Genomic DNA, 57,671 nt, shown 5'->3' with positions numbered 1-57,671 from the left:
CGATTGGCGTTGACGAGCAGCAGGTTCGCTTCCTCGATCTGTTTATGGTCTGGTGCGTCCTGGCGGATGCGCCGGAAATGAGTTCCGACGAGCTGCTGTGTACCCGTACCAACTGGAATCGCGTGATTCTGGAAGGGCGTAAGCCGGGCCTGACGTTAGGGATTGGCTGTGAAACGGCGCAGTTCCCGCTGTCTAAGGTGGGGAAAGATCTGTTCAGGGACCTGAAGCGCGTTGCCCAGACGCTGGATAGCGTGTACGGCGGCGAAGCATACCAGAAGGTCTGCGACGAACTGGTTGAAAGCTTTGATAACCCGGAACTGACGTTCTCGGCACGCATTCTGCGTTCTATGATTGAGCAGGGAATTGGCGGCACAGGACGTTCACTGGCAGCGGAGTACCGTGAGATGCTGATACAGGAGCCGTTAGAGGTTCTGAGCGAAGCGGATTTTGTGGCAGAGCGCGATGCATCCGTTGTGCGTCAGAAAGAGATCGAAGCGGCGGATACGGAGTCGTTTGAGGCGTTTCTGGCGAAGCAGGCTTGAACCAAAAGAAAAAGGCCACATCGCTGTGGCCAAAATATACATCTCTGAATTCAGGGATGATGATAACAAATGCGCGTCTTTCATATACTCAGACGCGCATTCTGTAGAAGAGTTCAGTTTATTTTAAAAAAATCACTATCGGAGGTGACGTATGCCGTTATTAGATAGCTTTACTGTCGACCATACCCGTATGGAAGCACCAGCAGTCCGCGTGGCGAAGACCATGAACACGCCGCACGGCGACACGATCACCGTTTTCGACCTGCGCTTCTGCGTGCCGAATAAAGAAGTGATGCCGGAGAAAGGCATTCACACGCTGGAACACCTGTTCGCCGGCTTCATGCGCGACCACCTGAACGGTAACGGCGTGGAGATCATCGATATCTCTCCGATGGGCTGCCGCACCGGTTTTTACATGAGCCTGATTGGTCAGCCGGAAGAGAAACGCGTCGCGGATGCGTGGAAAGCGGCGATGGAAGACGTGCTGAAGGTGAAAGAGCAGAACCAGATCCCTGAGCTGAACGTTTATCAGTGCGGCACTTACCAGATGCACTCGCTGGAAGAAGCCCAGGACATTGCCCGTCATATCATCGAACGTGATGTTCGTGTAAACAGCAACGACGAGCTGGCCCTGCCAAAAGAAAAACTTCAGGAACTGCACATTTAGTATTGTGCCCGTGGATGCCCGGTGGCGCTTCGCTGACCGGGCCTACAATCCTGATGACGACAACCACCACCTTCTCCTTTACCCATCGCCCGCTTGTGCCGTTTTCGCATGATTATGCTCATGGCGATAGCGAGCCGTGGCATCAGCATGACTGCGCGCAGCTGCTGCATAGCCTCACCGGCGTTGTGCGGGTCGACACCGCATCCGGCTGCTGGGTGGTGCCGCCCGGTCGCGGCGTCTGGCTACCTGCGGGTACGCAGCACGCCCTGCGCATCACCGGCAACGTTGCCGCCCGCACTCTGTTTATCGACCCGCTGGCGCGCGCCGGTCTCCCGGCGACCTGTCAGATCGTTCAGATCTCGCCCCTGCTGCGTGAGCTGATCCTGACCTCCCTTACGCTTCCTGAACCTTACGCGCCCGGAAGCCGCGATGAACGTGTCTATGAGCTCATCCTCGATGAGATTCGCCTCATGCCGGTGCTGCCGTTTCACCTGCCCGAGCCGGAAAGCGAACCGCTGCGCCACCTCTGCCAGCAGATTAAACAGGCTCCGGGGGAGAGCTGGAGCGGTATGCAGGCGGCGAACAGGATGAGCATGAGCGAGCGTACCCTGAACCGTCATTTTCAGCAGCAGACGGGCCTGAGTTACGGCGAGTGGGTGAGAAGGGCGCGACTGCTGGAAGCCTTAGTGCGGCTGGCGCAGGGTCAGCCGGTACTGCGCGTGGCGCTGGATCTGGGTTACGGCAGCCACAGCGCCTTTACGGCGATGTTTCGCCGGGTGATGGGCCTCTCACCCAGCGATTACTTTAAGAACGACTAATCGCGTTGAAGAGCGCCTGAAGCGACGCGCGCGCCACGTCGCTCTCAATGCCCACGCCCCAGCGGCTGGTGCCGTCCTGGAACAGGCAGCGGATATAGGCCACCGAACGGCTGTCGCTGCGTTCGCCTAACGTATGTTCGTGGTAATCCTTAATCACAAATGGGGCGTTGATCCAGCGGCTCAGACCCTGAGCGGCGGCGGAGAGCAGACCGTTTCCCTGACCTTCCAGCTGTCGCGTGCCCTCCTGCGTGGCGACGCTTGCCGTCAGCCGCAGCTGGCCGTCCTGCTGGCTGTCGCTGCGGTACGATTGCAGCGACAGCTGCGGGGTCGTCACCAGGCCGTAGCGGGCGCGGAACAGCTGCCAGAGCGCATTTTGCGTCATCTCTTTTCCATGGTTATCCGTTTCCTGCTGCACGTGCTGGCTAAAATCCTGTTGCAGGGCGCGAGGCAGCTTAAGGCCGTGATTTTGTTCAATCAGCCATGCGCTCCCGCTTTTTCCTGACTGGCTGTTCACGCGGATCACCGCTTCATAGGTACAGCCAATATCCTGCGGGTCGACGGGCAGATAAGGCATCTCCCAGCGCTCGCCAGGCTGGCGGGCATCGAAACCTTTCTTGATGGCGTCCTGGTGCGAGCCGGAGAAGGCGGTATAGGCCAGCCGACCCGCCCACGGATGGCGCGGATGGACGGGCAGCTGGTTGCAGGTCTCTACCGTTTCGACCACCCGGTTCATATCGCTAAAGTCCAGATTGGGGCTAATGCCCTGGCTGTAGAGATTCATTGCCAGCGTTACCAGGCAGACGTTGCCCGTGCGCTCACCGTTACCAAACAGGCAGCCTTCCACGCGGTCGGCCCCGGCCATCACCGCCAGCTCCGCGCTGGCGACGCCCGTTCCGCGATCGTTATGCGGATGCACGCTGATACAGACGTCACTGCGGCGGCTGAAGTGGCGGCAGAAATACTCAATCTGATCGGCATAGACGTTCGGCGTGCTCACTTCGACGGTCGCGGGCAGGTTGACGATCATCGGACGTGCCGCGCAAGGCTGCCAGATCTCCGCAACGGCTTCACAAATCTCCAGCGCAAACGCCGGCTCGGTAAAGCAGAAGGTTTCCGGGGAGTATTCGTACTGCCAGCGGGTGTCGGGATTTTCTTCACACAGTGAACGGATAAGCCGCGTGGCGCGCGTCGCCAGCTCGACGATTTGCGCTTTCTCCATGCCGAACACCAGACGGCGGAACAGCGGGGCGGTGGCGTTATACAGATGGACGGTGGCCCGCTTCGCGCCGCGCAGGGATTCAAAAGTACGATGGATGAGATCTTCTCGCGCCTGTGTTAACACCTGAATCGTGACGTCATCCGGAATGCGGTTCTCTTCGATAAGCTGGCGGACAAAGTTGAAGTCGGTCTGCGAGGCGGACGGGAAGGCGATCTCAATCTCTTTAAATCCGCAGCCCAGCAGCAAATCCCAGAATTGCAGCTTGCGCGCGCTGTCCATCGGCTCGGCCAGCGCCTGGTTACCGTCACGCAAATCGGTCGAGAGCCAGCGCGGAGCATGGGAGATGCGTTGCCCCGGCCAGCGGCGATCGGGCAACGAAACGGTTGGGTAAGGCTGGTATTTGTCGGCGGGGGTGTTCAGCATGATGCGCTCCTGTTGTCTTTTCACTATCGTGAATCGATTTCAGGCGCGCTGCTTTATCGGAACTGACAATCGCTGTCGCGTGCTGGACAACCGGGCCGGACAAGAGGCCCGGTTATCGTAGGCCGGGTAAGGCGTAGCCGCCACCCGACAACCCGTGCACAGGGTTAATGCGCACCGCCGCCGCCGCTACCGGCACCAAACGGTGGTTTGGCAAACCACACCAGCCCCAGCAGGACGATGAAGATCCCCGCCGATATCCAGAAAATCTCGTTTGCCGAGATAATCAGCCCCTGGTTGGTGATCTGCTGGGCAAGCCAGCCGGACGCCTGCTGCTCCGTCATACCCATCCCCTCAAGCTGGCTATACATCTGCTGAGCGTTAGGGTTGAACGGGTTCACCGCTTCGGTCAGCTGGGCGTGGTGCATCGATTCCCGGTTGGTCCACAGCGTGGTGGTAATCGACGTCCCGATGGAGCCCGCCAGCGTACGGGTAAAGTTCGACAGGCTTGATGCCGCCGCCATCCGCTCAGGAGGCAAGCCGGAAAGCGTAATGGTGGTCAGCGGCATAAAGAAGCACGCCACGGCAAAGCCCTGAATAAACTGCGGCCACGCGGAGGCGCCAAAGTCCATTCCCGGTTCGAACGTATACGCGCGCCAGTAGAAGCACACGGCGTACATGATGAAGCTGAACGTCACCAGCCTGCGCATGTCGAGCTTATGGGCGAAACGGCCAATAATCGGCGACAGCAGAACCGGAATTAACCCCACCGGCGCGGAGGCCAACCCCGCCCAGGTTGCGGTATAGCCGTACACCTCCTGCAACAGCTGCGGCAGCAGAACGATCGCGCCGAAGTAGAGCATATAGGCGAGGCTGATACAGAGGCACCCGATGGTGAAGTTTCGCGATTTAAACAGCGAGAGATCGACTATCGGGTTATCGTCCGTCAGCTCCCAGACAATCAGGAAGCTAATGGCGACCACGGCGACCACCGTCAGCACGATGATTTCCGTAGAGGCGAACCAGTCCAGCTCTTTACCCCGGTCGAGCATGATTTGCAGGCTGCCGATGCCGACCACCAGCAGCGCCAGACCGATACCATCGATCCGCCGCTGTTCGGTTCGCGTTTCGCGACCGCGCAGAGATTGTAGCGTCATCAGCACCACCAGCGCACCAATGGGCACGTTGATGAAGAAGATCCAGCCCCAGTGATAGTTATCGCTTATGTAACCGCCGAGGATAGGCCCGCAAATCGGGGCGACAATCACCGTCATCGACCACAGCGCGAGCGCGATGGAGCGTTTGGCGGGCGGATAGTTGTTCAGCAGCAAACTCTGCGACAGCGGGATCAACGGCCCGGCGACAATCCCCTGAATGACGCGGAAGAATATCAGCATCGTCAGGCTGCTGGACATCCCGCAGGCCCAGGAGGCCAGCACGAACAGGATCGTCGACCAGAGGAACAGCTTCACTTCACCGACGCGCTTCGCCAGCCAACCGGTGATGGGGATGGAGATAGCGTTCGCCACCCCGAACGAGGTAATGACCCAGGTCCCCTGGCTCAGCGATGAGCCAAGGTTCCCGGCGATGGTTGGGATCGCCACGTTTGCGATGGTGGAGTCCAGCACCTGCATGAATGTCGCCAGCGACAGCGCAATGGTCATAATGACCAGCTGCGCCCCCTCCAGCGGTTTTTGCGGCTTTTGCTGTTGCATAACGCTCACCTTCGGATTAACCGGCGTTTGCCTTCACGATGTCATCGATCAGCTTATTAACCGGATCGAGGCTAATTTCACGGGCGTTACTTTCATAAGCTGGCGTGCTTCGCACCTGATTTGCGAGGATCTGACCATCGCGGTTGGCGGTATCAACCGTCACCAGCGTGGAAAGGCCAATTCGCAGCGGATGGTCCGCCAGCTGTTTGGCATCCAGTTCAATACGCACGGGCAGACGCTGTACCACTTTGATCCAGTTGCCGGTGGCGTTCTGCGCAGGCAGCAGGCTGAACGCGCTGCCGGTCCCCATGTCCAGACCGACCACTTTACCGGTGTACTTCACATCATCGCCGTAGATATCGCTGACGACGGTTGCGGTCTGGCCGATACGCATATGCGCCAGCTGGGTCTCTTTGAAGTTCGCATCCACCCACAGATTGTTCGCCGGAACGACTGCCATCAGCGGCGTGGTGGTGCCAATCTGCGCGCCGGGCTGTACGGAACGACGGGAAACGTAGCCGGTCATCGGGCTGACGATTTTGGTACGTTGCAGGGCAAGCCATGCGTTGCGTACTTCGGTCGCCGCCTGTTTCACCGCCGGCTGGTTTTCCAGAGAGGTGCCCAGCACCATCGCCTGGTTAGCGTTGTACTGCTGAATAGCCACGTCCAGCTGCGCCTGTGCGCTGGCTACCGCATCGCGGGCGTGCTGCAACTCTTCACGGCCAATCAGGTTGGCGGTGCCGAGAGGAACACGACGCTTAAGGTCGCTCTGCGCCTGGGCCAAGGCCGTTTTCTGCACGTCGATATTGGCCTGAAGCTGTTTGCTGTTGATCATCAGCTGGCGGGTCTGGCGAACGCTGGAGGCCAGCGCCGTCTGTGCTTTTTCAAACGCCTGTTGGGCGTCGGTCGGGTCGAGCGTGACCAGCACATCCCCTTTTTTCACAAAATCGGTGTTGTCAGCCCAGACTTTCGTCACGCTGCCCGACACCTGTGCCATGATTTGAACCTGATTCCCTGCCACGTATGCATCGTCTGTCTCTTCAACATGACGCAATACTAAAAACCAATAAATCCCATATGCCACGGCAATAATAATAAAGAGCAAGGTCAGCAGAATAAGGGCGCTCTTACGTTTGCCCTTCTTGTTAACCGGTTGCTGCGGGGGAGTGTTCTCCGCATTTGCGCTCATTGTTGTTCTCCACGATCTTTTTATTTTCACATCGGCTGAGCCGACCTGTTGTCAGAAAGGCCAGCAGTTTCACGTGCTGGCCTGTCAGTTTTTCTTTTGAAATCTGGATGGTTGAGCGGATCGTCGCGTTAGCGCAGCGCCTCAAGAATGACGCCCTCTTCATCCATCTGGTCCAGACGGGTGAGCAGCTTGCGAGTAATGTGCTCAAGCTGGTCGCGCTCGGCGGTGCTGAGGGCGGACCAAAGCTGGTGCAGGCAGTTATGCTGCGGGGGCAGCACTTCGCGCAGGAATTCGTGACCTTTTTCGGTCAGTTGCAGATGCAGGCAGCGGCGATCGTTATCGCTTTCACGGCGTTCAATCCAGCCGCGCTTCTCCAGCTCATCAGCAATACGGGTGGCATTAGTACGGGATGAACCCAGCGCGCAGCTCAGTTCAGACGGCTGAATGCTGTGGTTTTCCTGAGACTCAAGCGTAATCAACGCCATAAACAACGTCTCATTAATGCCTTGCGCTTTCAGCATCTTATTACGATTTTCCAGCAGCTTACCCTGCATGTGCATGCACAGGCGGGTCAGCAGGATCTCCTGATACGGGAAGTCCTCATGACGACTGGCGCGGAACTTAAGCATTTGTTCAATGGGCGTAAACGAACTATCCATTTTGGGCATAACCTCATTAATTACAGCCGATATAGTAACGATAGTGACAAATAATGTAAATGAATTATTTGTGCGGTTATATCCGCCAAGCGAATGTCACCATCAGAAAGCGCCGGGTAAATCCGTGACCCGGTGAGCACAGAAAGCGTGGGGTGTATACCCGCGAAAGAGGGGATGTGAGGACAGGGGTCTGAACTATTCATGCCGGTAGTAAATATGTCACCCACAGTAAAATTTCTGGGATAAATGATTACCGTTACATTAACAGATGCAGGCCCCCTTTACACCCCAGGGGGCCCAAAGCAATGTAAAACTTAGTGAATTGCTTCCTGGCGGTGGTAGCCGCGCCACCACACCAGCAGATTTATTGCCGCGACGATGGCGCCGATGGCGCATACGCCCGTCCAGCCCGCATGCTGCCAGGCGGAGGCTGAGATCAACGAGCCCGCCGCGCCGCCGATAAAGTAGCTGGTCATATATCCGGCCGTCAGGCGGTTACGTGCGTCCGGCTTCACGCGGTAAATAACGGTCTGATTGGTGATGTGTACGCCCTGCACGGTGAGGTCGAGCACCAGAATACCGACGATCAGCGCCAGCACTGAGACGTGTCCGTACCAGATGGCCGCCCAGGAGAGCAGGAGCAACACCAGCCCGGCGGAGGTGGTCATATGAGATTTGCCTTTGTCGGCCAGCCCACCGGCTGGGCGTGCGCCCAGCGCGCCAGCCGCGCCAGCCAGCCCGAACAGGCCAATCACCCCTTCTGAGTAGTTAAACGGCGGTGCGGCGAGCAAAAATGCCATCGACGTCCATAAGATGCTGAAGTTGGCGAAGGTAAGACACCCCAGAATGGCGCGCGTGCGCAGGAGTTTATCCTGCGTAAAGAGGCTGAAAACGGAGGCGAGGAGTTGGAGATAGTTCAGGTGATTCTCCTGCTTCACTTTCGGCAGGCCGCGCCACAGCGCCAGCGCCATGATAACCATCAGCACGCTCGCTACCCAGTAGACGGTGCGCCAGCCGCCGAGGCTCGCCAGCAGCCCGGCAACGGTTCGCGCCAGCAGGATGCCCAGCAGCAGGCCGCTCATGATAGTGCCGACCACTTTGCCGCGTGTTTCCGGGGACGCCAGCGTAGCGGCGAGGGGAACCAGAATTTGCGCCACCACTGAGAACAGGCCGGTCAGCGCGGTGCCAATAATCATCATCGTTAACGACTGGCTGCTGGCAGTGATCAACATCCCGCCTGCCGCCAGAAGCGTCATAGAGACGATAAGCATCCGGCGCTCAAACATATCGCCCAATGGCACCAGGAATAGCAGCCCTGCCGCATAGCCGAGCTGTGCAGCGGTGACGATAAAGCCGGCGGAGCTGGCGGAAAGATCGAAGGCGCGCGCGATAGTATCAAGCAGAGGCTGCGCGTAATAGTTGCTGGCGACTGCCAGACCCGTTGCCACGGACATTAAAAGGATGAGCGCGGGGCTAAGCCCCTGAGATGTTTTTGTCATTAGTTTCAGGAATCGTGAGTTAAGTGATTATTTTTCCGAAAACATAATAACCAATGATTGAGAATGTTGGGGGATTGTTATGTGTGTGTTTGTGCGGTTAATGCCACTCACCCTAACCCTCTCCCCAAAGGGAAGAGGGCCGGGGTAAGGTTGTGTTTTTTACTTCTGCGCCGCAAGCGCCTCTTTCACCCAGCCGTCAAACTGCTGCTGGTGGGCTTTGATCCAGCCATCCACGTGGCCTTTAATATCGGCTTCGGACGATTTACCCGCGTGCATCATCGCGTTCTGGGCATTGATGTCCGCCAGCGGCAGCTTCATCACCGAGAACAATTTCGCCGCAGCCGGGTTTTTCTCTGCCCAGGCTTTGTTTGCCACGATATGCATGGTGTTCACCGGGAAGCCATAGTTCATGCCGTTCGGCAGTTTGGTGTCGATATTTTTCTGCTCGCCCGGCAGGGAGGAGAAGGGCACCTGCAACCACACCACGTCTTTGCCCGGCTTCAGCACGTCGCTCACCCAGTACGGCGTCCAGGTGTAGTAGATCACCGGCTTGCCTTCTTTAAAGCGGGCAATGGTGTCGGCCATCATCGCGGAGTAGTTGCCGTGGCTCACGTCGACGGTTTTCGCCAGATCGAACGCTTTGTTCTGGTGGTTAATCACCGCTTCGCAGCCCCAGCCCGGCGAGCAGCCCATCATGTCGGCCTTGCCGTCGCCGTTGGTGTCGAACAGTCTGGCGATCTTCGGATCTTTCAGCTGTTCAATATTGGTGATGTGGTACTGGTCGGCGGTTTTCTTGTCGATCAGATAACCCTGCGCCGCGCCGGTCACGAAGGTGCCTTCGCGATAGAATTTCTTATCGCCACCTGCGGCGGCATACATGTCGTCGTGCAGCGGCTGCCAGTTCACGGCGGTAAAGGTGGCATCACCGGAGGCAATCGAGGTGTAGCCCACGTTGTAATCCACTTCGCTGGCGGTATTCACGGTATAGCCCAGCTTCTCCAGCGCGCGGCTGACGAGCTGCGTCTGGAAGGACTCTTCCGAAATGGTGCTTTGCACCGGCTGCACGGTAATGCCTTTGCCCGGCAGGTCAGCGGCAAACGCGCTGGTGGAGACAAGGGTCGCAAACGCTGTGGCAAAAAGTACGTTATGTCGCATCGTTGTTCCTTATTTTGTAAAGGGGCGGGTGAGTAACCCGACAGGGCCGGTGGTGTACCAGCGACGGTTGCCGCGACTGCGTGAATCACGACCGACAGCCTGGGTCAGGCGGTCAAGGATAATGGCGAGGATCACAATCCCGACGCCACCGACGGTCGCCAGCCCCATGTCGAGACGGCCAATGCCGCGCAGCACCATCTGGCCGAGACCGCCAACGGCGATCATCGAGGCGATCACCACCATGGACAGTGCCAGCATCAGCGTCTGGTTAACACCCGCCATAATGGTCGGCATCGCCAGCGGAAGCTGAACCTTAAACAGCATCTGACGCGGGCTGGCGCCGAACGAGCGCGAGGCCTCAATCAGATCCGCCGGCACCTGGTTAATCCCCAGAATGGTCAGACGGATAATCGGCGGCAGGGCGAAGATAATGGTCACCACTACCCCCGGCACGTTACCGATGCCGAACAGCATCACGATAGGCACCAGATAGACGAACGCCGGGGTGGTCTGCATTGCATCTAGCAGGGGACGAATAATCTTCGCCGCCCGCGGGCTGCGCGCCAGCCAGATCCCCATCGGCAGGCCTATCACCACGCAGAAGAGCAGGGCGGTCAGCACCAGCGCCAGGGTAATCATCGCCTGAGACCACGCGCCAATCGCGCCAATGGCGATCAGGGAGATCAGCGTGGCGACGCCCATACCCGCGCTACCGAACTGCCACGCGATCAGCGAGAACAGGATAATCGCCACGGGCGCAGGCATGCCCAGCATCAGCTGCTGGAAGCCGTTCAGGATGTAATCCACCGGGATGCGGATCCCCTGGAACACCGGGCGGAAGTGGGTAACGACCCAGTCGATCCCCTCCGTCACCCAGCTGTCCAGCGGGATCAGCGTCTTGTGGAACGGATCCATAATATTGAAATGCTCTGGCGCAGGCGCGGGTGCGCTGTTGAGCCAGTCCGCCGCGCCGCCGCCGTCGGCAGGTGCGGGCGTGGAACCCCACGCATCGGCAGATTGCGCCGCGCTGTCCGCAGCTTCAGTGGTACCCCATGGGTTTGATTGATCAGCCATTGTTTGCCCCCTCGCGATCTAAAGCCTGTAGCAGCATCCGTTTTGAAATGATGCCAACGTACTGTTGTTCTTCACCGACAACCGGCACGGCGCAAGGCGCCTGACCCACGTGAGAGAGCAACTCGCTCAGCGGCGTTTCGGCGTCCACGGCAAGCGGAGCGTCAATCAACGCCGCATCGATTCCCTGGTTTTCGCTCAGGGCGGTTTTCAGAGAGTCGATGGAGACAACGCCGACAAATTTATTGCCGCGTTCAACCAGATAACCGTATTCACGATCTTCATCCTGCAACAGCTTCAGCGCGGAGCGCGGGCCGAAACCTGGCGTTTTTCGAATAATGCCGTTTGGCGTTCGGCGGGCAATATCTTTCGCGCTAAATACCTGGCTAATATCCACGCCGCGGAAGAAGGTGCGCACATAATCATTTGCCGGATTATTGAGAATTTCATCCGGCGTACCGACCTGCACCACCTCGCCATTTTGCATAATGGCAATTCGATCGCCAATACGCATGGCTTCATCCAGATCGTGAGAAATAAACACGATGGTGCGCTGATGTTTGGCCTGTAATTTTACCAGCTCATCCTGCATCTCGGTGCGAATTAAGGGATCGAGCGCCGAGAAAGCTTCGTCCATTAATAAAATATCTGGATTAATGGCTAATGCGCGGGCTAATCCCACGCGCTGACGCATGCCGCCCGACAGTTCATCCGGGTAGGCATGAGCGTAATTTTCCAGTCCAACCTGACGCAGCGCATCAAGGGCTTTTTCCTGACGTTCCTGAGCGGGCGTGCCGGCTAACTCCATGCCGAAGGCGGTATTATCGAGCACCGTCATGTGCGGCATCAGCGCAAATGACTGAAACACCATCGCAATTTTCTTTCTGCGCACCTCGCGGAGTTCTGCGTCTGAGATTCTGGCGATATCCACGCCGTCAATCAGCACCTGTCCACGGGTGGGTTCAATCAGGCGATTGAGAAGGCGAACCATAGTGGATTTACCCGAACCGGATAATCCCATGATGACAAAAATCTCGCCTTCTTCAATGGCCAGACTGGCGTCTTTAACGCCAAGCGATAGCCCGGTTTTTTCCAGAATTTGCTCTTTCGAAAGGCCTTTCTCAATATATTTGAAAGCACGCTGCGGGTGCTCGCCAAATACTTTATAAAGATTTTTCACTTCTAATTTAATTGCCATGCAATAGAGAGTGTCCTGTTATTTGTTTATGTCGATATGATTACCATGGTAAATAGTTAACTGGCATTACCCTAACATACTCAGAATCTGAGACAACCCTGAGTGGGCATGAGGTCGGAATTTTTCTACAAGCGAAACGGCTGAATTTCCCATGAATAAAGGGCTGAGGGCGGTTTGAATTTTTCTTAATTTTTTGCCGCTGCATGGGGAAATTCCGCCTGAATCGGTGTGATTCAGGCGAATATGACGTGGAAATTACAGTGTAGTACGTAGTGAAATATTCGGCCGGGAATAATGAAGTTTATATTTAATTAACGAACGTTAATTCACTCATTAAAAATCCCAGTCCTCATCTTCCGTTTCCACCGCTTTACCCATCACGTATGATGAGCCGGACCCGGAAAAGAAGTCGTGGTTTTCATCCGCGTTGGGCGACAGCGCCGCGAGGATCGCCGGGTTCACCTCCGCCATCTCCGGTGGGAAAAGCGCCTCGTAGCCCAGGTTCATCAGCGCCTTATTGGCGTTGTAGCAGAGGAACGCTTTTACGTCCTCTTCCCAGCCCGTTCCGGCGTAGAGTTCTTCGGTATAGCTCAGTTCGTTGTCGTACAGATCCATCAGCAAATCGAGCGCAAATCCCTTCAGCTCTTCCTGCTTCGCTTCGCTGACTTTTTCCAGCCCTTTCTGGTACTTATAGCCGATGTAATACCCGTGTACCGCTTCATCCCTGATGATGAGGCGAATCAAATCGGCGGTATTGGTGAGCTTGCCCCGGCTCGACCAGTACATGGGCAGCCAGAAGCCGGAATAGAAGAGAAAAGATTCCAGGAACACGCTGGCGATCTTCTTCTTCAGCGGCTCGTCGGCGCGATAATACTCCAGCACCAGATCGGCCTTGCGCTGCAATGACGCGCTCTCTTCGCTCCAGGCGTAGGCCGCGTCCACGTCTTTGGTCTGGCAGAGCGTCGAGAAAATCGAGCTGTAGGAGCGGGCATGGACCGCCTCCATAAAGCTGATATTCGACATTACCGCCTCTTCGTGCGGCGTCAGCGCATCGCTCATCAGCGCGGGGGCACCCACGGTGTTCTGAATCGTGTCCAGCAGCGTCAGGCCGGTGAAGACGCGGATTGTCAGCTGCTGCTCGGCGTGGCTGAGTGATTGCCAGGCCGGAATATCGTTGGAGAGCGGCACCTTTTCCGGCAGCCAGAAGTTGCTGGTCAGGCGGTTCCATACTTCCAGGTCTTTATCGTCCTGAATCTTGTTCCAGTTAACGGCACTCACGCGTGACAGTTTCATCCTTTCTCCTTACAGCGCGCAGGACACGCAGCCTTCAATTTCGGTGCCTTCCAGCGCAAGCTGGCGCAGGCGAATGTAGTACAGCGTTTTGATGCCTTTCTTCCAGGCGTAAATCTGCGCTTTATTGATATCCCGCGTGGTGGCGGAGTCCGGGAAGAAGAGCGTCAGCGACAGCCCCTGATCCACGTGTTTTGTCGCCTCGGCGTAGGTATCAATAATTTTCTCCGGCCCGATCTCATAGGCGTCCTGATAGAGCGCCAGATTGTCGTTAGTCATAAACGGGGCAGGGTAGTAGACGCGCCCGGTTTTGCCTTCCTTACGGATCTCAATCTTCGACACGATCGGGTGAATGCTCGACGTGGCGTGATTGATATAGGAAATGGAGCCGGTCGGCGGCACCGCCTGAAGGTTCTGGTTATAGATGCCGTAGCGCATCACATCGTCGCGCAGCTGCTGCCACATCTCGCGCGTCGGCAAGGTAATGCCGGCGCGGTCAAACAGCGCGCGCACTTTTTCGGTTTTCGGCTGCCAGTCGCCTTCCAGATACTGGATGAAATATTCCCCGCTGGCGTAGCGCGACTGCTCAAAGCCTGCGAACCGCTGGCTGCGCTCGCGCGCCAGCATCATTGAGGTGTGCAGCGCATGCCAGGTGATGGCGTAGAAATAGAGATTCGTGAAATCCAGCCCTTCCGGGCTGCCGTAGGCGATGCCTTCCCGGGCCAGGTAGCCGTGCAGGTTCATCTGTCCAAGGCCGATGGCGTGCGACGCGGCGTTGCCCGCCTCAATGGACGGCACGCTGCGAATGTGGCTCATGTCCGATACCGCCGTCAGCCCGCGAACGGCGGTCTCCACCGTGCGGCCAAAATCTGGCGAATCCATGGTGTGGGCAATATTCAGCGACCCGAGGTTGCAGGAGATATCTTTGCCGATGTCCGCGTAGTCGAGGTTTTCGTCGTAGGTGGAGGCGCTGTTGACCTGCAAAATCTCCGAGCACAGGTTGCTCATGTTGATGCGCCCGGCAATCGGGCTGGCGCGGTTAACCGTATCCTCGTACATGATGTACGGGTAGCCGGACTCAAACTGAATTTCCGCCAGCGTCTGGAAGAAATCGCGGGCGTTGATGTACTTCTTGCGGATGCGATCGTCTGCAACCAGCTCGTCATAAAGCTCGCTTATCGCCATGTCGCCAAACGCTTTGCCGTAGATCCGTTCAACGTCATACGGCGAGAAGAGCGCCATGTCGGCATTCTCTTTGGCCAGCTTAAAGGTGATATCCGGGATCGTCACGCCGAGCGACAGGGTTTTGATGCGGATTTTTTCGTCGGCGTTTTCACGTTTGGTATCCAGAAAACGCAGGATGTCCGGGTGGTGCGCGTGCAGATAAACCGCGCCCGCACCCTGGCGTGCGCCAAGCTGGTTGGCGTAGGAGAAGGCATCTTCCAGCATCTTCATCACCGGGATGACGCCGGAAGACTGGTTTTCGATGCGTTTGATCGGCGCGCCCGCTTCCCGCAGGTTTGAGAGCAGAAACGCCACGCCGCCGCCGCGTTTCGACAGCTGTAGCGCCGAATTCACCGCACGGCCAATCGACTCCATATTGTCTTCAATACGCAGCAGGAAGCAGGAGACCAGCTCGCCGCGCTGGGCCTTGCCGCAGTTAAGGAAGGTTGGCGTGGCAGGCTGGAAGCGGCCTGAGAGGATCTCCTCCGTCAGCCTTTCGGCCAGGCCTTCATCGCCCTGCGCCAGCGTCAGGGCCACCATGACCACCCGATCTTCAAAGCTTTCTAAATAGCGTTTGCCGTCGAAGGTTTTCAGGGTGTAGCTGGTGTAATACTTCCATGCGCCAAGAAACGTCTGGAAGCGAAAACCGCTGGCGTGCGCACGTGCAAACAATGCCTCCACGAAGGCGCGATTGTAGCGGGTCAGGACGCGCTCTTCGTAATATCCCTCTTTTACCAGATAGTCGAGACGTTCCCGCTGGCTGCCAAAGGCAACGCTGTTCGGGCGTACGTGGGCGGCAAAAAAGGCGTCCACCGCCTCACGATCTTTATCGAGCTGAATGCGTCCCTCGTGGTCGTAGAGGTTAAGCATTGCGTTTAATGCGTGGTAATCCGGCGTCGCCTGAATCACGCGTTCTGCGGTTGTCGTTGCCAAAATTCGTTCACTCCTTTACGCACGTTCTCTACGTCCTGCTGTGTCCCCATCAGTTCAAAACGATAGAGATACGGCACGCCGCATTTTTGAGAGATGACGTCCCCGGCGCGGGCAAAGGCCGCGCCGAAATTGCGATTGCCCGCCGCAATCACGCCGCGAATCAGCTGTCGGTTATGGGGATCGTTCAGAAAGCGGATCACCTGACGGGGAACAGCCCCCGCGGTACCGCCGCCGCCATAGCTCGGCACCACCAGTATGTAAGGTTCGTCTACCTGAATACGCTCACGCTCGTTCAGCGGGATGCGTATCGCAGGCAGCCCGAGGCGCTCCATAAACCGAAGCGTGTTTTCCGAGCTGCTGGAAAAGTAGACCAGTCTGCTCATGCACTGACGGCCTGAGCGGCAAGACGGTTGATCATGTCCGGGCGAAAGCCAGACCAGCTGGTATCACCGGCAACCACCACCGGAAGCTGACGAAAACCCTGCGCCCGCAGGATGTCAGCCGCGTCGGGCACCTGATCAAGATTGACCATCTCAAATGCCACGCCGCGGCTCTCCATCGCCCGTTTCGTGGCGTGGCACTGAACACAATCGTTACGAGTGTAAATAATAATGCTCATGATTCGTATTTCCATTTAGAATGAGAGAACGGTGCGAGTAAACGCGTCATGTTGTGTGTGTCTGTCTAAAGGGGGATACTAGATGTAGTTGCGATAAGTTTCAACCACACAAGATATGGGAAATTTAGATTGATAAGGCCCTAATGATGAGCCCGGCGGGGCAGGGCGGGCTGTGCATGTTTTTCAGGCTTTCCGGCAAAGAAAAGCCCCGGCGCCAGGGGCAACCGGGGCTAAGAACTCGCGCTTATTTACGCAGGCTAAGCAGGGCGCCGACAAAAATGCCGACTGCCGCGACCGTTCCCAGGGTACACAGCGGTTTTTCACGTACGAAGGTGGTGGCGCAGCTGGCCATGTCGCAGGCCGCCTGGGTGGTACGTGAGCGGCCATTCATCCTTGCGCGCGTTTCACGCAGCAGAGACTGAGCCTTACGTTTCGCGGCATCTGTTTCATCCTTCGCATCAGAGCCCCAGGATTTCAGCACCGCTTCCAGCGTATCCGCTAATTGGCTGACATCATTACGAATATCCTGGGTGTCGGCGTTAATATCGTTTCGGTTCGGTCTGTTAAACATACGATCCTCCATAATTTTGTGTTCCCGTTTAGTTTAGTTCAGAAATTTAATATCTGAAGCCAGTCACGGCTTATCGGGCAGTTTATGGAATATTCTGAAAGCCCTGCTAATGCTGAATACTGTAAGGTTGCCCGGCAGGTATGATAATGAGGAAGAGATATGTATTTACGACCCGATGAGGTGGCGCGCGTTCTTGAAAAAGAAGGGTTCACCATGGATGAGGTAACATCAAAAGCGTACGGATATCGCCGTGGCGAGAATTATGTTTACGTTAACCGTGAAGCAAGAATGGGGCGTACTGCTCTCATTATTCACCCGACACTGAAAGACAGAAGCCTGTCATTTGCTGAGCCCGCCTCGGATATTAAAACCTGCGATCATTATCAGCAATTTCCGCTCTATTTAGGCGGCGAGACGCATGAACATTATGGTATTCCGCACGGTTTCAGCTCGCGTATGGCGCTTGAGCGATTCCTGAAAGGGCTGTTTGGCGACGTACAATAACACTGCGACTGGCATGTGCCAGTCGCCTCACCTTACGCTTTGGCCTGGCTATAGGGGCTGACTTTAAACAGGCGACGGCAGTAGTCAAGAAAGTAACCGTACACCGCACCCATCAGCATTGATACCACGATATTCGAACTTACCGCAGCGGCGATTTGATGCCAGTCTGCGCCCACCGTCAGCAAAATAACCACATACACCGGGGACTGGAACGTTACATAAGCCAGCACGTCAGCCAGGTTTTTTACCCAACCTACCGGGCTAATACGCCGGGCATAACGCATCACCGCATCGCGATACAGTCCGTACGGCCAGGCGATCATAATATTCACCGGAATGGCCACCAGGCGCGACGAGAGGGACTGCTCAAAGGACATTCCCGACAGAAAAATTTCAATCAGCATGTTCACGACGGAACAGTAAACGACCATCGCGAAAGTATCCGCTACCGCATGGCGCAGGCGAGACTGCGGTGAGAACATGTCTGAACTCCTCGAACAGGACAAAAAAGTGGCGTTTTACCTGCGGCGTTTAGTGCTTTAGGTTGGTTTGTTTTGAGTGTATAGCGTATCTCTCTGGCTTTTAACTAACAAGTAGTGATTAATCTTTATTTAGTGGCACTTTGTCCATAAAATTCTCTAAAGTCGTTTGTTTTTTGCGCGCTTCGTTATTTTCTTTCCCATCAACGCTTTTGTTAAAAGAAATCAATCCATTAGCTAACCTGAGCACGCGTGAAACGTTTGTTGTACGAGCATTTAAGGGCGGTTTTTTGAACGGTTTTAAACAGGCGTTTTTGACCAGGTGCAGGACGGTATATTACCCATTAAAGCTGACGATTATTCCGGGTTATATTAACGGGATATTCTAAAACATTTACAATAATGTCAAAACGACAGGATGGGTAGATATCAGAACAAAAATCAATTATTCTGTTGCCTGATTTATGTTATACACAAGAAGAAAGGTTTCTCATTATTATGGCTTTAACGTTACAGAATCTTAATAATATCCGTACGCTCCGGGCGCTGGCGCGTGAATTATCCATGGATGTTCTGGAAGAAATGCTGGAAAAAGTCCGGATGATCACGGAAGAAAAACGCAACGAGCAGGCTGAATTAGAGCGTCAACGCGCTGAGCAGCAGGAAAAAATTAATGCTCTGCTGGAACTGATGAAGGCTGACGGTATTTCCCCGAGCGAACTGTTAGGCGGTGATCTGGCTCATGCGGGCCAGCCGGCTAAAAAACGTAAAGCGCGTGCGGCGAAATATCGTTTCATCGATGCGAACGGTGAAGAGAAAACGTGGACCGGTCAGGGACGTACGCCAAAGCCCATTGCGAATGCGCTGGCAAACGGTAAATCTCTGGACGATTTCCTGATCTGATGAAAATTCGGGCGGTGTATTCCGCCCGGTTATTGACTCAGCAGACGCCAAAGTCACCTTCTTCGGAGTACAGAACCACGTCCGCCGCTTTCAGGTTATATTTCTCGCCCTGCTCATTGCTGGCCTGTACGGCCACAATATTTTCACCATTCACTTCGAGTACTTTCAGTTTTGGACCGCCCTGACGCGGTTGAACATAATCGCCGACAGAAAACATAGCACCTCCTAACGTTGTTATGATCTTCACCATAGCCCACGTCCGGGGGCGGGGTACAGTCTAATCTTTCAGATATCCCTTATCAGGTACGCCGGTTCCACGGCAGCACTTTCAGCAGTCGCGCCATGCCGCAAAAACCCGTCACACCGGCAAACAGCAGCCCGGCGCCTACAAAACCGCAGAGCAGGAAAAAGGCGCTGGAGACGCTGTAGCCCAGCACCACGCCGCAGAGGATCAGCAGCCCGGCGGCGATCTGCACCTGACGCATCAGCGGAAGGGGTTGCGATCTGTCTTCAACGGTCAGCAGCCCGGCCTGCTTCCAGCCCTGAATACCCCCCTCAACCACAAAGGCGTTTGCAGGGGACGCTGCCCGGGCAAGACGAGCGGCATTGTTTGAGGTTCGTGCGCCGGACTGACAGTGAAAAATCACCGTTTCTCCCGGCGCTGGGTTTAGGCCGCCGGGTAACGAATCCAGCGGGATGGAGTGCGCCGCCGGAATATGCTCGCGGGCAAATTCGTCGGCGTCGCGAATATCGATGAGTTTAGCGCCCTCTGCAACCAGCGCGCTTGCCTGTCGGGGCGTAATAAGGGGAAGAGACATTGTGTTTCCTTACGGTCATTTTCAGAACAGTAGAGCATTTAAGGCAAGGTTTAAGCCAGTGTAAAGAGGGTAAAGGCAGGTAAAAGCGCGAGTGCCGAATGGCAGTTACCCGTAAACTGGCTACGCTTAGAGTTGTGTCTTTTATACTTTTCAATTGGTTAGCTTGCACGGAGTTTTTATGGGTTTTTGGCGTGTTGTTTTTACGATTATTCTCCCGCCGCTGGGCGTGCTGCTTGGCAAGGGACTGGGCTGGGCGTTTATCCTGAACATCCTTCTGACCATCCTGGGTTACTTCCCGGGCCTTATCCACGCGTTTTGGGTTCAGACGAAAAGCTAAATACGCCGCAGTAAGTCACTGTAGATCCGGGTCAGCGCGCCCTCGGGGCCAAACTGCTGTTTGATCCAGCGCGTGACCTGACCGGTCGCCGCATGCTGCGTGGCGAGCAGCATGCGCGAGTCCTGGCGCGGATTATTGATTCGCCGCGTCACCAGCAGCCCGTCCTCTACCGCCTCCCGCGTCATATACTCCGGTAAAAATCCAATACCTTCCCCCAGGATCTGACACTGACATTTGGTGTTGAAGTCCGGTACCAGAATCGCCTCCTGGCCGTGAAGCAGCCAGCCGACCTTCTTGTTGATGGTGTGCGCAGTGTCCTCGACCATGATATTGGGATACAGACGCAGCTGACTTTCGGAAATGGGCTCCGGGGCGAATGCCAGCGGATGCGTCGGGGCGATGGCAAATACCCAGCGGATCGCCCCTATTTCGGTGTAATCAATGCCGCCGCCGTCCAGCAGCGTATCCGGCGCGCCAATGGCAATGTTGGCCTGATTATTAATGATGGAATCCCAGACGCCGTTGTACACCTCGGTCGTCACCGTGATCTGGCAGGTGGGAAACTGTTTTTTCAGCACCTGGAGCAAACGCGCGGTATGGCGTGGCGTATACAAAAGCTGATTAATGCAGATGCGCACCCGCGTCTCAATGCCCTGCGAAATGGTATCAATCCCGCGCTTGATGGCGTGAAAGTCATTCAGCAGGTCGGTCGCTTTACGATAAAAGTAAAAGCCGGATTCGGTCAGCTCAATGCTGCGCGTGTTGCGTACAAACAGCACCACGTCCAGCCCGGTCTCCATGCGTTTAATGGTGTAGCTGATGGCGGAGGTGGTCACGCCCAGCTCGGCAGCAGCTTTGCTAAAACTGCCAAAACGCGCCGCGGTGGTGAAGGCCAGCAAATTCTCTTCGGTAAAGATGGAATTCATATTATGGCTCCGGGTGACCATCAGTTTTGAACATATTTTAACAACGACGTTACACCAAATTTGATGCCGGTCACAGTTCTGGTTTTTTACGTAGCCCCTCGTCGGGTAAGGCTTTTTCAGCCATAAGGATAATGCAGCCTGAGGTGCCTGAACGCGGTAAAACATAAGAAAAAGGTTGCACAGACGCACGTTTTTGCCTGACCGTTGAATTTAACTCAACAATGAATTGCGTGTCGATGAATCATTTTTAAGCGGATTCTTTTATGAACAGCCTGTTGCTATTCTCAGGTCATCAGAAGTGACACATAGGGAGTCTTAATATGTCTGCAACTGCACTGGTTACAGAATTTCTGCTGGCGGCAGAAGAGGGCAATATCGATGCGCTAAAAGCCTGCCTGAAGAAAGGCGTGGATATTAACGCGACCAACCGCCAGAAAAGAACCGCCATTATTATTGCCAGCCTCAAAAAGCATTACGCCTGCGTGGAATTTTTAATTGCCGCCGGGGCGGATATTGATAAACAGGACCAGACCTGCTTTAACCCCTTCCTGATTAGCTGCCTGACCAATGATGTAACCCTGCTGCGCATTGTTCTTCCGGCGGAGCCGGATCTCGACCGTCTGACGCGTTTTGGCGGCGTGGGTATAACCCCTGCCAGTGAAAAAGGGCACGTTGAAATCGTGCGCGAGCTGCTGGAAAAAACCGATATTAACGTCAACCACACCAACTTTGTCGGCTGGACGCCGCTGCTTGAAGCCATCGTGTTAAACGACGGCGGCGCAAAGCAGCAGGAAATTGTGAAGCTGCTGCTGGATCACGGCGCGAATCCGCACATGACCGATAAATACGGCAAAACCCCGCTCGAACTGGCGCGGGAAAAAGGCTTCAACGCGATAGCAGACCTGCTGCTGGCGGCAGGCGCATAGCGCAATTGGCCAGCCTTTTCCGGCTGGCCGTTAATTCAAAAAGTTTTTTACCGACGTGCATTCTGCGCGACGGCGGCCCCCTTTTATCTTAAACAGGTGAAAATAATGCCAACCAAAATCGTCATAAAAAAGAACACGTATTTTGATTCGGTTTCCTTAATGTCGGTTTCCACCAAAGCCAATAAACTGCCGGGCGTCGAACAGGCATTTGTGGCGATGGCGACGGAAATGAATAAAGGCGTTCTGAAAAATCTCGGGCTGCTCACGCCGGAATTAGCAGAAGCTAAAAATGGCGACCTGATGATCGTGATTAAAGGCGACGCGGCGAATGATGAAACGCTGGCGGAAATAGAAGCCTTATTTACCCGCAAAGCGAGCAGCGGCGACCACGAAGCACGCTACGCGACGATTGCCAGCGCCAAAACCCATCGCCCGGACAGCAACCTGGCGGTCATTTCCGTCAACGGCACCTTTGCCGCCCGCGAAGCGCGTCAGGCGCTGGAAAACGATCTTAACGTCATGCTCTTTTCCGATAACGTGTCGCTGGACGACGAACTGGCGCTGAAGCAGCTGGCGCATGAGAAAGGGCTGCTGATGATGGGGCCAGACTGCGGGACCGCCATCATCAACGGTGCGGGGCTGTGCTTCGCCAACGCGGTACGTCGCGGGCCGATTGGGATTGTTGGCGCCTCCGGCACCGGCAGCCAGGAGCTGAGCGTGCGCATTCACGAGTTCGGCGGCGGCGTGTCGCAGCTGATCGGCACCGGCGGACGCGATCTCAGCGAGAAAATCGGCGGTCTCATGATGCTCGACGCCATTGACATGCTTGAGGCGGATGAGGACACCCAGGTGATTGCGCTCATCTCCAAGCCGCCTGCACCCGCGGTGGCCGGGAAAGTGCTGGCCCGTGCGCGTGCCTGCCGCAAGCCCGTGATCGTCTGTTTCCTTGGCCGTAACGACCCGCCCACCGACGAAGACGGCTTGCAGTTTGCGCGCGGCACCAAAGAGGCGGCGCTGAAAGCGGTGCTGCTTACCGGCATTAAAAAAGAGGCCCTGGATTTACACCCACTCAACTGGCCGCTGATTGAAGAGGTGCGCGCCCGCCTGACGCCGCAGCAAAAGTACATTCGCGGCCTGTTCTGCGGCGGCACCCTGTGCGACGAAGCGATGTTCGCCGCGCTGGAGAAATTCGACGATGTCTGGAGCAACATCCAGCCGGATCCGGCTAAGCGCCTGAAGGACATTAGCGTCAGCCAGGCCCACACCTTCCTTGACTTCGGTGACGACGACTTCACCAACGGCAAGCCGCACCCGATGATCGACCCGACCAACCGCATCAGCCGCCTGCTACAGGAGGCGCGCGATCCGCAGGTGGGCGTCATTGTGATGGACTTCGTGCTCGGCTTCGGCGCGCACGAGGATCCGGTGGGGGTGATGATCGAGGCGATCAAAGAGGCACAGGCGATCGCGAAGGCCGATAACCGTCCGCTGGAAATTCTCGGCTACGTGCTTGGCACCGACCAGGATCCGCAGTCGCTGGCGCAGCAGTGCCAGCGGCTGACCGACGCAGGCGTCATCTGGGCCAGCAGCAGCACCAACACCGGATTACTGGCACGCGAATTTGTCTGCAAAGGGGAGAAAGCATAATGACCACTTTATTCAACCAGCCGCTTAACGTCATTAACGTCGGCATTGCGATGTTCAGCGAAGACCTCAAAAAGCAGCACGTTCCCGTGACCCAGCTCGACTGGACGCCGCCGGGGCAGGGCAACATGCAGGTGGTGGAGGCGCTCGACCAGCTGGCGGAAAAACCGCTGGCGGAAAAGATCGCCGCCGCGAACCACATTGCCCTTGAGCGCATCATCCAGTCCCATCCGGTGCTGGTGGGCTATGACCAGGCGATTAACGTGGTGCCGGGCATGACCCGCACCACCATTCTGCACGCCGGTCCGCCGGTTTCCTGGGAAAACATGTGCGGGGCGATGAAGGGCGCGGTTACCGGTGCGCTGGTGTTTGAAGGGCTGGCGACGGATCTGGAGGACGCGGCAAGGCTGGCGGCTTCAGGCGACATTACCTTCTCGCCGTGCCACGAGCACGACTGCGTGGGCTCCATGGCGGGCGTCACCTCCGCGTCGATGTTTATGCACATCGTTGAGAACAAAACCTACGGCAACCGGGCGTTCACCAACCTCAGCGAGCAGATGGCGAAGATCCTGCGCATGGGGGCTAACGACCAGAGCGTGATCGACCGCCTGAACTGGATGCGCGACGTGCTCGGCCCGATGCTGCGCGATGCGATGAACATTATCGGCGAAATCGACCTGCGCCTGATGCTGGCCCAGGCGCTGCACATGGGTGACGAGTGCCATAACCGCAACAACGCCGGCACCACGCTGCTGATCCAGGCCCTGACGCCGGGGCTGATTCAGGCGGGCTACCCGGTGGAGCAGCAGCGTGAGGTGTTCGAGTTTGTCGCCAGCAGCGACTACTTCTCCGGCCCGACGTGGATGGCGATGTGTAAAGCCGCGCTGGATGCCGCCCACGGCATTGAATACAGCACCGTCGTGACCACCATGGCGCGCAACGGCTACGAGTTCGGCCTGCGCGTTTCCGGCCTGCCGGGGCAGTGGTTTACCGGCCCGGCGCAGCAGGTGATTGGTCCGATGTTCGCAGGCTACAAGCCGGAAGACTCCGGGCTGGACATTGGCGACAGCGCCATCACCGAAACCTACGGCATCGGCGGCTTTGCGATGGCGACGGCACCGGCCATCGTTGCGCTGGTGGGCGGCACGGTGGAGGAAGCCATCGACTTCTCGCGCCAGATGCGCGAAATCACCCTCGGCGAGAACCCGAACGTCACCATTCCGCTGCTGTCGTTTATGGGCATTCCAACCGCCATCGACATCACCAGAGTGGCGGGCAGCGGCATTCTGCCGGTGATCAACACCGCCATAGCCCACAAGGACGCGGGCATCGGCATGATTGGGGCGGGCATCGTTCACCCGCCGTTTAGCTGTTTTGAAAAGGCGCTGTTGACCTTCCGCGATCGCTACGTTCTATAAGGTATGCATCCATGAAAAACATGAAACTGGAGTGGAAAAGAGGTGACTGGGCGGCCTATTTCGGGTTGATGACCAACAACCTGACCAATTTGCTGACCATGATGGGGTTGCTCATTTTTGTCGTCGGCATCCCGAAGGAGATTGTTTATGGACGCATCGCGCCGGCCTTCGGGCTGGCGGTGCTGGTAGCGAGCTTATGCTACACATGGTTTGGTCTGCAAATGGCGCGCGCCACCGGACGTACGGACGTCACCGCGCTGCCGTCCGGCCCGAGCGCACCCTCGATTTTTACCGTGACCTTCCTGGTCCTGATGCCCGTCTACCAGCAAACCGGGGATGCGGATTTCGCGATTCAGATTGGCCTGGTGTGGTGCTTCGTGGAAGCGATGATCCTCGCGGGCGGCTCGTTCCTGGGTGAGACCATCCGCAAGATGATCCCGCGTACCGTGCTGCTGTCGTGCCTGTCCGGTCTTGGCCTGCTGCTGCTGGCGATGAATCCGATGTTGCAGGCGTTCGAAGCGCCCACCGTGTCGTTCATCGTTCTGCTGCTGATCTTCATTAACTGGTTCGGTAAAAAGCCGATTTTCGCCAAAATCCCGACCGGCCTGCTGCTGCTGATTGCCGGAACGGCGCTGGCGTGGATTTCCGGACTGCAAAGCCCGGATGCCATTAAGGCGTCCATGTCATCCTTCGGCTTTAACCCGCCGGAAGTGCACGTGGACAGCTTTATGCAGGGCCTGCCGCACGCGCTGCCTTATCTGGCGTCCGCCGTACCGCTGGGGCTGGCGAACTACATCTTTGACCTGGAGAACATCGAAAGCGCCCACGCGGCGGGGGATGAGTACCCGACCCGCAAGGTAATGCTGGCAAACGGCCTGGCTTCCATGCTTGGCTGCCTGATGGGCAACCCGTTCCCGGTCACGGTCTACGTGGGCCATCCCGGCTGGAAGGCGATGGGGGCGAGCATCGGCTACACGCTGGCGTCCGGCGTGACCATGTTCATCGTGCCGCTGTTCGGGCTGGGGGCCTTTATGCTCGCCATCATACCGATGACCGCTATCGTGCCGATTCTGGTGTTTATCGGCGTTGTCACCGCCAACCAGGTGGTGCGGGAAACGCCCAAAGTGGAGGTGCCCGTCATCTTTATCTGCCTGTTCCCGTGGATCGCTAACTGGGCGCTGACCATGATGAACAGCGTGATGAGCGCGGCGGGAACCAGCGCGGCGAAAATTGGCACCGACGTGCTGCACAGCAAAGGGATCTACTACGAGGGGCTGATGCACCTCGGCAACGGTGCGCCGCTCGCCAGCATGCTCTGGGGCTGTATCGCTATCTTCGCCATCATCAACAAACCGCTGCGCGGGGCCGTCGCCGCCGCAGGAGGCGCGCTGCTGGCGCTGTTTGGCGTGATCCACGCGCCAGTGGTGGGATTTGCCGAGGGCAGTTCCCTGATGTTCGTCACGGCCTACCTGATGATGGGCGGCATGTTTGTGGTGAAGCATTTCCTCGACAGCCGAGAAGTTGCGAGCGCTGAAGTTACTGTTGCGAAGGAAAACGTATGAAAGAGCTAATGGTCGTCGCCATCGGCGGCAACAGCATTATCAAAGACAACGCCAGCCAGTCGGTTGAACATCAGGCGCAGGCGGTCAAAGCGGTGGCCGAGTCGGTGCTCGAAATGCTGGCCTCCGACTATGACATCGTCCTCACCCACGGCAACGGCCCGCAGGTGGGGCTGGATCTGCGCCGCGCCGAGATCGCTCACGAGCGGGAAGGGCTGCCGCTGACCCCGCTGGCAAACTGCGTGGCGGATACCCAGGGCGGCATCGGCTACCTGATCCAACAGGCGCTCAACAACCGCCTGGCGGCGCACGGGGAGCAAAAGGCGGTCACGGTCGTCACTCAGGTGGAGGTGGATAAAAACGATCCCGGCTTTACGTACCCGACAAAACCGATCGGCGCGTTCTTCAGCGAGGCGCAGCGCGACGAGCTACAGCTCGCGCACCCGGACTGGCATTTTGTCGAGGATTCAGGCCGGGGCTATCGCCGCGTGGTGGCCTCGCCCCAGCCGCTGCGCATCGTCGAGGCGGATGCGATTAAGGCGCTAACGCAGAAAGGTTTTGTGGTCATCGGCGCGGGCGGCGGAGGCATTCCCGTGGTGCGCAGCGAGCAGGGGGATTATCAGAGCGTGGATGCGGTTATCGATAAAGATCTCTCCACCGCGCTGCTGGCCCGTGAGATTTGCGCTGACGTGCTGGTGATAACCACCGGCGTGGAGAAAGTCTGCGTTAACTTCGGCAAGCCAGACCAGCAGGCGCTGGATACCGTCAATGTAGCGCAGATGACGCGCTACATGGACGAAGGCCACTTCCCGGCGGGCAGCATGCTGCCCAAAATCGTCGCCTCGCTGGCATTTTTACGCCACGGCGGCAGGCGCGTGATCATCACCTCGCCGGACCGCCTGCCCGCGGCGCTGCGCGGTGAAACGGGTACCCACATTGTTAATGAAGGAAGATAAGATGAGTGAAAACAAAAGCCGCCGCGAGTTTATCAGCCAGAGCGGCAAAATGGTCACCGCCTGCGCGCTGTTTGGCGCCACTGGCTCCGTCGCGTATGCTGCCGACTCTGCAAAGCCACTCTGCGAGACCGGTAAACCGATGAAGATCACCGCGAAACATTACTATCTGGACAACGTGCTGCTTGAAGCCGGGTTTAATTTCGATGGCAGCGTGGCGACAGGCACCCGCACCGAGCTGAAAACGCTGGAGATTAAAGACGGTAAAATCGTCGCCCTGCATGATAACAACAGCCACGCCGACGCCGCGCTGCCGCACTACGACGCGGGTAAAAAGCTGATGCTTCCGGCGATGCGCGACATGCACATTCACCTGGATAAAACCTTCTACGGCGGCCCGTGGCGCTCCCTGAACCGTCCGGCGGGCACCACCATTCAGGACATGATCCGCCTGGAGCAGACGCTGCTGCCGGAATTACAGCCTTACACCCAGGCGCGCGCGGAAAAGCTGATCGACCTGATCCAGTCGAAAGGATCCACGATTGCCCGCAGCCACTGCAATATTGAGCCGGTTTCCGGCCTGAAAAACCTGGAAAATTTGCAGGCGGTGCTGGCGCGCCGCAGCGCAGGTTTTGACTGCGAAATCGTTGCCTTCCCGCAGCACGGCCTGCTGCTCTCCAACGCTGAAAAGCTGATGCGCGAGGCAATGCAGGCCGGGGCGCACTACGTGGGCGGGCTGGACCCAACCAGCGTTGACGGCGCGATGGAGAAATCGCTCGATACCATGTTCCAGATTGCGCTGGATTACGACAAAGGGGTGGATATTCACCTCCATGAAACCAGCCCGGCGGGCGTGGCAGCGGTGAACTACATGGTGGAAACCGTGGAGAAAACACCGGAGCTGAAGGGGAAGCTGACCATCAGCCACGCCTTCGCGCTGGCGACGCTCAACGAGCAGCAGGTGGATGAGATTGCCACCCGCATGGCGGTGCAGCAGGTGACCATCGCCTCCACCGTGCCGATTGGCACCCTGCACATGCCGCTGAAGCAGCTGCGGGAAAAGGGCGTGTTTGTTATGACCGGCACCGACAGCGTGATCGACCACTGGTCGCCGTACGGTCTGGGTGACATGCTGGAGAAAGCCAATCTGTACGCCCAGCTCTATATTCGCCCGAACGAGCAGACGCTCTCCCGCGCGCTCGGCATCGCCACCGGCGACGTGCTGCCGCTTAACGATAAAGGTGAACGCGTATGGCCGAAAGCGCAGGACGACGCCAGCTTTGTGCTGGTGGACGCCTCCTGTTCCGCCGAGGCGGTGGCGCGCATTTCTCCGCGCACCGCGACGTTCCACAAGGGGAACCTCGTCTGGGGCACGGTCGCCTGACGCCACGATGGGGTATCGCTACAGGTGATACCCCGACAATCGCAACTCCCGATCAATCCACTCGACGAACTGCTGGATCTTCCACGCGCGTTCGTTCATGTGCGGCATCACCAGATGATGCGCGTTAATGGCGATTCCCATCTCATCCGGCAGCACCTGTACCAGCGAGCCATCCTTCAGGTGATCGGTAGCCATCATTTTGCTCTCCAGAATAAACCCCAGCCCCATGCGCGCCGCTTCAAAGCTCATGTAGGATCGGTCGAAGCTGAGGCTGAAATTGAGCCAGGGCCTGTCGATATTGTGCCAGGCGAACCATTTTTCCCAGTTCACCAGAGTGCTGGTGGAGGAGATAAGCGACTGTTGCAGCAGATCGGCGGGCGTGCTGATGGGATGCTCTTCTGCATAGCCCGGCGAGGCCAATACTACCAGCGTGTCGTTTTTAATTGTCATCACCCGGTAAGCATCCCAGTCCGGAATACCATGACGGATATCAATGTCAATATTATCTCTGGCGAACTGCTGGTTCTCATAGGAGCAGGTGAGATTGATGGTGATATCAGGATATTCGGCGCGGAATCTGCCCAGACGGCGCAACAGCCATGACAGTCCGAAGGTAGGGGAAGAGTGCACGCGAAGCACAGCATTGTCTTTTTCTTTCACGATCTGATCGGTGGCGCGCCCAATGGCGCTCATCGCCGCCGAGACCTCCCGCAAATATTTTTCTCCCGTCGGGGTGAGTTGAACCCCTTTGCCGCTGCGGATAAATAATTTCTTGCCCAGCCACGATTCCAGCGACGCGATCTGGTGGCTTACCGCCGAAGGCGTGACGTTGAGCTGTTCCGCCGCCTGATGGATGCTCAGGGCGTTAGCAACGGCGATAAACGCCTGTAAATTTCTGAGCGAGGGCAGCGATAACGTCTGGCGATCCTGCGCGGACATGGCCTACTCCTTACACGATAATTGATAAAAAACATAACATTGTGATTGCGAGCGGGCAATTTTATCCCGATGTTATTTTTTTTGAGCTGTATCGCGAATCAAATTTATCTCAGCAATAAATGAGCTTTATTGAATGGCGTTTCATGGGTGAGCCGATATATTGACGTTGAACGCAATAATAAAACGACTCACGGTGTTCGAATAATGAGGTAAGTTATGTCTCGTATAGAACAAGCTGTCCCCTACATAAAGACTAAAAAAACCAATTACCGTTTCGTTGTGCTGGCATTAATTTTTATTGTTTATGCCATTAACTATGCTGACCGAACAAATATTGGTGCGGTACTGCCGTTTATCATTGACGAATTTCATATCAATAATTTCGAAGCCGGTGCCATCGCCAGCATGTTTTTTTTGGGATATGCCCTGAGCCAAATTCCTGCGGGCTTTTTTATTGCCAAAAAGGGAATTCGCGGCATGGTGGCACTGTCGATATTCGGCTTCTCTGCCTTTACCTGGCTGATGGGCACCGCAACCTCGGTTCTGGGCCTGAAGTGTATCCGCCTGGGGCTGGGGTTAACAGAGGGGCCGTGCCCGGTCGGGCTGGCCTCCACCATCAATAACTGGTTTCCGCCAAAGGAGAAGGCCACGGCCACGGGCGTCTACATCGCCGCCACCATGTTCGCGCCCATCCTCGTGCCGCCGCTGGCCGTGTGGATCGCCATGACCTGGGGCTGGCGCTGGGTCTTCTTCTCCTTTGCGATCCCAGGATTGGTCATTGCCGTCCTGTGGTATCTGCTGGTACGCACGAAGCCGTCCGAGAGCGCATTCGTCTCTAAAGCGGAGCTGGAGACCATTACCGCCGGTCAGGAGACGCCGGACGCCAGACGTGAAAACATCGTGATTTCACCGGGCTTTGCACGCCTCGATCGGCTGATCCGCGTGCGGGAGTTAGCCCCGGTAAGCACGGTGAAAGGGCTGTTTACCTCGAAGAATATTCTCGGCGACTGCGTAGCCTATTTTATGATGGTCAGCGTGCTGTACGGACTGTTGACATGGATCCCGCTCTATCTGGTGAAAGAGAAAGGCTTTACGTTTATGAGCATGGGGCTGGTCGCCAGCATGCCGTGCATCGGTGGATTTATCGGTGCGATTTTTGGCGGCTACGTCTCCGACAAACTGCTCGGCCGCCGACGTAAACCGACCATGATGTTTACCGCCATCAGCACCGTTTTAATGATGGTCATTATGCTGAATATTCCGCAAAGCACCGTGGCGGTTTGCGTCGGACTATTTTTTGTCGGTCTCTGTCTGAATATTGGCTGGCCCGCTTTTACAGCTTATGGCATGGCTGTTGCGGACAGTAAAACCTATCCCATTGCCGCGTCCATCATCAACAGCGGCGGTAATCTCGGCGGATTTGTTTCCCCGATGCTGGCAGGTTATCTGCTGGATAAAACAGGTAGTTTTCATTCCGTGTTTATTTATTTCGGTATTTGCGCAGCCATTGGCTTAATTATGATTATGCTGCTGGAAGAACCGAAATAAATCATTAAATCTCTCTTGTCCGAATGGAGTAAATATATGCTACTGAAAAATAAAGTCGCCGTTATTACCGGCGCGGCTTCCGTACGCGGTTTGGGTTTCGCTACGGCGAAATTATATGCCGAACAGGGTGCGAAAGTGGTGATTATCGATTTAAACACTGAAGCCAGCCGGGCTGCCGCCGCGAGCCTGGGCGACGAACATCTGGGCCTTGCGGCGAACGTCAGCAATGAATTACAGGTTAATGCCGCCATTGAGCAGGTGCTGGGGAAATACGGGCGCATCGATATTCTGGTGAATAACGCCGGCATTACTCAGCCGATCAAGCTGATGGATATCAAACGCGAAAATTACGATGCGGTGCTTGACGTCAGCCTGCGCGGCACGCTGCTAATGTCCCAGGCGGTTATTCCCACTATGCGCGCGCAAAAGTCGGGCAGCATCGTCTGCATTTCATCGGTATCGGCCCAGCGCGGCGGCGGCATCTTCGGCGGCCCACACTACAGCGCTGCAAAAGCGGGTGTGCTGGGACTGGCAAAAGCCATGGCGCGTGAACTGGGGCCCGACAACGTGCGCGTAAACTGCATCACGCCGGGTCTTATCCAGACGGACATCACCGCAGGCAAGCTGAGCGATGAGATGAAAACGTCCATTCTGGCGGGCATTCCGCTTAACCGCCTCGGAGACGCGCAGGATATTGCCCGTGCCGCGCTGTTCCTCGGCAGCGACCTCTCTTCTTACTCCACCGGTATCACGCTCGACGTGAACGGCGGGATGCTGATCCATTAAGGAGATACGACGATGACGGATACCACAGTTCAACAGGTTGCCGCCGCGGCCTGGCGCATTCGCCGCTACGCGCTGCGCATGGGCGAAGTGCAGGGGCAGGGCTACATCGGGCAGGCGCTGGGCTATGCCGATGTGCTGGCCACCGCGTTTACCCACGGAATGAACCTTAAGCCGGGCGAGCCGGAGTGGGAAGGGCGTGACCGTTTTCTGCTCTCCCACGGCCATTACGCCATTGCCTGTTATGCGGCCCTGATTGAAGCCGGGATCGTTCCTGAAGAGGAGCTGGAGACCTACGGTGCGGACGACAGCCGCCTGCCGATGTCCGGTATGGCAACCTACACGCCAGGTATGGAGATCTCCGGCGGTTCGCTGGGGCAGGGCTTAAGCATTGGCGTTGGCATGGCGTTGGGGCTGAAGCACAAGCAGAGCGCGGCATGGGTCGTTAACTCCATGTCGGACGGCGAGCTGGACGAAGGGTCAACCTGGGAAGCGGCAATGTCGGCGGCACATCACGGCCTGTCGAACCTGATCGTGCTCGTGGACATTAACCGCCAGCAGGCGGATGGCAACTCGCACACGATCCTCGGTTTTGAGCCGCTGGAGGATAAATGGACCTCCTTCGGCTGGTACGTGCAGCGCGTGAACGGCAACGATGTATCTGCGCTGGTGACGGCGTTTGATAATGCCAAACGCTACCCGGAAAACCAGCCGCGCGTCATTTTGTGCGACACGCTGATGGGCAAGGGCGTGCCGTTCCTCGAAAAGCGTGACAAGAACCATTTTATTCGCGTGGATGCTGACGAGTGGCAAAAGGCACTCGCCGTGCTGGATGCCAACAAACCTGAAGGAGTGCTGTAATGAGCCAGACCACGGAGAAAAAACCGCGTTTAACCACGTCGGCGATGATTGCCTCTATCGCGGAAGAGGGCCAGGAGACGCGCGCCGCACCGTTCGGCCACGCGCTGGTAAAGCTGGCGGAACAGCGACCGGAGATCGTCGGTATGACGGCGGATCTGTCCAAATACACCGATCTGCATATCTTTGCCCAGGCCTACCCGGAACGCTTCTTCCAGATGGGCATGGCCGAACAGCTGCTGATGGGGGCCGCGGGCGGCATGGCGAAAGAGGGCTTTATTCCTTTCGCCACAACCTATGCCGTCTTCGCTACCCGCCGCGCCTACGACTTTATCCATCAGGTGATTGCTGAAGAGCACCTGAACGTGAAGATCTGCGCGGCGCTGCCGGGGCTAACCACCGGTTACGGGCCGAGCCACCAGGCGACGGAAGATATTGCGATTATGCGCGGTATTCCGGGCATGACGATTATCGATCCCTGTGACGCAATCGACACGGAACAGGCGGTGCCGGCGATGGCAGCGCACGATGGCCCTGTCTATATGCGCCTGTTGCGCGGCAAGGTGCCGGTGGTGCTCGACCAGTACAACTACCAGTTTAAGCTTGGCAAAGCTGCGCTGCTGGAAGAGGGGAGCGATGTCCTGATCGTCGCCTCAGGCCTGATGACCATGCGTGCGCTGGAAGCGGCGAAGCAACTGCGTAAGGATAACGTCAGCGTGGCGGTGCTGCACTCGCCCACCATTAAGCCGCTGGACGAAGAGACGATCCTGGCGCAGGCCGCGAAGCCGGGACGGCTGGTCATTGTGGCGGAAAACCACAGCAGCGTAGGCGGGTTGTGCGAAGCCGTCGCGTCGCTGTTGATGCGCAACCGCGTGAACGTGGATTTCGATACCGTCGCGCTGCCGGATGCGTTCCTTGATGCGGGCGCGTTGCCAACCCTTCATGACCGCTACGGGATCTCAACCACAGCCATGGTGGAGAAAATCCGGCGCAGGCTGTGATTTATCAGACGGATACGTTGCCAACGGGCGAGGGGGGCTTTACCCTTGCCTCTGTTGCGATAAAGGAGTCCGTCATGGCACAAAACATCTACGACAACCCGGCGTTTTTTGAAGGCTACGCTCAGCTTCCGCGCTCGGTGCAGGGGCTGGACGGTGCGCCTGAGTGGCCTGCGCTCAAGGCAATGCTGCCTGATTTAACCGGCAAAGCGGTTATCGATCTCGGCTGCGGTTACGGCTGGTTCAGCCGCGCGGCGCGCGAGCTGGGCGCTTGCGACGTTACGGGCGTCGATATCTCAGAAAAAATGCTTGCCCGCGCGGCTGAACTGACGGATGACGCGCAGATTCACTATCAGCGTAGCGATCTGGAATCTCTTCAGCTTCGCGAAAACAGTTTCGATCTGGTCTACAGCTCGCTGGCGCTGCACTACCTGCCGGAGCTGGACACGCTATTCGCCAACGTTCAGCGCGCGCTAAAACCCGGCGGCAGCCTGGTCTTCTCGATGGAGCACCCGATTTACACCTGCGCCACCCGGCAGGGCTGGCTGACCGACGACAGCGGCGAGCGGTTCTGGGGTGTGAACCATTATCAGGACGAAAGCCAGCGCGTCAGCAACTGGCTGGCGGATGGAGTGATTAAATACCACCGCACGCTGGGCACCACGCTTAACGCGCTGGTCAAGGCGGGATTAACGATAAGTGAAGTCAATGAGTGGGGACCAACGCAGGCGCAGATTGACGCCTGGCCTGCATTGTCCGAAGAGGCGGAGCGCCCGATGCTGGTGCTCATCGCCGCCCGTAAGGCTTAATAACCGACTTTATAGACCCGACCGCTCTGCACCCCTTCCACGCTGCGGCGGTAGGCCTGCGCCACGCTCGCGGCGGGAACGCTTTCAAAGCCGGGGAAGAAGCCATCATACGCTTCAGCGGATTCCGTCAGCACCGTCGGGCTAATCAGGTTAATGCGGATCCCGCGCGGCAGTTCGCAGGCCGCGGCGCGGACAAACCCTTCCAGCGCAGCGTTTACCGTGGTGGCGTTGACGCCCTGTGCAATCGGCTCGTGCGCCACAATCCCGCTTATCAGCGTAATCGAACCGCCTTCGTTCAGGTAGTGCTGGCCGGTCAGCGCCAGACGAACCTGCCCCAGCAGCTTATCCTGCAAGCCCAGGTTGAACTCGCTGTCGGTCAGGGTTGCGAGCGGGCCGAAGTGCACCCCTCCGGTTGCGGAAACGATCGCATCCACCGGGCCGATTTTTTCGAACAACGCCTGTACGCTCGCCTGAGAGGTGATATCCACCTGACGATCGCCCTGCGTGCGACCCACGCGGATCGTCTCGTGGCGTTGGCTTAACTCTTCTGCGACTGCACGACCGACCGTACCGCTGGCACCAATAATGACGATTTTCATATCCGACTCCTCATGTTGTGAGCCCTCATTCTTTAATAAATAAAAAGTCAGATAAACTGGGCTAAAGTTAGATGATTGCTAACCAGAGGTTTGGAATATGGATAAGCTTCGCGGGATGGAGACGTTTATCGCGGTGGTAGAGAGCGGCAGCTTTACCGGCGCGGCGTCGCGGCTGGAGATGTCGGCGGTGATGGTCGGGAAGTATATTGCACAGCTGGAATCGCAGCTCGGCACGCGGCTGCTGGAGCGCAACACCCGCCGCCAGAGCCTGACGGATGCCGGGCGCGTTTATTACGAAGAGACAAGGCGCGTGCTGGAGCAGGTCTCGATTGCCGAAAACGCGGTTGAACGTCTGCGTGCCGCACCTGCCGGCACCCTGCGCGTGACGGCCCCCACGTCGTTTGGCGGCTGCGTTATCGCGCCCCTGACCGCCTCGTTTTTACAGCGCTACCCGGAAGTGCGCATCGAACTGGATCTCACCAACCGAATGGTCGATCTGGTAGAAGAAGGGGTCGATCTGGCCATTCGCATCGGTGAGATTGGTCATGACGATCTGGTGGCGAAATACCTGTGTCCCTACAACATGACGATCTGCGCCGCGCCGGATTATCTGGCGCGTCACGGTACGCCGCAAACGCCAGCCGATCTGGTGGATCATCTGTGTTTGTCGCACACGATATGGACGGCGCGTAACGAGTGGCGGCTGCCGGGTGTTGCAGGCGAAGTGCGCTGGAAGCGCGATGTTGTTTTAAGGTGCAATGACGGCTACGGGTTACGCATGGCGGCGCGAGCCGGGGCTGGACTGTTGTTGCAACCGGAAGTGCTGGTGGCGGAAGATCTGGCGAGTGGCAGGCTGGTGAGGGTGCTGGAGGCATTCACACCCGCGCCGAGGCCGGTGCATTTACTGTGGCGTCAGGATTTGCGTCCGCTGCCTAAGCTAACGGAATTTATTGCGCATATTCTGCTAAGATTGGGCACACTATAAAAAAAGAAGGTAAGCAAAGAATGTCTGCAAACAAACTCGCCAGCAGCGCGCAGGGCCTGCAATCCTCTGCCATTCGTGAATTATTAAAACATAGCAAAATGGCAGGCGTGATTTCGCTGGGTGGCGGTATTCCCAACCCGGATCTGTTCGATCGCGAAGGTTTAAAAATTGCTGCTGATGCCGTGCTGTCTCAGCATTTTGGCGAAGCGTTCCAGTACGGCCTGACGGAAGGCGTCCCGGGGCTGCGCGAAGAGATCCAACGTATCTGCGAAGGTCGCGGCATCGCCTGTAAAGCCGATGACGTGGTCATCACTTCGGGCTCTCAACAGTCTCTGGACGTGCTGGCGCGTGCGTTAATTAACCCAGGCGATACGGTCGTCGTTGAGCGTCCTACCTACCTCGCCGCGTTGCAGGTCTTTGGTCTGGCACAGGCGAATTTTGAATCCGTCGGCACCGACGGCGACGGCATGAAAGTGGATGAGCTGGAAGCGCTGGTGGCGAAGAAAACCATCAAGGCGGTCTATATCGTGCCAACCTTCGGTAACCCCGGCGGCGTGACGCTCTCCGAAGCGCGTCGTAAACAGCTGGTGGAATTATCGAAGCGCTACGACTTCGTGATTATCGAAGACGACCCGTACAGCGAGATCAATTATACCGACGAATCGTTCCGCCCGCTGATTGCCCATGCGAAAGATATCGGCAATGAGGATAACGTGGTGTACACCTCTACCTTCTCCAAAATCCTCGCGCCGGGCACCCGCGTGGGCTGGGTGCTGGTGCCGGAATGGCTGAAGCGCGCGGTGGTGAACCTCAAGCAAACCACCGATCTGCACACCAGCACGCTGTCCCAGCTGATGACCTACGAGTACCTGAAAACCGGGCGTCTGGCGAACCAGATTAAAATGATCCGCGAGGCCTATCGCCAGAAATACCAGACGTTTGCAACGGAACTGGAAGCCGAGCTGGGCGACGTGATGTCGTTTCACAAGCCGAAGGGCGGCATGTTTCTGTGGGCAAAAATGAACAACGGCCTGAATACGACGAAATGGCTGGAAAAAACCTTAAGCAACGGCGTGGTGTTTGTACCGGGCGAGTTCTTCTACTGCAACGAACCGGACCAGACAACGCTGCGCATGTCGTTCGTTACCCCAACGGATGAACAGCTGAAAGAAGCGGTTCGACGCCTGAAAATCTCCCTGTAAATACGCGTGAAACCCGGTGCGGTCAAGATCGTACCGGGGTAAACGACCGCTCAGGCCACATCCGGCTGGCCTGATTTCCTTTTTGCCATGATTTCCGCGACCGTCTTTATACGGCTCAACTCCTCCTGAGTCCGGGAATTGGTTTGCGCTTCCCAGAAATCGACGTTTAGCTGTAGGTTCAACCAGAATTCAATGGTGGTATCAAACGCCTTGGCCAGTCTGAATGCCATATCGGCCGTCAGTTTACGATTATTATTAACGAGAGCACTGATGGTGTTACGGTGCACGTTAAGCATTTCCGCAAGATCGCTAATTTTCAGATTGAGCGGCTCAAGATATTCATACTGCAACACGTCGCCCGGCGTGGTGGGTTTGCGTAGAGCCTGTTGAAGAGTCATAGGTAATGCCTCATTTGTATGGCGTGTACTTGTGCGGAGAGAGGTAGAGATCGTCTGCTTTGCCCTCTGACCACCTGAATACCAACCTGTACTGCCTGTTCACGCGAATCGCCGAGTACCCTGCAAGCGGGGGATTCAGCGATTCATACATATTGCCTGGCGGGGATCTCAGATCCCGGGGCGAGGTGGCAGCGTTGATCATATCCAGCTTCCTCGCTAAGGCTGATTCAAGGCTTGAAGGGATCACATTGCTTGATTTCCCATACAGAAAAAAATCCTTAAGCCATTGATCACGAAAATGATTAATCATAGTGCTTATGAGCTCCAGTCCATGAAGCTATGTGGATAATAATGCACTCTTGCACAGTGCGCAAGTGCGTTTTGATTGGCAGCTATGTTACCCTGATGCAGGCTGAAGGAAAGCGGAAGGCGTCATTAAAAGCGGTTTCTTCGAGGCGGATTTCAGAAAAGACGTATTGCGATGTGGGTGCGGCATGATGCTCTCCCTCCGGCCCTCACCCACGGGGCCGAAAAATCTCCACAAAGTAATGCGAGCAGCGAATCATCCCCTCGCCCCTGTGGGGAGAGGGTTAGGGTGAGGGGTAAGATCGTAGCCGCCGCCCGGCGTTTAACTACCGCTCCCTCAGCGCCTCTTTCGCCCGGTTAAACGGCTTAATCATATAATCCAGCACCGTTTTCTCTCCGGTCTTGATGTCCACTGTGGCAATCATCCCAGGCACGATCGAGAAATGCCTGCCCGCCTTATTCACCAGGTAATCCTGGCTGGTGCGGATAAACACGCGGTAGTAGAACACCTCCGGCTTGGCCTCGTCCTGGATAGTGTCCGGAGATATGGTCTCCACCACCCCGTGCAGCCCGCCGTAGATGGCGTAATCGTAGGCGGTGATTTTCACCAGCGCCTCCTGATTAGGGTGGATAAAGGCGATGTCGCGCGGCGAGAGGCGGGTTTCAATCAGCAGGTGATCGTCCACCGGCACAATTTCCATCAGCTCACCGTTGGGCGGTATGACGCCGCCGATGGTGGTCACCTTGATGTTTTTCACGATCCCGCGCACCGGCGACTTCACCGTCAGGCGGGTAACAGAATCCTCCCGGCCTTTCAGGATCGCCGAGACCATATCCACCTCGGCGTTGGCCTTTGACAGCGCTTCACGGGCCTGCACGTAATACTGAGAACGCACGTCGGTGAGCTTCAGCTCCAGGTCGCTTTTCTGCCGTTGCAGGCGCAGCACCTCCACGTGGCTGGCGGCCCCGGTTTTTACCAGCCGCTGGGTGATCGCCAGCTCTTTATTGGCCAGCGCTAACGCGGAGCGGAGTTCACGCTGCGTATCCTCCAGCTGGGCGCGCCGCGAATTGTAGAGCCGCGTTTCGGCGGCGGTCAGGTCGGTCCATTTCGCCAGCGAAGGCGGGAATTTCAGCGGGAGGTCGTTGACCTCGGCGTACAGGCGCGCGCTGGAGGCCAGCGACGCGCGGTAGCGCGCCGCGCTTTCACCGACGTTAGATTCCGAGCGGGTAGGATCCAGCCGCGCCAGCACCTGTCCGGCCTGCACCTGATCGCCTTCGTGTACGTTCAGCTCGGTGAGGATCCCCCCATCCAGCGACTGCAACACCTGCTCGCGCGAGCTGGGGATCACTTTTCCGGTGCCGGTTGAGACTTCGTCCAGCACCCCGAACCACGCCCAGATGCCGAGCACCACAAACATCACGAGGGAGAAGAACACAATGCGCCGGGCGCCGGTATAACCGCTTTCGGAATCGAGCGCGTTATCCAGATCTTCTACTGCGGCGACGTCACGCTGACTGATTTTCATTTTTCCACTCCCGTCCGGTTGCCTGCTGCTGCTGCTGCATACGGCTGTTGTTCAGCGCCTGCGCTTTTGGCGCGTCCATCACCAGCATGCCGTCTTTAAGCACCACCACGCGCTCCACCAGCTCCAGTACCGGCACGCGGTGGGTAGCAACCACCAGCGTACGGTTGCCAAGCCACGCCCCGAGACGCTGAATAAATTCCCGCTCGGTGTGTTCATCCAGGGAGGCGGTCGGTTCGTCCATCAGCACGATATTCGGGTCGCGCAGCAGCATCCGCGCCAGCAGGATGGACTGCCGCTGCCCGCCGGACAGCCCGACGCCGTTCTCCATAATCGGGTAATCCAGCCCCTTCGGCAGCTTCTGCACAAAGCTGGCCGCGCCGCACATCTCCAGCACCTCGAAGATCTCTTCGTCGGTGGCGCGGGGCATGCCGAGCGTGATGTTTTCGCGCAGGGTGCCGTAAAACAGCCGCGCGTTCTGGGTCATAAAGCCAACATTGCGCCGCACGTCCGCCACGTCCAGATGCGGCAGGCTGAGGTTGTCGAGCCGCAGCTCGCCGCCCGCCAGATCCATTCCACCCGCCATCGCCTGTAGCAGGGTTGATTTCCCCGCACCGTTGCGCCCGAGGATCGCCACTTTTTCGCCCGCTTTGATCTCCAGGCGGTTAATGCGCAGCGCCATGCGCGGATCTTCCGGGTGATAGCGGAACTGCGCCTGCTCGAAAAGATAGTGACCGCGCAGCACGTCCTGGCGGATCGGCGTCTCTTCGCGCTGGTTCTCGGTCGGCAACTGCATAATGCTGTCCAGCCCCTCTTTGGCCGCCTTAACCTGCTGCCAGCGGGCCAGCACGCCGCACAGCGTCGCCATCGGGGCGATCATCCGCGAGGCCAGCATCGAGGCGGCCACCACCGAACCGGTGGTTAAGGTGCCGTCGATCACCATCGGCGCGCCCACCACGATCACCCCGGCATAGACCAGACTCTGGATGGTCATCCCCCAGCTGATCAGGTTCTGGGTCAGCTCGCGGGTGCGCAGACCGGATTCGGCGGTGATCTGGATATAGCTGTTCCACTGCTGCAAAAAGCGGTTCTCCGCCTGCATCAGCTTGATGTCCTCCAGCCCCTGCACGCTCTCCACCAGCACCGCGTTGCGCAGGGTGGATTCATGCGCTGACTGCTTCGCCAGCTCCGCCAGCTTCTTTTGCAGCAGCAGGCCGGGCAGGACCATGATCAGCGCCGCGACCGGGGCGATCCACGCCAGTTGCGGGGCGATGATCGCCAGCACGATCACGAACAGGATAAAGAACGGCAGATCAACGATGGTGGAAATGGTGGAGGAGGTGACCATCTCGCGGATCTGCTCCAGCTCGCGCAGTTGGGAGATAAAGCTTCCCGTCGATCGCGGAATGGCGCTGTGGCGCAGCCGCAGCGCGTGGCCAAACACGCGATCCGACACGCGCAGATCCGAGCGCTTGCCCAGCAGATCCATAATGTGCCCGCGCGCCACGCGCAGCACAAAGCCAAACAGCGTGGCGATCAGCACCCCAATGGTCAGCACGTAGAGCGTCGGGTAGGACTGGGCGGGGATCACCCGGTCATACACCTGCATGGAAAACACAATGCCGGAAAGGGAGAGCACGTTGATAAAGAGCGCCGCCAGCATTACCCAGCTGTAAGGGCGCAGGTCGCGCATTACCAGCCGGTAGAGCCAGTCCGGGCGGTATTTTGAGATATAGGCATCCACGCGGCTGTCCTTCAGCGCCGCCAGCGGACGCAGGGCAATGACGTGGCGAATGGCGGGCAGCATCGCGCTCATCGACAGGCGGTTGGTGTGCGTGCTGTCGTCGAAAAAGCTGACCTCCAGCGTATCCTCGCCGTCGAAATTGTCGATGACGCCGATTTTGCCGTCGTTCAGCTCCACCACCACCGGCAGACGCCAGCTGTTGATGGACTGCTGATCTGCCGTCAGCAGCTGGAAGGTCAGCCCGGCTTCACGGGCGAGCTGAGTCAGCGCGGGCACCATCGGTTTGCCTTTCAGCCACGGCGCGCCCGCGACGAGCGAGCCTGGCGAGCAGGCAACGCGATAGCGCGTCGCCACGTAGCCAAACGCCTGCGCCCACTGCTCCAGCGCCTCATCCGTCATGTTTTCACCCTGCGGGATATCGCGTTGCTTCATGGCTGGATCTCCACGGTCTGGATGGTGCGGTTTTCAAGATCGAACGCGTGACGCAGGCGCCCGGTTTGGTAGAGGCAATTCAGCTGAAGCTGATGCAGCTGTCCGGCGGTTTGCTGCTGGGTGAAGCGCGCCTGATAAACCTCCTGCTCGGCGTTGAGCACGTCTAGAAGCGGGCGGGAACCGAGATCGAGATACTGCTGCTGATACAGCTCGCGAGTGCGGGCGCTGAGCGCTTCCTGACGCCCCTGGATCTGAAGCGTGCTCATCAGACTCATCACCTGACTGCGCGCCTCCAGCAGCTTCTGCCGCACCTCAAGACGGGTGCGCTGAATGGTGGACTGGGCGGATTCCACCGCGTGTCCGGCGGCGTTACGCCGGGCGGTGAGGCCGCCGCCCTGATAAAGCGGCATCTGCACTTTTACCCACGCGGAGTACTGGGTGCGGTCGCGGGTTTCGTTGCCGGAGTAACGGTCGTTCAGATAGTGGCGAACCTCCGGCTCCAGCGAGACGGTAGGGGTCATCTGCGCGTTGGCGTAGTCAAGGTTAGCCTGCGCGACGTTGGCCTGCGCCCAGGCGGCTAACACCGAGGGCACCAGGCGATCGTCCGGCTCGGCGATGTCGCAGCTGCGGGCCAGGCTCTGCGGAAAATCATTGCTGACCGCGTTCAGGCTGTCCCAGCCCAGCATGCTCATCAGCGTGGCGCGCGAGCTGTCGAGGCTGGCCTGATACTGCATCAGCTGCGCGCGCGCGCCTTCGATACGGGCGTCGGTCTGCACCACGTCAGAGAGCGACGTGGCGCCTTCGTCATTACGCAGCTTCGTCAGCGAGCCGATGGAGGTCAGGGCATCCAGCTGTTCTTTGGCCGTCTCGACCATCTGCTGCCAGGTTTGCACCTGCACCATGGCGATGGCGGTATCGTGGGCGATGGTGTCGATGCTTACCAGCACGTTAGCCTGCTGCTGGGCGACGCCCGCGTTTTCAGCGCGCACCTGGCTGGCGACTTTGCCAAAGTCATAGAGCATCTGCGAAAGGGAAAGCACCAGCGAGGGGGTAAAGCCGTTATCGTCGCCGTCGTGGGTATAGCCGTTATCCATGCCAGCGTTGATTTGTGGGTAATATTTTGATTTGGCGACGTCCACATTTTCGCTCTGCTGATAGAGCTTGCCGACGGCTTCACTGATGGCCGGATGCCAGGTCACGGCGCGGTTAACGGCTTCGTCCAGCTGAAGCGTGCCGGGGGCGGCCTTGCCGGCAACGGGCGCCACACGACCGTTTAACGAGGGGAGTTCCTGCGTTTCGCGTAATTGTCCGGTATTAATCATCGCCGCAGGGTTTGCCGCGATAGCGGGCACAGATATCAGGCAGCACGAGAGCCACCAGTAAGGCATCTTCTTTCCCATGTCTTGTCCCTAATAAAAGAGTACTGCTTTATTGTTTATGCCCGGGCGCTGCGCGCCCGGGTCATTTATTGCACGTGCTATCAGGTAATGATGTGCTGCTGGTTTACAAGCTCGTCGTAGGTGGTCTGAACGTTATCAAGCGTAACGAGCGTAGATTTAGTGTAGGCGGCTCCCGTGCCGTCACGGTCGATGGAGATCACAGTATTGCCACCGCTTTGTGAAACAGAGACATAGTTCCCAAGCGTCGACGCGCTACCGTTCCAGCCCACCAGCAGATCGCCAATGTCGATCTTGTCTCCCTGCGCCAGGGAGAAGTTCGTCCAGTGGTCACCGCCAGCGCTGGTGATGTTGCCCCCCGTTGCGTTACCCGCCGTATTGTTCAACACCTGATAAATCAGCGTGTCGCCATAGGCCGTGCCGCTGATGAGATCGTTATGCTCCGAACTGACAAATTTCGGCGCCATGTTGATGGTGAGCGACGCAGTATCCTTACTACCGTTGGCATCGGTCAGGGTGTAGTTAAAGACCTCCTTGCTGGTAATGGTAGAGAACGATATCCCCGGGTTGAGCGTGTAGGTGTAGCTGCCGTCTGCGGCAATCGCCAGCGTGCCGTAGTGGCCCGTAATGTTCACCTGCGTGCTGCCGGTGTACGGATCCAGCGTGGTGGTCACGCCGTCGTAGCCGGTAATGCTGAGGCGGGTATCCACCGAGTGCAGCTGGTCCATTGCGCCCGCGGAGCCGGTGCCGTCGAAGATATTGCCGTCAACGGTGTGGGTGCCCGTGGCGTCGAACTGCGACAGCGAGTAGCTGGTGCCGGTAACGCTTGGGGTAACGGTGATATTCCCCACCCCCAGCGGCCCCATTTTGCCGGTATAGTTCAGCGTATAGGTTCCTGCCTCCAGATCGAGTCCCGTCAGGTTGATGGTCGCCCTGCCGCCCAGCAGCAGCCCGCCGTTGAACGAGCCGGATCGGATGGTGGTGGTGCCGTTGGTCAGCGTCCAGTCCACCGTTAACCCGGTAAGCGTCAGCAGCGAGGCGACGTTAAACGACAGCACCACGTTATGCAGCGCGGTATTAGGATCCACCACGAAGGTCCCGCTCCCGCTGCCCTGGGTTGAGGCAAGCAGCGCGGCGTTCCAGCTCGCCGAGCCGACGGTGGTATCCGAGTAGGCGGCGGTGCGGTGTACCGAGTTCACGTCCATCGCCGTGCTGACATCGTTCACCGCGTCCATTGGCCGCGCGGTTGGGGTGATGTTCAGCGATGCCGTGTCTTTCGAGCCGTTCGGCGCGGTGATGGTATAAACGAAGGTATCCGGCGTGCTGATGCTGTCAGCACCGACCCCGCTCTTCAGGGTGTAGGTGTACTCCCCGGCCGCGTTGATCCGCAGCGTACCGTACTCGCCGGTAATCTCCGTCAGACCATTGCCGTTCACCGTCACGCCGTTAACGTCGGAGACCACCGTACCCGCCGGTGCGATATCGTCGGACAGCACATCCCCGGTGGTGGACTCGCTCACGCTTGCCACGCTGTAGACATGATCCTGCAAGACGTTCAGCGTGTAGGCCGTCAGCGCGGTGATCCCTGCCGCCGTATTGAGCAGGAACAGGTACTCGCCGGCGGGCAGGTTCAGCGTCAGCTGCGGCGAGGTGCCGCCCAGCAGCGGTGCGCGCAGCCAGCCCGGTTCAACGCGCATCTGCTCGAAGGTCTGCGTCGCATTGTTGAACTTATAGATGTAGAGGTCGAACACCGAGGCCAGCGCCACGCCGCCCACGGAGGCCTGAACGGTCATGGTGCGGGTGGTGCCTTCTTCCACGTTATAGATGATCGGGTTGGCCAGATCGTCCAGCAGGTTCAGCCCCAGCGTATTGCCAAGGTTAATGCCCACCAGGGTAAAGCCGCCCTGCGACGACGGACCGTTATTAATGGCCTCAACGGTCGTATCGAAGGTCAGCGAGGCGGTATCGTCCACGGCCACGATCCCGCTGCTGGTGGCGCCTTCGCCCAGCGACAGAACCAGATTTGCCGAGGCGCTGGTGCCGTTGTGGGTGATGGTGTAGGTAAAGCTCTCCGTGCGGCCAATGACCGAGGCGCTGGTGTTGGTCAGGTTATAGGTATAGCTGCCGTCCAGGTTGATGGTCAGCGTGCCGTACTGCCCCTGAATCACCGTGCCGTCAGCCGTGACGCTGGTGGTGGTGCCCTGGGCGTTGGTGACCGCGGTGACGGTGGTGCCCGCCGGGGCGTTGTCGCTGCCTGCGGTCGGGTCAACGTCGGTGATCACGTTACCCGCAAGGCTGGTGTCGCCGGACACGGTACCTGCGCTGGTCTCTTTCACCGCCACGTCGAGGCTGGTGTAGGAGCCGGTTGCCAGCAGGTTGGTGTTGTAGCTCAGGACGCGATACTGGCCATTTGCCAGGCCGGTCAGGTTGAGCGACACCCCCGCCGCGCCGAGGGTCAACAGGTCAGCGAACTGCGGCTGTCCGGTATCCACCACGGTGGTCCAGGTATTGTTGACGGCGTCAAAGCGCTGCACCACCAGCTCAAGGGTGTTGAGCAGGGAGAGCACGGCACCCGTGGCGTTGGCGTTCACGGCAATATCCGCCGTGCCGCCGCTGCCGACGGTGAAACCTACCTGCGCGGTGTCGTTGCCGAGCAGCGTCAGCACGTTACCCACGGCGCCCACCAGCAGGAAACCGTAGTCGCTGTACTGCGAGTTGGTCACCGTGGCGGTGGTCGTCAGCGCCAGCTCCTCAGCGTTGGTGCTGGCCGACAGCGGCACCACCGGCGCAAGGGCTGAGCCAGGCAGCGAGACGTTGCCTGCCGCATCGGTAGCGGTGATTTGCAGCGTCTGGCCTTCCGTCTGTTTATTGAGGAAGGTGTAGCTCCAGCTGCCGTTGCTGTCCGCCGTGGCGGTGACCGTTGAATTATCCGCCAGGCGGATGGTGACGGTGCTGCCCGCTTCGGCGCTGCCGGTCAGTACACTGCCGTCTGCGTTGAAGGTCCCGGTCGGAGCCGTTGGCGCAGTGAGATCGACAATCACGGTCGTCGGCGTGGAAATCGGGCTGGTGCCCGAGCCGTTGCTCGCCGTGGCGGTGAAGGCATGCTGGCCTTCACTCAGTACCGGCGTGGTGAAGCTCCAGTTGCCGCTGGCATTCGCGGTGACCGTGCCCATCAGCACCCCGTTGTTGTACAGGGTGATGGTCGCGTTCGGCTGCGCCGTACCGCTCAGGGTTGGCGTGGTGTCATCGGTGGTTTTTCCGTTGGTCAGGTTGCCGGTCACCGTCCCGACGTTATCGTCGATGGTGGCGATAACCGGCGCGTTCGGGATCGCCGTGACTGGAGCAATCACGGAGGTTGTAATACCCGCGTTACCGGCCTTATCGGTAGCAAAGACGATGAGGGATTCCCCGCCGGTCTGCGCAGGGGTGATGGTGGCGCTAAAGTTCCCGCTACCGTCAGCGACGGCCGTACCAAGAACGGTTCCGGTGCTGCTGGTGATGGTGACAGTGCTTCCCGCTTCCGCCGTACCGGTCACCTGCGTACCGTTGGTGATCACCGCCAGGCCCGCCGGGGCAGGTGGCGGCGTCAGGTCAACGTTAATCGTGATAATCGGCGATGCCACGCTGGTATTGCCCGCGGCGTCGGTGGCGGTGGCGGTGAAGTTATGTGCGCCTTCCGTCAGCGTGGTGCTGGTTTGCGGCAGCGTCCAGCTGCCGTTGGCATCTGCGGTGACCGTACCCACCAGCGTCGTACCGTCGTAAATACGTACGGTGGAATTGGCTTCCGCCGTGCCGCTTAACGTTGGACGCGTATCGTTGGTTGGGTTGGTGCCGGTGACAGGGCCGGTGACGGTCCCGACATCATCCACAATCGAGGTGATGGCCGGCGCGACAGGGGCGGTGGCATCCACATTGATGGTGTAGCCGCCGGTCTGCGCGCTGGCGTTGCCCACGGCGTCAGTGGCGGAGAAGGTCAGATTGTGCGGCCCGTCAGCCAGCGGGGTAGACGGCGTAAAGCTCCACGCGCCGCCGGTGGCGACAGCGGTGCCAATCTGTACCCCATTATCAAAGATGGTGATCGTCGCGCCGGCTTCTGCCGTACCGGTGAGCGTTGGTCGGGCATCATTGGTTAACCCGCCGTTGGCGACAGGCGTCGCAGCGTTACCGACGTCGTCGGTGATGCTGGTCAGCACCGGCAGCGCTGGTGGCGTGGTATCAATGGTCAGGCTGAAGTCGCCGGATGGTGCGCTGGTGTTGCCCGCCTGATCCGTGGCTTCTGCCGTAAAGGTATGCGGCCCGTTGTCCAGCGGCACGGTGATATCGATGGTCCAGTTGCCGTTGACATCGGCAGTAACGGTGCCCACCAGCGTGTTGCCCTCATAGATATTCACGGTTGCCAGCGGCTCGCTGGTCCCCACCAGACGCGGGAGAGGATCGTTGGTGGTCTGGCCGGAACCGATCGCCCCGGTGATGGTGCCAACATCGTCAATCGCCTGCGTGATAACGGGCGCGACAGGTACGGTCGTATCCACAACCAGCGTGAAGCCCGGTGAGGCAGGGCTGACGTTGCCCGCGGCGTCGGTTGCCGTGGCGGTCCAGGTGTGGCTGCCGTTTGCCAGCGTGCCGGGGGTGAAGCTCCATACGCCGTTGGCATCCGCCACGGCGGTGCCCACCTGCTGACCATTCTCATAAATGGTGATGGTCGCGTTGGCCGCCGCGGTGCCGTTCAGCGTGGGCGTGGTATCGTCTGTGCTTTGCCCCGAAGCGATCGGGCCCAGTACGGTGCCAACGTTATCGGTGGCTGGCGTAAAGACCGGTGCAACGGGGACCGACGTATCCACCGTCAGGTTGAACGGCGGCGAGGTGTCGCCGGTATTGCCTGCGGCGTCGGTGGCGTTGAAGGTAATGGTGTGTGGCCCTTCACTCAGCGCGGTGGTCGGCGTGAAGCTCCAGGTACCCTGGGCGTTGACGACCGCCGTGCCAATTTCCACGTCATCCACAATAACGTGTACCGTTGCGCCCACTTCCCCCGTACCGTTGAAGGTTGGACGGGTGTCGTTGGTGGCCCCGTTGCTGGTGAGGGTTCCCGTTCCCGGGCCCACGTCGTCTATCACCGTCGTGACGACCGGTGCCGCAGGGCCAGCGGTATCCACCGTAAAGGCGAACACTGGGGAGTTGGCGGAGACGTTTCCGACGTCATCGCTGGCGTTAACGCGCAGGTTATACGTCCCGTCCGTCAGGACCGGATCTGGCGTAAAGGTCCAGTTGCCGCTGCTGTCGACCGTGGTGGTACCAATCTCCACGCCGTTATTCAGCACGTGAATGGTGGTGCCCGCCTGGCCGGTGCCGCTAAGGGTTGGCGTGGTGTCATTGGTGACCTGCCCGGCGGTAAGCGGGCCGGTTACGCCACCCGGGGCGTTATCGCTGACCGTATCGATCGTCGGCACCTGTGGCGCCGTCAGATCGATATTGACGCTCCAGACGCCGGACGGCTGGCTAACGTTGCCCTGCGGATCCGTCGCTCTGACGGTAAAGTCATGCGTCCCTTCGCCGAGGGCGGTTTCCGGGGTAAAGGTCCAGGCGCCGGTACTATCTGCTGCTACGGTACCAATCTGCGTGGTGCCATCAAATATGGCGACGACGCTGTTCGGCTCTGCGGTGCCGGTCAGGGTTGGCGTGGTGTCGTTGGTCGGATCGCCGCTTGGTACAGGCGTTGCGGCATTGCCCGCGTTATCCGTCACGCTGGTTATCACCGGCGTGGTGGAGACGGTATCGACAACGATGGTGATCCCTGCCGATGGGGTGCTTTCATTCCCTGCCGGGTCAGTGGCGGTGACGGTCAGGGTGTGACTGCCGTCATCCAGCGCAGGCGGCGTATAGCTCCAGGTGCCGGTTGGCCCGACGAGAACGGTGCCCAGCGGGTCGCCGTTATTGTAAATCGTAATGGTGTCTCCGGCCGTGCCTGTCCCGGTGAGAGTAGGACGGTTGTCGTTGGTGCTCTGCCCGTCGGCGATAGGGCCAGTAACCGGACCCACGTCATCGGTCACCGCACCGATGGCTGGCGCTGTCGGGGCGGTGAGGTCGACGGTGACGGTCGCGATCGGCGACTGCCCGCTGGTCTCGCCGGTGGTGGTATTCGTGGCGGTCACGGCAAAGGTATGTGGCCCTTCCGTCAGCGGCAGGAGCGGCGTGTAGCTCCAGTTGCCGTTGGTATCCGCAACGACAGTGGTCACCGGAAGCAGCGATCCATCCTGATAAATGGCGATCACGCTGCCCGGATCGGCGGTGCCGGTAAGGGTAGGCGTGGTGTCATTGGTGGTTTTATCTTTCACGTCGCCCGTGACGGGATCGACGTCATCGTTGATTGCCGTAATTACCGGTACCGCAGGCAGATCGAGCGTGGACTCCGGCACGTCAAAGGTGGTTGACGGGCTGGCGTTTCCTGCTGCGTCCGTGGCGATCAGCGTCAGCGTGGTGGCATCCAGCTGGGCCGGGGAGAGGGCGATGGAGAAGGAGCCTCCCGTCGCAACGCCGGTTCCGATGATATTGCCGTTAGCGTCACGTACCGTCACGGTGGTGCCATCTTCCGCCGTACCGGTCAGCGGCGTACCCTGCTCGGCGATATCGATATTCGTTGGCGTTGCAGGCGGCAGCGTATCCACCGTCACGCTGAGATCGCCGGAGCTGACGGAGGTATTCCCCGCGGCATCACTCGCCGCGACCGAGAAGGTGTGCGGCCCTTCCGCGAGCGCAGGGTCGGCGGTCCAGGACCACGTCCCGTTCGGCTGAACCACCACCACGACCGGAGAGGCGACGCCGTCAACGGTGACCGTTACGTTCGAACCCGGCTCGCCGATTCCGGTAAGGGTTGGGGTGCCGTCACGGGTGTAGAGCACGCTGTTCGCCAGCTGGCTGTCAGAGACGGCGTCAATTTGCGGCACGGTTGGCGTCTGGGTATCGACCGTCACGCTAAAGACCGGGCTGACCGGGCTAAGGTTACCCGCATCGTCCACCGCGGCAACGGTGATGTTCAGCGGGCCGTCGGTTTGCGTTGGCAGGGTATAGGACCATTGACCGTTGACGACATCAACGCGATCCACTTCCACGCCGTTGTTGTAGATGATCACCGTCTCGCCGGTGGTGCCGGTGCCGCTCAGGGTTGGCGTGGTATCGTTAGTAGACCCGCCGTTCTGCGCGCCAGCGATGTCGCTGATGACCGGGGTAGTCGGATCAAGGGTATCTACCGTTATCGTGATACCGGCTGATGGCACTGATTCATTGCCGGCTTCATCGGTGGCGGTCGCCGTGTATTCGTGCGTCCCCTCACCAATGTTGCTATCCGGACGCCAGGTCCAGTTGCCGTTACCGTCTACCGTGACGCTGCCTACGGCCTGCGGCGCGCCTGTTCCCACCTGGTCATAGATGGTAATGACGTCGTTTGGCGTACCGGTGCCGCTCAGTATTGGACGCGGATCGTTGGTGGATCCGCCATCGGCCACCGGACCGGTGATCTGGCTCACGCTGTCCGTCACCACCGGAACACCCGGCGCGGCAGGTGCGTCGCTGTCAATGGTAATGGTCACCGGCGTGGACGGCGCACTTTCATTTCCGGCGCTGTCCTGATTGGTCACCGTCAGGGAGAGATCGTAGGTGCCGTCAGGCAGCGGAGGGTTCGGCGTCCAGGTCCAGTTGCCGTCACCGTCGATCTCAGCTTCACCAATTTTGGTGGCGCCATCGTAAATGTTCACGGTATCCCCCGGCGTGCCCGAGCCACTCAGGGTTGGCGTGGTATCGCGGGTAGTTTCCCCCGGATTCAGGGCAGTACCTGGCGTGCCGCCGTCCGGGTTGACGGTGATGTCAGGAATATCCGGCGTTGCAGGCGCGCTCGTGTCGATAGCCAGCTCAAACGGCGGCGAAATGGTGGTGTTACCCGCCTCATCCGTGGCGTGGACCGTTAGCGAATGCGGACCCTCCGTCAGCGGCGTGGTTGGCGTAAAGCTCCAGCCGCCGCTGCCGTCGAGCACGGCCGTGCCGAGCAGGGTGGTACCGTCATAGATAGTGATGGTGGTGCCTGCCGGTGCGGTACCCTGCAACTGCGGCAGCGTATCGTCGGTAGTATCCCCGCTGTTAAGCGGAACCTGTACTGGACCAATATTATCGGAGACGGTGTCAATGGTGGCCGCCGGTGGCGGCGTTGTATCGACGGTAAAGGTAAAACCGCCAGAAGGTGCGCTGGTGTTGCCGGCCGCATCGCTCGCGACGACGGTGAAGGTATGCTGACCGTTCACTAATGGCGTGGTGGGCGTAAAGGTCCATGCGCCGGCGCTGTTAACGAGGGCAGTACCAATATCCTGCCCATCCAGACGGATCGTTACGGTGGTTCCCGGCTCGCCGGTACCGTTCACGGTAGGGAGCGTGTCGTTGGTGATGTCATTGCTTTCCAGTGCCCCCGTGCTGCCCGGCACGTCATCAATGACTTGCGTAATGGCGGGGGCGCCCGGAACGGCGGTATCCACCGTGATGCTCCAGGTGTTCGATGTCCCGCTGAGGTTGTTGTCGGCATCAACCGCGGTCGCCGTCAGCACGTGCCCGCCGTCCGGCAGCGCGGTAGTCAGCGTGATGGACCACTGGCCGTCAGGCCCAACCGTACCGGTGCCAATGACGGTAGTGCCGCTGTAAAGGGTGATGGTGGTACCTGGCTCGCCCGTTCCGTTGATGGTTGGCGTGCTGTCGTTGGTGAGACCGTTCTGGCTGACGGGGCCGGTATCGCCTGGCGCATCATCCACCACGCCGGTAATGACCGGGGTTTGCGCCGCGGTGATGTCCGGCGCGTCAAACGGCGCGGTCGGACCGGTGTTGCCGGCGGTATCGGTGGCATCGGCGGTCAGGGCTTCGCCGTTGGCTTTCGGCGGGATCAGATCAACGCTGAAATTACCCTGATCGTCGGCAACCGCTTCCCCGACCTTCACGCCATTTTCACGAATGGTCACGGTGCTGCCCGGCTCGGCTGTACCGGTCACCGTGGTGCCGTCGGCAGAGATAACCACATTTTCCGGCGCCTGCGGCGGCGTGCTGTCTGGCGCGTCGGCAAAGCCGGACGGACTGGTGTTGCCGCTGCCGTCCGTAGCCGTCACTTCAAGGGCCTCGCCGTTGGTCTGGGCTGGCGAAATCGGGATAGTGAAGGTGCCATCCGGGCCGGCGGTGGCCTGGCCGATGGTCGTACCGTCTGGCGCTTTAATGATAATCGTGCTGCTTGGTTCGGCGGTTCCGCTGACGCTTGCCCCGTCTTCTGCCACCACAAGGTTACCCGGTGCGGCAGGCGGGGTGATATCTGCGGCGTTAACCAGCGCCGGTGAACTCTGGTTGCCTGCGGCATCGGAGGCGACCACGGAGATGATCTCGCCGTTCACTTGCGCAGGGTTCAGGTTGGCGACGTAGTTGCCGTTGCTGTCGGCAGTGGCGGTCCCGATTTGCACCCCGGCGTTGTTGGTGATGACAATTTTACTCCCCGGCTCGGCGGTACCGGTGATTTGCGTGCCTGTGGCGTTGAGCGTCGCAACCGGCATGTCTGGCGGCGTAAGATCGACGGTAAAGTTGAGCGGTTGAGACAGCCCGCTCTGGTTTCCTGCCGCATCGGTTTCGCGCAGGGTAATCGAGTGTGCACCCTCTGTCAGCGGCGTTGTCGGCGTGATGCTCCAGGTACCGTTCGGCAGAACGGTGGTGCTGCCAATCGCTACGCCGTTATCGTAAACCGTAATCGTGCTGCCCGGCTCTCCTCGGCCCGTCAGCCGCGGCTGCGACTCGTCGGTAACCTGTCCGGCGGTAATCGCGCCTTTCAGTCCTCCGGTATCGTCATTAACGATAAATCCTGTTGGCGCCGGCGGGGTGGTGACATCCACCGTTACGGTAAAGGCCGGCGAAGCCGGACCGGTGTTACCGGCAACGTCGGTGGCGCGTACGGTAAGCTGGTGGCTGCCTTCGCTCAGGTTTACTGACGGCGTAAAGCTCCAGCTTCCGTTGCTGCCCACAACCGCGGTGCCAATGGCAATGCCGTTGTCATAGATGGTGACCGTCGAGCCCGCTTCTGCCGTACCGGTGAGCTGCGGGCGCGGATCGTTCGTGGTGCTTCCGCTTCCGAGCGTGCCGGTATTGGGCGCAACGTCATCGGTTATGCTGACGATCGCCGGTGCGCCAGGCGCGACAGTATCCACCACGAAAGTTACCGCCGTGGACGCCGGGCTGGTATTGCCTGCGGCATCGGTCGCGGTGGTGGTAATAGCGTGGTTTCCTTCAGACAGGTTGGTCGACGGGGTAAAGCTCCATTTACCGCTGGCATCGGCCGTGGCGGTACCGATCGGCTTGCCATTGTCATAGAAGGTAATGACGGTGCCGGCTTCGCTGATGCCGCTGAATGTCGGGCGTGCATCGTCCGTACGCTGTCCATTGCTCAGCGGGCCCACGTCGGTGCCCACGTTATCACTGACGGCAACAATCTGCGGCGCATCCGGCGCGGTGAGATCCGGTGCCGTGACCTGGCCGCCCTGGCTGGTGTTGCCGGACGGATCGGTGGCGGTGGCGGTGATCTGCTCCCCGTTGGTGAGCGGCGTACCGAGATCGATAGTAAATTTACCGTCGCTGCCCGCCTTGCCCGTTCCGATGGTGTTGCCGTCGGCATCTTTCAGGGTCACGGTGCTGCCCGGCTCAGCCGTACCGGTCACGGTTTTGCCGTCAGGTGAAACCTCCAGATTGGCGGGCGCATCCGGCGCGGTGAGATCCGGTGCCGTGACCTGGCCGCCCTGGCTGGTGTTGCCGGACGGATCGGTGGCAGTGGCGGTGATCTGCTCCCCGTTGGTGAGCGGCGTACCGAGATCGATAGTAAATTTACCGTCGCTGCCGGCCTTGCCCGTTCCGATGGTGTTGCCGTCAGCATCTTTCAGGGTCACGGTGCTGCCCGGCTCAGCCGTACCGGTCACGGTTTTGCCGTCAGGTGAAACCTCCAGATTGGCGGGCGCATCCGGCGCGGTGAGATCCGGTGCCGTGACCTGGCCGCCCTGGCTGGTGTTGCCGGACGGATCGGTGGCAGTGGCGGTGATCTGCTCCCCGTTGGTGAGCGGCGTACCGAGATCGATAGTGAATTTACCGTCGCTGCCGACCTTGCCCGTTCCGATGGTGTTGCCATTGGCATCTTTCAGGGTAATCGTGCTGCCCGGTTCAGCCGTACCGGTTACGGTTTTGCCGTCAGGTGAGACCTGAAGATTGGTGGGGGCATTCGGAGGCGTAGTATCAGGTTCGGAAGGATTTCCCGGATTGCCCGGATTCGGGTTGTTGTTATCGTCATCTCCGCCCCCTCCACCGCCGGTTCCCGCCGCGATGGCAATCCCACCTGCGACGGCCAGGCCACCCAGCACCCAGGGCCACGCTGCGGCGCCGCCGGCATCGCTCCCTGACGCCGCCAGTAATGCATCGGTGGAGGCGATGGATTCATAGGTCGCGGCACCGGTTGGATCTTCAATCCACCACAGCGCGCCGTCACTCTCCTCAAGTACCAGCTGGCTTACGCCCTGCGCATCAGTGACGTAGAAATTCTTGAGGGTAATCACTTCGCCCGAATTGAGGGTGATCACCAGATCGTTTCCGCTGCGGGAGTAACCTGCGATGTCGGCTCGATCCACATTAAGCTTAACGACAGATGAGTGATCGAGTGTTATCTGTGTCCCTTCCGTGGTCGTTTCCACGCCAGTTAATTTAGATATAACAGATATTTGGCTCATACAGTTATTACTCCAGCAGAGTTATTGGTTACGGCGTGTCAAACAAGGCCATCGTTTCTGAAGGGATGAGCGCGCTCCCGGCGAAAATACTGTTTAAAAAACAGAATTTACCGTCACTTTCTTTAGCGCGACCGATGCCCGCCAGGATTAAAAGTGGCAACCTCAGGGCAAAGCTAATTATTTAGTCAGGAAACTGTTGTTTATTTATATATTTGCGATTTGTAAGCCTTATTATTTGTGCAGGTATTGATTTATTTCGTTATGAAAATGATATAGCTATAAATGTCTGAATATGCAAATTAAGCGAACGTAAACCCAGCGCGGCTATTGCAGGGGAAGTTAATTGATAGCATGAATATATTTCGTTCGCTACAAGGGCGTGTGGCGCAAGGGTTTTGGCGTAAAAGGTGCAACCCTTAAAATGGGGCTGGCAGGGCGATAAAAATAATTAAAATGTGCACTATATATATAATTTGGGTTAGGTTTAATTGCTGCTTAATTGCGGTTTAAGTTAAGGTAAATTATCTGGTGTATGATATATTTAAAATTATCTCATTTATAAAATATATTTCTATGGGGCCTTTGATTTCTGCTACTCAAAAAATAAAGTGATTTCTTCTCAAGTTTAATAAATAAAAGACCACAAATGTGGCCTTTCAGAAGTAACCGGTTTTAGCCGAAAGAAATTAGACCAATTTCCACCAGGGCGGCTAATGTCAAAAGAATAAAGAGGATAACGACCATTGGTCTGTGCATTTTTACGGTTCCATCCTTGTTTGAAGTCCTGCCCATCGTGTCCTTTGTCATTTTCCATGGTAACGCTGTGCTGTCGTTGATGCTCATCAAAAGGACGCGGTAGAGTGAGGAAAATCTGCCGTTTATCGCTGAGCAGGATGCGTAGCGGGGAGCTGGCGCCACTGGCGGATGTGCTCGATCAGGGCTCTGAGCTTGGGGGCCATATTGTGGCGTTGGGGAAAATAGAGATAGAAGCCAGGAAAAGACGGAAGAAACGCATCCAGTAAGGAAACCAGCTGTCCTGATTCAATGTAAGGTGCGAAGGTATCCTCCGTGGCAAAGGTTATGCCACCGCCGGCCAGCGCGAGACTGAGCATAAGACGCAGATCGTTAGTCGTGATTTGTGGTTCAATTGCCACATCGAAAGGGACGCCTGCTTCCTCAAATTCCCAGCGATAGGGGGCAACGTCCGGGGAAGGGCGCCAGCCGATACACCGATGAGCGACCAGCTCTCGGGGATGCGCCGGTGCACTGTGCGTCGCCAGATAGGAAGGTGAAGCCACCACCCGTTCACGCTGCTGGCCCGTAAGGGGAACGGCGATCATGTCTTTTTCGATAACTTCGCCCAGCCTCACCCCTGCGTCATAGCCCGCCGCCACGATATCGAATTCCTCATCTGACACGAAGACATCAAGCGATACCGCAGGATGCGCTGCCGCAAACGAGGCGAGCAGGGGACCAGAAAGAAACGCTTCCGCAATTGAGGTGACCGCGATCCTGAGCTGTCCGCGCGGTGTGCTGTCTGACGTGACGTCGTCAAAGGCCGCTTCAATGTTGGCGATGGGTCCCTGCAACGATTTATGCAACCGTTCACCCGCTTCGGTAAGGCTTACCGAGCGCGTCGTGCGCATTACCAGCAGGCTCTGAAACCCATCTTCGAGACGTCTTATCCCCTGGCTGACAGCGGAACGGGTGATGCCCAGCCGCCCGGCGGCCGCGCTGAAGCTGCGCTCTTCGGCGACCGCCAGAAAAAGCGGTAACAAATTAAGATCAATTTTCATTGTTTAACATCGCTAACCAGTGAGTCCAGTAAAAGCAGGATACAAGAAATAATGGTGAGACTCTATGATTGCTTTGAACTCAACTGAAGGAGTAAAACATGAACAAAGTGATCTTAATTACCGGTGCCTCCAGCGGTATTGGAGAAGGTATTGCCAGAGAGCTGGGCAGGGCAGGCGCAAAAGTATTCCTCGGGGCACGCAGGCTGGATCGCATCCACGCCCTGGCTGAAGAAATCCGCAGCGCAGGAGGGGAGGCAGAGGCGCAGGAATTAGACGTAACCCGCCGCCAGTCGATGGCTGCCTTCGTTCAGGCAGCACGGGAAAAGTGGGGCCGCATTGACGTACTTATTAACAACGCGGGCATTATGCCCCTCTCTCCGCTTTCGGCAGGCAAGCAGGATGAGTGGGAACGCACCATTGACGTGAATATTAAAGGCGTACTGTGGGGAATTGGCGCGGTTCTGCCGATTATGGAAGCCCAGAACTCAGGGCAGATCATTAATATTGGCTCGATCGGTGCCTTATCCGTCGTGCCTACGGCCGCCGTTTATTGTGCGACCAAATTTGCGGTCCGGGCCATTTCCGATGGTTTGCGTCAGGAAAGTTCGAACATCCGCGTGACCTGCGTCAACCCTGGAGTGGTGGAAAGCGAACTGGCTTCGACCATTACGCACGAAGAAACCATGGCGGTGATGGATGCGTACCGGGCTATTGCCCTCAAACCGGCTGATATCGCCCGCGCCGTGCGCCACATCATCGAGGCGCCTGAGAGTGTCGATACCACCGAAATCACCATCAGACCTACAGCATCCGCAAACTAACGTAGCGGGTCAGGCATCAGCCTGACCCCCGTCACCCTCTTACCACGGCTGTTCGGTCGGCATAATAAACAGCTCTGCCACGTCCACATGTTCCGGTGCCTGCAAACCCGAAAAAAACGAGG

46 protein-coding genes (1 of these 46 running past the window's edge) are annotated in these 57,671 nt (G+C 58.2%); 20 read left to right on the top strand and 26 right to left on the bottom strand.

Annotated elements, in window-relative coordinates:
- From gshA to A3466_RS18610, 3 genes are all read left to right on the top strand, one after another.
- Positions 1 to 542, top strand: the end of a protein-coding gene (gene gshA, locus A3466_RS18620; RefSeq protein WP_063451840.1) for a glutamate--cysteine ligase. 1,003 nt of this gene lie to the left of the window's left edge; only the last 542 of its 1,545 coding nucleotides appear in the window; its start codon lies beyond the left edge, outside the window; the stop codon is at positions 540 to 542.
- A 151-nt stretch (positions 543 to 693) separates the two neighbouring features.
- Positions 694 to 1,209 carry an S-ribosylhomocysteine lyase gene (gene luxS, locus A3466_RS18615; RefSeq protein ID WP_063451839.1) on the top strand — a complete coding sequence of 172 codons (516 nt, stop codon included), beginning with the start codon at positions 694 to 696 and terminating at the stop codon, positions 1,207 to 1,209.
- 53 nt (positions 1,210 to 1,262) lie between these two features.
- The gene (locus tag A3466_RS18610) at positions 1,263 to 2,027 is read left to right on the top strand and encodes an AraC family transcriptional regulator (protein WP_063452022.1); all 765 of its coding nucleotides are present in this window, start codon (positions 1,263 to 1,265) and stop codon (positions 2,025 to 2,027) included.
- On the opposite strand, the gene leuA is transcribed toward A3466_RS18610, so the two are convergent.
- From leuA to A3466_RS18545, 13 genes are all read right to left on the bottom strand, one after another.
- On the bottom strand, positions 2,014 to 3,669 hold the full coding sequence (leuA, locus tag A3466_RS18605) for a 2-isopropylmalate synthase (protein ID WP_063451838.1): 1,656 nt from the start codon (positions 3,667 to 3,669) through the stop codon (positions 2,014 to 2,016). The genes A3466_RS18610 and leuA overlap by 14 nt on opposite strands.
- A gap of 164 nt (positions 3,670 to 3,833) precedes the next feature.
- Entirely contained in the window at positions 3,834 to 5,381 is a 1,548-nt protein-coding gene (emrB, locus tag A3466_RS18600) for a multidrug efflux MFS transporter permease subunit EmrB (protein WP_006811709.1), read from the bottom strand.
- A gap of 16 nt (positions 5,382 to 5,397) precedes the next feature.
- A complete protein-coding gene (gene emrA, locus A3466_RS18595) occupies positions 5,398 to 6,570 on the bottom strand; it encodes a multidrug efflux MFS transporter periplasmic adaptor subunit EmrA (protein WP_063451837.1) in 1,173 nt (390 codons plus the stop codon).
- A 128-nt stretch (positions 6,571 to 6,698) separates the two neighbouring features.
- Positions 6,699 to 7,229 (bottom strand): multidrug efflux transporter EmrAB transcriptional repressor EmrR, encoded by a 531-nt coding sequence (gene emrR, locus A3466_RS18590; RefSeq protein ID WP_063452021.1) that lies wholly within the window; start codon positions 7,227 to 7,229, stop codon positions 6,699 to 6,701.
- 314 nt (positions 7,230 to 7,543) lie between these two features.
- Positions 7,544 to 8,728 carry an MFS transporter gene (locus A3466_RS18585; protein ID WP_063451836.1) on the bottom strand — a complete coding sequence of 395 codons (1,185 nt, stop codon included), beginning with the start codon at positions 8,726 to 8,728 and terminating at the stop codon, positions 7,544 to 7,546.
- Positions 8,729 to 8,887: 159 nt separating this feature from the next.
- The gene (gene proX / locus A3466_RS18580; RefSeq protein ID WP_063451835.1) at positions 8,888 to 9,883 is read right to left on the bottom strand and encodes a glycine betaine/L-proline ABC transporter substrate-binding protein ProX; all 996 of its coding nucleotides are present in this window, start codon (positions 9,881 to 9,883) and stop codon (positions 8,888 to 8,890) included.
- A gap of 9 nt (positions 9,884 to 9,892) precedes the next feature.
- Entirely contained in the window at positions 9,893 to 10,957 is a 1,065-nt protein-coding gene (proW, locus tag A3466_RS18575; RefSeq protein ID WP_006811702.1) for a glycine betaine/L-proline ABC transporter permease ProW, read from the bottom strand.
- Positions 10,950 to 12,152, bottom strand: a complete 1,203-nt coding sequence (gene proV / locus A3466_RS18570) for a glycine betaine/L-proline ABC transporter ATP-binding protein ProV (protein ID WP_008502574.1) — start codon at positions 12,150 to 12,152, stop codon at positions 10,950 to 10,952. The genes proW and proV overlap by 8 nt, the downstream gene beginning before the upstream one ends.
- A 333-nt stretch (positions 12,153 to 12,485) precedes the next feature.
- Positions 12,486 to 13,445, bottom strand: a complete 960-nt coding sequence (nrdF, locus tag A3466_RS18565) for a class 1b ribonucleoside-diphosphate reductase subunit beta (protein WP_063451834.1) — start codon at positions 13,443 to 13,445, stop codon at positions 12,486 to 12,488.
- Between the two features lie 9 nt (positions 13,446 to 13,454).
- Positions 13,455 to 15,599: a class 1b ribonucleoside-diphosphate reductase subunit alpha gene (gene nrdE, locus A3466_RS18560; protein ID WP_063451833.1), complete on the bottom strand. Its 2,145-nt coding sequence runs from the start codon at positions 15,597 to 15,599 to the stop codon at positions 13,455 to 13,457.
- Complete coding sequence (gene nrdI, locus A3466_RS18555; RefSeq protein WP_063451832.1) at positions 15,572 to 15,982, bottom strand: class Ib ribonucleoside-diphosphate reductase assembly flavoprotein NrdI; 411 nt, start codon at positions 15,980 to 15,982, stop codon at positions 15,572 to 15,574. The genes nrdE and nrdI overlap by 28 nt, the downstream gene beginning before the upstream one ends.
- The gene (gene nrdH / locus A3466_RS18550; RefSeq protein WP_063451831.1) at positions 15,979 to 16,218 is read right to left on the bottom strand and encodes a glutaredoxin-like protein NrdH; all 240 of its coding nucleotides are present in this window, start codon (positions 16,216 to 16,218) and stop codon (positions 15,979 to 15,981) included. The genes nrdI and nrdH overlap by 4 nt, the downstream gene beginning before the upstream one ends.
- 244 nt (positions 16,219 to 16,462) lie before the next feature.
- Positions 16,463 to 16,789 carry a DUF883 domain-containing protein gene (locus tag A3466_RS18545; RefSeq protein ID WP_063451830.1) on the bottom strand — a complete coding sequence of 109 codons (327 nt, stop codon included), beginning with the start codon at positions 16,787 to 16,789 and terminating at the stop codon, positions 16,463 to 16,465.
- 159 nt (positions 16,790 to 16,948) lie between these two features.
- Here A3466_RS18545 and A3466_RS18540 point away from each other — a divergent pair, with 159 nt between their 5' ends.
- A complete protein-coding gene (locus A3466_RS18540; RefSeq protein WP_006811693.1) occupies positions 16,949 to 17,293 on the top strand; it encodes a DUF2002 family protein in 345 nt (114 codons plus the stop codon).
- A 32-nt stretch (positions 17,294 to 17,325) separates the two neighbouring features.
- On the opposite strand, the gene alaE is transcribed toward A3466_RS18540, so the two are convergent.
- Positions 17,326 to 17,775: an L-alanine exporter AlaE gene (alaE, locus tag A3466_RS18535; protein WP_063451829.1), complete on the bottom strand. Its 450-nt coding sequence runs from the start codon at positions 17,773 to 17,775 to the stop codon at positions 17,326 to 17,328.
- A gap of 495 nt (positions 17,776 to 18,270) precedes the next feature.
- Here alaE and stpA point away from each other — a divergent pair, with 495 nt between their 5' ends.
- Positions 18,271 to 18,675 (top strand): DNA-binding protein StpA, encoded by a 405-nt coding sequence (stpA, locus tag A3466_RS18530; RefSeq protein ID WP_063451828.1) that lies wholly within the window; start codon positions 18,271 to 18,273, stop codon positions 18,673 to 18,675.
- Positions 18,676 to 18,712: 37 nt separating this feature from the next.
- Here stpA and A3466_RS18525 read toward each other — a convergent pair whose 3' ends face one another.
- On the bottom strand, positions 18,713 to 18,892 hold the full coding sequence (locus A3466_RS18525; protein ID WP_063451827.1) for a hypothetical protein: 180 nt from the start codon (positions 18,890 to 18,892) through the stop codon (positions 18,713 to 18,715).
- Between the two features lie 82 nt (positions 18,893 to 18,974).
- Positions 18,975 to 19,493, bottom strand: a complete 519-nt coding sequence (locus A3466_RS18520; protein WP_063451826.1) for a rhodanese family protein — start codon at positions 19,491 to 19,493, stop codon at positions 18,975 to 18,977.
- 178 nt (positions 19,494 to 19,671) lie between these two features.
- Here A3466_RS18520 and A3466_RS18515 point away from each other — a divergent pair, with 178 nt between their 5' ends.
- Entirely contained in the window at positions 19,672 to 19,830 is a 159-nt protein-coding gene (locus tag A3466_RS18515; RefSeq protein WP_003862203.1) for a YqaE/Pmp3 family membrane protein, read from the top strand.
- On the opposite strand, the gene A3466_RS18510 is transcribed toward A3466_RS18515, so the two are convergent.
- Positions 19,827 to 20,756 (bottom strand): LysR substrate-binding domain-containing protein, encoded by a 930-nt coding sequence (locus A3466_RS18510; protein WP_063451825.1) that lies wholly within the window; start codon positions 20,754 to 20,756, stop codon positions 19,827 to 19,829. The genes A3466_RS18515 and A3466_RS18510 overlap by 4 nt on opposite strands.
- A 320-nt stretch (positions 20,757 to 21,076) precedes the next feature.
- Here A3466_RS18510 and A3466_RS18505 point away from each other — a divergent pair, with 320 nt between their 5' ends.
- From A3466_RS18505 to A3466_RS18480, 6 genes are all read left to right on the top strand, one after another.
- On the top strand, positions 21,077 to 21,682 hold the full coding sequence (locus A3466_RS18505; protein WP_063451824.1) for an ankyrin repeat domain-containing protein: 606 nt from the start codon (positions 21,077 to 21,079) through the stop codon (positions 21,680 to 21,682).
- A 105-nt stretch (positions 21,683 to 21,787) separates the two neighbouring features.
- Positions 21,788 to 23,329 carry an acyl-CoA synthetase FdrA gene (gene fdrA, locus A3466_RS18500; protein ID WP_063451823.1) on the top strand — a complete coding sequence of 514 codons (1,542 nt, stop codon included), beginning with the start codon at positions 21,788 to 21,790 and terminating at the stop codon, positions 23,327 to 23,329.
- Positions 23,329 to 24,744 (top strand): DUF1116 domain-containing protein, encoded by a 1,416-nt coding sequence (locus tag A3466_RS18495; protein ID WP_063451822.1) that lies wholly within the window; start codon positions 23,329 to 23,331, stop codon positions 24,742 to 24,744. The genes fdrA and A3466_RS18495 overlap by 1 nt, the downstream gene beginning before the upstream one ends.
- 11 nt (positions 24,745 to 24,755) lie before the next feature.
- Positions 24,756 to 26,306 (top strand): hypothetical protein, encoded by a 1,551-nt coding sequence (locus A3466_RS18490; RefSeq protein WP_045260886.1) that lies wholly within the window; start codon positions 24,756 to 24,758, stop codon positions 26,304 to 26,306.
- Positions 26,303 to 27,259, top strand: coding sequence for a carbamate kinase family protein (locus tag A3466_RS18485; RefSeq protein ID WP_063451821.1), 957 nt, complete (start codon positions 26,303 to 26,305; stop codon positions 27,257 to 27,259). The genes A3466_RS18490 and A3466_RS18485 overlap by 4 nt, the downstream gene beginning before the upstream one ends.
- Before the next feature lies 1 nt (position 27,260).
- On the top strand, positions 27,261 to 28,640 hold the full coding sequence (locus tag A3466_RS18480) for an amidohydrolase family protein (RefSeq protein WP_063451820.1): 1,380 nt from the start codon (positions 27,261 to 27,263) through the stop codon (positions 28,638 to 28,640).
- A gap of 18 nt (positions 28,641 to 28,658) precedes the next feature.
- Here A3466_RS18480 and A3466_RS18475 read toward each other — a convergent pair whose 3' ends face one another.
- Positions 28,659 to 29,579: a LysR substrate-binding domain-containing protein gene (locus tag A3466_RS18475; protein ID WP_063451819.1), complete on the bottom strand. Its 921-nt coding sequence runs from the start codon at positions 29,577 to 29,579 to the stop codon at positions 28,659 to 28,661.
- A gap of 216 nt (positions 29,580 to 29,795) precedes the next feature.
- On the opposite strand from A3466_RS18475, the gene A3466_RS18470 reads away from it, so the two are divergent.
- The 5 genes from A3466_RS18470 (at position 29,796) to A3466_RS18450 (ending at position 34,575) form a co-directional block, all read left to right on the top strand.
- Positions 29,796 to 31,127 (top strand): MFS transporter, encoded by a 1,332-nt coding sequence (locus A3466_RS18470; protein ID WP_063451818.1) that lies wholly within the window; start codon positions 29,796 to 29,798, stop codon positions 31,125 to 31,127.
- Between the two features lie 36 nt (positions 31,128 to 31,163).
- Complete coding sequence (locus tag A3466_RS18465; RefSeq protein WP_063451817.1) at positions 31,164 to 31,913, top strand: SDR family NAD(P)-dependent oxidoreductase; 750 nt, start codon at positions 31,164 to 31,166, stop codon at positions 31,911 to 31,913.
- 12 nt (positions 31,914 to 31,925) lie between these two features.
- The gene (locus A3466_RS18460; RefSeq protein ID WP_063451816.1) at positions 31,926 to 32,771 is read left to right on the top strand and encodes a transketolase; all 846 of its coding nucleotides are present in this window, start codon (positions 31,926 to 31,928) and stop codon (positions 32,769 to 32,771) included.
- The gene (locus A3466_RS18455; RefSeq protein ID WP_063451815.1) at positions 32,771 to 33,769 is read left to right on the top strand and encodes a transketolase family protein; all 999 of its coding nucleotides are present in this window, start codon (positions 32,771 to 32,773) and stop codon (positions 33,767 to 33,769) included. The genes A3466_RS18460 and A3466_RS18455 overlap by 1 nt, the downstream gene beginning before the upstream one ends.
- 74 nt (positions 33,770 to 33,843) lie before the next feature.
- Positions 33,844 to 34,575 carry a class I SAM-dependent methyltransferase gene (locus A3466_RS18450; protein WP_063451814.1) on the top strand — a complete coding sequence of 244 codons (732 nt, stop codon included), beginning with the start codon at positions 33,844 to 33,846 and terminating at the stop codon, positions 34,573 to 34,575.
- Here the strand turns inward: A3466_RS18450 and A3466_RS18445 are convergent.
- The gene (locus tag A3466_RS18445; RefSeq protein ID WP_063451813.1) at positions 34,572 to 35,174 is read right to left on the bottom strand and encodes a short chain dehydrogenase; all 603 of its coding nucleotides are present in this window, start codon (positions 35,172 to 35,174) and stop codon (positions 34,572 to 34,574) included. The two genes, A3466_RS18450 and A3466_RS18445, sit on opposite strands and share 4 nt — an antisense overlap.
- A gap of 97 nt (positions 35,175 to 35,271) precedes the next feature.
- On the opposite strand from A3466_RS18445, the gene A3466_RS18440 reads away from it, so the two are divergent.
- Together A3466_RS18440 and A3466_RS18435 are read left to right on the top strand one after the other, a co-directional pair.
- Positions 35,272 to 36,159 (top strand): LysR family transcriptional regulator, encoded by an 888-nt coding sequence (locus A3466_RS18440; protein ID WP_063451812.1) that lies wholly within the window; start codon positions 35,272 to 35,274, stop codon positions 36,157 to 36,159.
- 20 nt (positions 36,160 to 36,179) lie between these two features.
- Positions 36,180 to 37,361 carry a PLP-dependent aminotransferase family protein gene (locus tag A3466_RS18435; protein WP_063451811.1) on the top strand — a complete coding sequence of 394 codons (1,182 nt, stop codon included), beginning with the start codon at positions 36,180 to 36,182 and terminating at the stop codon, positions 37,359 to 37,361.
- A 50-nt stretch (positions 37,362 to 37,411) separates the two neighbouring features.
- On the opposite strand, the gene A3466_RS18430 is transcribed toward A3466_RS18435, so the two are convergent.
- From A3466_RS18430 to A3466_RS18400, 7 genes are all read right to left on the bottom strand, one after another.
- Positions 37,412 to 37,759 carry a HigA family addiction module antitoxin gene (locus A3466_RS18430; protein ID WP_063451810.1) on the bottom strand — a complete coding sequence of 116 codons (348 nt, stop codon included), beginning with the start codon at positions 37,757 to 37,759 and terminating at the stop codon, positions 37,412 to 37,414.
- A 10-nt stretch (positions 37,760 to 37,769) separates the two neighbouring features.
- Complete coding sequence (locus A3466_RS18425) at positions 37,770 to 38,069, bottom strand: type II toxin-antitoxin system RelE/ParE family toxin (RefSeq protein ID WP_063451809.1); 300 nt, start codon at positions 38,067 to 38,069, stop codon at positions 37,770 to 37,772.
- 322 nt (positions 38,070 to 38,391) lie between these two features.
- Positions 38,392 to 39,591 carry an HlyD family efflux transporter periplasmic adaptor subunit gene (locus A3466_RS18420; protein ID WP_063451808.1) on the bottom strand — a complete coding sequence of 400 codons (1,200 nt, stop codon included), beginning with the start codon at positions 39,589 to 39,591 and terminating at the stop codon, positions 38,392 to 38,394.
- Positions 39,572 to 41,764, bottom strand: coding sequence for a type I secretion system permease/ATPase (locus A3466_RS18415; protein ID WP_063451807.1), 2,193 nt, complete (start codon positions 41,762 to 41,764; stop codon positions 39,572 to 39,574). Before A3466_RS18415 ends, A3466_RS18420 begins: the two co-directional genes overlap by 20 nt.
- Positions 41,761 to 43,164 (bottom strand): TolC family outer membrane protein, encoded by a 1,404-nt coding sequence (locus A3466_RS18410; protein ID WP_063451806.1) that lies wholly within the window; start codon positions 43,162 to 43,164, stop codon positions 41,761 to 41,763. Before A3466_RS18410 ends, A3466_RS18415 begins: the two co-directional genes overlap by 4 nt.
- Before the next feature lie 80 nt (positions 43,165 to 43,244).
- A complete protein-coding gene (locus A3466_RS18405; RefSeq protein WP_063451805.1) occupies positions 43,245 to 54,932 on the bottom strand; it encodes a BapA/Bap/LapF family large adhesin in 11,688 nt (3,895 codons plus the stop codon).
- Between the two features lie 878 nt (positions 54,933 to 55,810).
- Positions 55,811 to 56,728 carry a LysR family transcriptional regulator gene (locus A3466_RS18400; RefSeq protein WP_063451804.1) on the bottom strand — a complete coding sequence of 306 codons (918 nt, stop codon included), beginning with the start codon at positions 56,726 to 56,728 and terminating at the stop codon, positions 55,811 to 55,813.
- Between the two features lie 98 nt (positions 56,729 to 56,826).
- On the opposite strand from A3466_RS18400, the gene A3466_RS18395 reads away from it, so the two are divergent.
- Complete coding sequence (locus tag A3466_RS18395; RefSeq protein ID WP_063451803.1) at positions 56,827 to 57,549, top strand: SDR family oxidoreductase; 723 nt, start codon at positions 56,827 to 56,829, stop codon at positions 57,547 to 57,549.
- Positions 57,550 to 57,671: the final 122 nt, after the last annotated feature.

The organism is Enterobacter genomosp. S (assembly GCF_001631805.1).
GTDB lineage: Bacteria > Pseudomonadota > Gammaproteobacteria > Enterobacterales > Enterobacteriaceae > Enterobacter > Enterobacter quasihormaechei.
This window is presented reverse-complemented; position numbering and strand designations above follow the sequence as displayed.

What these genes read in the sequence shown, in the direction of transcription:
- A3466_RS18540 (WP_006811693.1), top strand. Translation starts at nt 16,949, where the DNA reads ATGTATTTACGACCCGATGAGGTGGCGCGCGTTCTTGAAAAAGAAGGG.
- A3466_RS18585 (WP_063451836.1), bottom strand. Translation starts at nt 8,728, where the DNA reads ATGACAAAAACATCTCAGGGGCTTAGCCCCGCGCTCATCCTTTTAATG.
- nrdI (WP_063451832.1), bottom strand. Translation starts at nt 15,982, where the DNA reads ATGAGCAGACTGGTCTACTTTTCCAGCAGCTCGGAAAACACGCTTCGG.
- A3466_RS18440 (WP_063451812.1), top strand. Translation starts at nt 35,272, where the DNA reads ATGGATAAGCTTCGCGGGATGGAGACGTTTATCGCGGTGGTAGAGAGC.
- A3466_RS18520 (WP_063451826.1), bottom strand. Translation starts at nt 19,493, where the DNA reads ATGTCTCTTCCCCTTATTACGCCCCGACAGGCAAGCGCGCTGGTTGCA.
- nrdF (WP_063451834.1), bottom strand. Translation starts at nt 13,445, where the DNA reads ATGAAACTGTCACGCGTGAGTGCCGTTAACTGGAACAAGATTCAGGAC.
- A3466_RS18425 (WP_063451809.1), bottom strand. Translation starts at nt 38,069, where the DNA reads ATGATTAATCATTTTCGTGATCAATGGCTTAAGGATTTTTTTCTGTAT.
- A3466_RS18460 (WP_063451816.1), top strand. Translation starts at nt 31,926, where the DNA reads ATGACGGATACCACAGTTCAACAGGTTGCCGCCGCGGCCTGGCGCATT.
- proW (WP_006811702.1), bottom strand. Translation starts at nt 10,957, where the DNA reads ATGGCTGATCAATCAAACCCATGGGGTACCACTGAAGCTGCGGACAGC.
- A3466_RS18510 (WP_063451825.1), bottom strand. Translation starts at nt 20,756, where the DNA reads ATGAATTCCATCTTTACCGAAGAGAATTTGCTGGCCTTCACCACCGCG.
- A3466_RS18470 (WP_063451818.1), top strand. Translation starts at nt 29,796, where the DNA reads ATGTCTCGTATAGAACAAGCTGTCCCCTACATAAAGACTAAAAAAACC.
- fdrA (WP_063451823.1), top strand. Translation starts at nt 21,788, where the DNA reads ATGCCAACCAAAATCGTCATAAAAAAGAACACGTATTTTGATTCGGTT.
- A3466_RS18415 (WP_063451807.1), bottom strand. Translation starts at nt 41,764, where the DNA reads ATGAAGCAACGCGATATCCCGCAGGGTGAAAACATGACGGATGAGGCG.
- A3466_RS18480 (WP_063451820.1), top strand. Translation starts at nt 27,261, where the DNA reads ATGAGTGAAAACAAAAGCCGCCGCGAGTTTATCAGCCAGAGCGGCAAA.
- luxS (WP_063451839.1), top strand. Translation starts at nt 694, where the DNA reads ATGCCGTTATTAGATAGCTTTACTGTCGACCATACCCGTATGGAAGCA.
- A3466_RS18420 (WP_063451808.1), bottom strand. Translation starts at nt 39,591, where the DNA reads ATGAAAATCAGTCAGCGTGACGTCGCCGCAGTAGAAGATCTGGATAAC.
- A3466_RS18545 (WP_063451830.1), bottom strand. Translation starts at nt 16,789, where the DNA reads ATGTTTAACAGACCGAACCGAAACGATATTAACGCCGACACCCAGGAT.
- proV (WP_008502574.1), bottom strand. Translation starts at nt 12,152, where the DNA reads ATGGCAATTAAATTAGAAGTGAAAAATCTTTATAAAGTATTTGGCGAG.
- A3466_RS18495 (WP_063451822.1), top strand. Translation starts at nt 23,329, where the DNA reads ATGACCACTTTATTCAACCAGCCGCTTAACGTCATTAACGTCGGCATT.
- A3466_RS18525 (WP_063451827.1), bottom strand. Translation starts at nt 18,892, where the DNA reads ATGTTTTCTGTCGGCGATTATGTTCAACCGCGTCAGGGCGGTCCAAAA.
- A3466_RS18450 (WP_063451814.1), top strand. Translation starts at nt 33,844, where the DNA reads ATGGCACAAAACATCTACGACAACCCGGCGTTTTTTGAAGGCTACGCT.
- stpA (WP_063451828.1), top strand. Translation starts at nt 18,271, where the DNA reads ATGGCTTTAACGTTACAGAATCTTAATAATATCCGTACGCTCCGGGCG.
- A3466_RS18490 (WP_045260886.1), top strand. Translation starts at nt 24,756, where the DNA reads ATGAAAAACATGAAACTGGAGTGGAAAAGAGGTGACTGGGCGGCCTAT.
- A3466_RS18485 (WP_063451821.1), top strand. Translation starts at nt 26,303, where the DNA reads ATGAAAGAGCTAATGGTCGTCGCCATCGGCGGCAACAGCATTATCAAA.
- A3466_RS18610 (WP_063452022.1), top strand. Translation starts at nt 1,263, where the DNA reads ATGACGACAACCACCACCTTCTCCTTTACCCATCGCCCGCTTGTGCCG.
- A3466_RS18515 (WP_003862203.1), top strand. Translation starts at nt 19,672, where the DNA reads ATGGGTTTTTGGCGTGTTGTTTTTACGATTATTCTCCCGCCGCTGGGC.
- A3466_RS18475 (WP_063451819.1), bottom strand. Translation starts at nt 29,579, where the DNA reads ATGTCCGCGCAGGATCGCCAGACGTTATCGCTGCCCTCGCTCAGAAAT.
- A3466_RS18410 (WP_063451806.1), bottom strand. Translation starts at nt 43,164, where the DNA reads ATGGGAAAGAAGATGCCTTACTGGTGGCTCTCGTGCTGCCTGATATCT.
- A3466_RS18405 (WP_063451805.1), bottom strand. Translation starts at nt 54,932, where the DNA reads ATGAGCCAAATATCTGTTATATCTAAATTAACTGGCGTGGAAACGACC.
- A3466_RS18430 (WP_063451810.1), bottom strand. Translation starts at nt 37,759, where the DNA reads ATGACTCTTCAACAGGCTCTACGCAAACCCACCACGCCGGGCGACGTG.
- A3466_RS18505 (WP_063451824.1), top strand. Translation starts at nt 21,077, where the DNA reads ATGTCTGCAACTGCACTGGTTACAGAATTTCTGCTGGCGGCAGAAGAG.
- emrA (WP_063451837.1), bottom strand. Translation starts at nt 6,570, where the DNA reads ATGAGCGCAAATGCGGAGAACACTCCCCCGCAGCAACCGGTTAACAAG.
- A3466_RS18435 (WP_063451811.1), top strand. Translation starts at nt 36,180, where the DNA reads ATGTCTGCAAACAAACTCGCCAGCAGCGCGCAGGGCCTGCAATCCTCT.
- leuA (WP_063451838.1), bottom strand. Translation starts at nt 3,669, where the DNA reads ATGCTGAACACCCCCGCCGACAAATACCAGCCTTACCCAACCGTTTCG.
- emrR (WP_063452021.1), bottom strand. Translation starts at nt 7,229, where the DNA reads ATGGATAGTTCGTTTACGCCCATTGAACAAATGCTTAAGTTCCGCGCC.
- emrB (WP_006811709.1), bottom strand. Translation starts at nt 5,381, where the DNA reads ATGCAACAGCAAAAGCCGCAAAAACCGCTGGAGGGGGCGCAGCTGGTC.
- A3466_RS18445 (WP_063451813.1), bottom strand. Translation starts at nt 35,174, where the DNA reads ATGAAAATCGTCATTATTGGTGCCAGCGGTACGGTCGGTCGTGCAGTC.
- alaE (WP_063451829.1), bottom strand. Translation starts at nt 17,775, where the DNA reads ATGTTCTCACCGCAGTCTCGCCTGCGCCATGCGGTAGCGGATACTTTC.
- nrdH (WP_063451831.1), bottom strand. Translation starts at nt 16,218, where the DNA reads ATGAGCATTATTATTTACACTCGTAACGATTGTGTTCAGTGCCACGCC.
- A3466_RS18455 (WP_063451815.1), top strand. Translation starts at nt 32,771, where the DNA reads ATGAGCCAGACCACGGAGAAAAAACCGCGTTTAACCACGTCGGCGATG.
- A3466_RS18400 (WP_063451804.1), bottom strand. Translation starts at nt 56,728, where the DNA reads ATGAAAATTGATCTTAATTTGTTACCGCTTTTTCTGGCGGTCGCCGAA.
- A3466_RS18395 (WP_063451803.1), top strand. Translation starts at nt 56,827, where the DNA reads ATGAACAAAGTGATCTTAATTACCGGTGCCTCCAGCGGTATTGGAGAA.
- A3466_RS18465 (WP_063451817.1), top strand. Translation starts at nt 31,164, where the DNA reads ATGCTACTGAAAAATAAAGTCGCCGTTATTACCGGCGCGGCTTCCGTA.
- proX (WP_063451835.1), bottom strand. Translation starts at nt 9,883, where the DNA reads ATGCGACATAACGTACTTTTTGCCACAGCGTTTGCGACCCTTGTCTCC.